Consider the following 53104-nt stretch of genomic DNA (forward strand, 5'->3'; position numbering starts at 1 on the left):
GTGGGGAAGCGCAGGGCCACCGTCAGCATGTCGGCGCGCTGCCCGGCGCGGTTGCCGGAGCCGCCTCGCGCCAGGGCCCGCTGATAGAGCAGCTCCACGGTGGGCGACGCCTTGGCCGCGTCCTCCAGCACCCGGGCCGCGTCCTTCGGCTTGCCTGCCTTGAGCAGCGATTCGCCCAGCCGCGCGCGGGCGCGGGCCGCGAGCTCCGCGGGCGCCTTGGCTTCCAGCACGCGCGCGAAGTCCTCCGCCGCCCCCGCGGCGTCCCCGGCGTAGAAGCGGGCCTGGCCCAGGTAGAAGGCGTGGTACGGCGCCAGCAGTGGAGGGGCGGGCCAGGCGGCCAGCAGCTCCCTTGCCTCGGCGGCCTGGCCATCAGAGAGGGCGAGCGTCCCCGCGAGCAGCGCCAGCCGCCCCGCGTCGTCGCACTTCTTCGCGGCGCAGGCCGCCAGCTCCGCGCGCGCCAGGGCCGCCGCATCCGGCTTGTGGAGGCGGACGGCCTCCAGCGTCGCGGGGGATTGCCCCAGCGACATCCCCGCAACCACCCCCACGACCCACCCACTCAAACTCATGTGGTCTTCCTTTCACGACGCGGCTTTGCGGCCTGCCAACGAGACGCACACACCGATCATTCCCCTTGCCCTGGAGGGAGGGTGGTTTGACAGCGGGCGCGACAAGTCCTAGATCCGCGCGGTGTCGGGCCAGTCCTGACTGTTCAGCACCCGATGTCATTCGCTGAAAGCGTCCAGGCGATTACGTGCACTTGGGTAGGAACAGCCGACCCATTGCGTCACCCGGAGTGAATCACTACCTTGCGCCGCCGCTCAGCGCCACTCCGGTCCGTCGTCGCATGGCGGGTCCAGTCGTTGTCGTCAGGTAGCACTGCTCGTTCACAGCGCTCGGGGGGGAAACAGTTCAGAGGGAGGGCTTCATGAAGCCGTGTCCAGCCGATCTGCCACAAACCATCAACCCCGAAGCCGGGCCGAAGCGTGCCGGCGTCGAGACCCACCGCAACCTCAACTGTCATCAGTATGACAACTGCCTGGATGAAGCCGTCCGGCGAGGCTGGCAGTCGTTCACCTGCATGAAGTGCCCCATGTATCAGCAGGTGGCGCCGCCGCAGATGGGGCTCGAGGCCTACGCCACGCAGCGCCGGCCTGTCTGAGCGGGGTTCCTGGCGTTGACGCCCCTGGTCACACCCACCGGGGGCACCCCGCACGGCGTCTGCGTGCGGGACCTCAGGGGACGGCCGCGTAGATGACGGCCACCCAGTATTGATTCGTGCCGAAGCGGCGGGAGTCTCCCCGCACCACGCCCACGCCCACGCGGTTGTTCGTGGCGTCGGCCAGGCTGCGGGACTCCGGAAGCGCCGTGGGGTCCGACACCACGAAGAAGTCCACGGACGCTGTTCCCGCGTCGGGCAACAGCTCGAAGACGCGGTCGTGCACCGGGGCTTCACCGGGCTGGGCAGAGGGCTGGTCCAGCTCCAGCGCGCGCCTGGCGTGGGCGCGGGCCAGTGTCTCGAGGGCGGCGTTGCGCGTCAGGGGCGGCAGCTTGAGGGTGGCTCGCAGCCGGCTCAGCGCGTCGTAGGCCTCCTGCCGCGGGTCCGCCAGCGCCGGCGAAGCGGGCGGGGCGACGGTGAAGACCTCGGTGAGGACGGCCTCCTGACGCCCGTTCACCGTGTGGAACGCCACGCCCACGCCCATGAAGCGGAAGCCCGGGTCCAGCACGTTGCGCCGGTGGCCCGGGCTGTGCTCGATGCCGAAGTGGGCCGCCAGCGGCCCCGCGGCCAGGCCCAGGTTCTCTCCCGCGCGCACATAGCGTGCGCCCGCCGGCAGACGCTTCGTCAGCGTGGAGCCGTCCGGCGCGATGTGGGCGAAGAAGCCCTCCTTCGACATGCGCGCGCTGTAGTCCAGGGCCACCTGCTCCAGCGCGGCGTCGGGGGACAGCTCGGGTAACGCGTGGGCGCGGCGGAGGGCGTTGATGCGCTCGTAGACGGCCCGGCGGGCGTCCTCCAGCGTGGTGGGCTCGGCGGCGTCCTCGCGGGCGGCGTGCTTGCGGGGTTCGCCCTGGTCCACCAGGAAGAGCGCCGCCACCTCCGGTCCTCCGTCCGCGCGTCCCACCACCTCCACGGTGTACGTGCCCGGCGTGGCGAAGGCGAGCCGGCTGCAGAAGCCGCCCCGCGCGCCCCGGTTCTGGACGGGCATGAGCTTCACCTCGCCGTTCGGCAGGGTGACGTACACCTCTGCCCGCCGCAGCGGTGAGACCAGGGCGCCGCAGAGCGTCATGGCCGAGCGCTGGTCGCGGGCGATGAGGCGCGGGAAGTCCTGGAGCTCCGCCTTGCGGTCCACCAGCAGCAGGACGAGCGCCGCGCGCTCGCCGAGGACGGACACGCCCACGCCGAAGTGCGAGGCGCGCTCGCTGTTGAAGTCATCGCGGTCGAGGAACGTCTCGATGGCGTGCCGTGGCACCCACGCCCGGATGACCAGCGCCCGAGGGGAGGGATCCGCCGCGCCCGCGTCGCTGACGGCGGAGGTGAGGGTGAAGAGGCCCGGCGCGCCGGTGGTGTATTCGGTGAGGGCCTCGTGCGCCAGGCGCCGCGCGGCGGTGGTCAGCTTCGGGTCCTCCACCGGGACGCGCCGTCCCACGCGCTCGAATTCGCGGCTGACGTGCTGGGCGGCGCTGCGTTCCATGCCGGACGACGTCGGCGGCGCGGCGGCCAGGAAGGCGCTGAGCGCCAACAGGGCCATCATCATCGGCGCGCCACCTGGAACGTGAAGGAGAGGGCCGTCACCGTGCCGGGGCCGAGCCGCGCGTTGAGCTGCTCGCACAGCGAGGCCGCTTCGGACTCCAGCGACTGGGCCCACTGGGCGCCCGTCACCGCCACCACCAGGGTGGTTCCATGCAGGGCCTGGGGGGTGGTGTTGCGCGCGAGGTGCGGACCGACCACCGCCGCCCACACCGGCGCCAGCGCGTGGCCCTTGCCGGACTCTCCCGCCAGGCGTGCCAGGACGCGGGGAAGGAGACTTTCCAGGGACTTGGGTTCACCACGGGCCATCAGGGGGGCGATCATCGATCCGTTGCCCCCGAAAGCCAACTCTCGCTTGCGGAGGAGGGGCGCGCGGCGGGCGGACCGGCTATGATGGGGCTCGAAGGGCGGCGGCCGGCGCCGCGTACCGTCGCGCAGCGCGCGTCCTGCCTGTAAGGTCGCGGACGGTCCCCCCGGAGCCGCATCCGTATGAGTCCCACACCCCGTCCCCTCGTGCTGGCTTGCCTGGCCTGTGTCCTGCTGTGCCTGAGTGGCTGTGGCGACATGGACACGGGGACAGACCTCCCCGTGGGGCCGTTCCCACAGGGGGCGTACTGCTCCGTCGATCAGGACTGCCTGGACCCCGCGCTCTTCTTCTGTGATTCGGCCACCTCGCGCTGCGAGCCCGCCTGCCTGACGCGCGAGGACTGCGGCCAGGCGCGGCGGGGCCCTCATGCGCTGGCCGCGTGTGACGAGGCAGGCGGCGCCGGTTGCCAATGCGACATGAACCGGTGCGTGCCCGTCGTCTGTGCCGCCGACACGGACTGTGACTCGGGCGAGGTGTGCCGTGACGGAGCGTGTGGCTCGCCGCCGTCCGAATCCCGGGCCGTCGGGTGCGAGGTGACGCCGGACGTCGTCGTGGGCACCTCGGGGATGACGGTGGACTTCCGGGTGTGGGTGCGCGAAGCGACGGGCGCGCCGCTGGTGCTGCGTGACGGCGTGGCGTGGGAGGCGCTGTCTGCCTCCGTCGTCGGGGGCGGAGAGGGCCACCAGGCCTCCGTCGTGCTGGGCGAGCCCGCCTCGGAGCACCTGGCGCTGGCGGCCCGGGTGGGCAGCGCCTCCTGCCATGCGCGCGTCACCGTGCTGCCCGCCGAGGTGGCCCCGGGTGGGGTGCGCGTGCTGGTGGTGGATGCGCTCACCGGGCGCCCGGTGCCGCTGGCCGTCGTCGCGGTGTCCGGTGAGGACGGCGACCTGGAAGCGGCCATGGTGACGAACGCAGACGGCGCCGCCTGGGTGCCCGCGGAGGGCAAGGTGGCGCTCTCCGCCTTCCACCCCGACTACGGCTACCTGACGCTGGCGCGCCACGACGCGAGCCAGTTCCGCGACGTGCGGATGGCCCTGCGCCGCAACCCCTTGGACCGCTTCGGCGGCGTGGCGGGCCCCTTCCCCACGCTGACGGAGCCCTCCTCGACGGCGGTCTCGCTGCGCGTGGGGCTGGTGGGGTTGTCCGTGCCGGGGCTCCCCTCCGAGCTGGCCCCCGAGTCCTTCCTGGGCTCGGAGCGCGAGGTGGCGCTCCCCTTGGGCACTGGCCCGGACCGCCTGTCGCTGCCGTCGGGGAGCGCGCTGTGGCTGGCGGGCAGCGCGATGCCGCACGTCGCGGCCCCGGGCGTGGCGGGGGTGTGTGACGACTCGCTGCCCGGCGTGCTGGACGCGGAGCTGGCCATTCGCACGGGCGCCTGTGGGACGCGGACGGCCTGGGCGCTGACGGGCGCGCTCCCCCTGAACGAGCTCCCCCTCAACCTGCTGGCGCCGGGGATGGATCCGCTGCTGCAACTGGGGCAGTTGGTGCCCGGCTCCACGCGCTTCTTGTCGGCGCTGTCGCGTGACGCCCGCTTCACCCTGGCGCCCACGCCCGGCATCCTGACCGGCGAGCCGGATACCGGTGCGGCGGAGTACGCGCAGGCGCTGCCCTTCGAACGGGAGACGCCGGGCGTGCGGCTGTCGTTCCCCTTCGCCGTGCGTGTGCCGCCGCTTCCCCAGTACCGGGGCGCGCACCTGGACCGCGCCTACGTGTTGGCCACCGTGGCGGTCCCGGGCCGGGGCATGGTGCCGTTGGGGCTGGGCGCCGCGGCCAACGTGGCGCCGGCCGACCCGAACACGGACGCCGATGCGCGGCTGCTCCGGCCCGGGCTGGTGCCTGTTCGCATGGCGCCCACGCACCGGGGCCTGGAGGGACTGCCGTACCGGTTGGTGGTGTCCGCCACGTCGGGGGCCCACGCCCAGGACGGCACGGTGGCCACCAGCGCGCTCGTGGCGAACCTGCCCAGGCCGGAGTTCGACCCGGACGGCCTGCGGCCCGTGGACGCGGGGCTGAGCTTCCTCTCCCTTCCGGAGTCCGCTCGCTACAACTTCGACGGGGACGCCCACGGCGAGCTCGACGGCCGCGAGTTCCAGGCCCAGGTGGACGGACGGGCCAGCGTGGTGCGCGCCGAGTTCACCGACCGCGCCGGCCGCCGCTGGACGGTGTTGATGGACCCGGACGACACGGACGGCGGCGTCGTCGTTCCCCGGCCGCCGCTGGGGTTCGAGGACCGCACCTTCGACGGCTTGCTGCAGCCAGCGCGGGCGAAGCTCCAGGTGGAGGCGCTGCGCGTGCGGGGCCTGGACCGGCGCATGGGGCAGGGCCCGTCCCGCCTGGTGGCCGCGGAGGGCCTGGGCGTGGAGCGGCTCGCGGACCTGACGGAGGCCGTCGCCACGCTGAGCCTGGGCCGGCCGGAGGTGACGTGGCGCCATCCGGAGGCGGATGGGCAGCGGCTGGCCCGAGGCAGCGCGGTGCGGGTGAGCGTCTCCGGCTTCCGCCTGGGCACGGGTTCAGGGAGCGAAGGCCAGGTGCGCGTCAGCCTGCGGGGCGGCACGGATTGCGACGACCAGGTGCTGTTCGCCGCCGCCCCCGTGGCGCCGGGACGCGGCGAGGCGGAGCTGCAGCTCCCGGCGAAATGCTCGGGGCTGGGCGTGTCGCTGGTGGCCACCCTGGTGGACCCGGAGGGTGACCCCCTGCGCCCGCTCGTCACCGCGACCCGGCAGGTCGACATCCCCTGAGGCCCGAGTGCGGGAACACCCACCTGGATTCCCATGCACTGACTCGCTTTCTTGATTTGCCGGGTGGTAGCGTTGTTGTCCCGGGAGGCAAGGTGCAGAAGGAGACGGTCGTCACGGTCATCTCGAAGATCTCCGACCGGCCGGTCAACCTCGACGCGGCGCTGGTGGTGATCTACGGCTTGGACCTGGGGCGCAAGTTCGACCTCACGTCGGAGGAGACGCTCATCGGGCGCTCGTCCAAGGCGGACATCCAGATCGACCAGGAGTCGGTCAGCCGCAACCACGCGAGCATCACCAATTCGCGCGAGGGCGTGCGCATCCGCGACCTGGGCTCCACCAACGGGACGTTCATCAACGACGAGCTGGCGGAGGGTGGACGCGAGCTGCGCAACGGCGACCTGGTGAAGATTGGCCGCACCATCTTCAAGTACATCGCCGGCGGCAACATCGAGGCCGCGTACCACGACGAAATCTACCGGCTGACCACGATGGACGGCCTCACGCAGATCTACAACCGGCGCTACTTCGACGAGCAGCTGGACCGGGAGATTTCGCGGAGCCGCCGCTACGAGCGGATGCTGTCGCTGGTGCTGCTGGACATCGACCACTTCAAGGCGGTGAATGACAAGTACGGGCACCTGGCGGGTGACTCGGTGCTCAAGCAGCTGGCGTCCACGGTGCGCACGAAGATCCGCCGTGAGGACGTGTTCGCGCGCTACGGCGGCGAGGAGTTCGCCATCCTGCTGCCGGAGGTGTCGCTGGCCGGCACGCGCCAGCTCGCGGAGAAGGTGCACCGGCTGGTGGAGAAGCAGCGCTTCGAGTTCGACCGGCAGGCGATCCCCGTCACGGTGTCCGTGGGCCTCGCGGTGCTGGAGCCACACCACCGCGAGTCGGGTGAGCTGGTACGCGACGCCGACGAGAAGCTCTTCGAGGCGAAGACGTCCGGTCGCAACCGCGTGGTGGGCTGAGGCTCCAGCCCACCTCGAGCCTGTCCAGGCGCCTCGCGCTTCAGCCCGCGAAGACGGAGCGGCGCTCGCGCAGCAGCGACTGGAGCATGCTCTGGATGGCCTCGCGGGTGCGCTCGGTGAGGCGCTGGACTTCGCCCAGGTCGTCCGCGGCCTCGGGCGCGAGGCCCTCGACGCCAATGGGTTCGCCGAAGCGGATGCTCCACTTGGCCGGCAGGGGCAGGGGGCCCAGCGGCGTGAGGGGCACGTAGGGCAGGCCCAGGAAGGACGCGGGGATGCGGCCCAGCAGGGGCGACGTCTCCTCCGCGCCGACGATGGCCACGGGGACGATGGGCGCGCCAGTGCGCAGCGCCAGCTTCACGAAGCCGCCGCGGCCGAAGCGCTTCAGGCGGTACCGCTCACCGAAGGGCTTGCTGAGGGCCTGGTAGCCTTCGGGGAAGACGACCAGCGGGCGGTGCTCGTCCAGGAGCCGCAGCGCGTTCTCCGGGCAGGCCCGCACGGCGCCCAGGCGGTTGAAGAGCGTGCCCACCATCGGCGCGTGGAAGACCTGGTCCTCCACCAGCCAGCGCGGCTCGCGCAGGTCCGGGCGCTCACGCGTGAGCGCCATGGACATGACGAGCCCGTCGTAGGGCAGGGCGCCTGAATGGTTGGCCACCAGGATGGCCGCGCCCGGCGGCACGTGGTCCACGCCCTGCACGGACACGCGCCAGTACTGCGAATAGAGGAACTCGAGCACGGGCTCCAGCCGCTCGACGAGCGACGGGTCCTTGCCGTACGCGTCCAGGTTCGCGCCACCGCCGGTGCCCAGGCCCGCGCGGACCATGTCCTTCAGCCCGCCCATCGCGAGCATCGCCCGGGCCAGGCTCTCGCTCGCCAGCGCCTGCCCGGCGATGTCACGGGCCAGGGAGAGGGCCGCCACGGCGCGCTCCGCCAGGGGACGGACGCCCTCGGGCTCACCGCGTCCGAACTCCGGAGAGAAGGCCTCCCGATAGGACTCACCCGCGCTCGCGGCGGGCGGCGGTACCAGCGACAGCGGGCCCCTGCGGCCGGGCGGGAACTCGTCGCGCGTGGCATCCGGCAGCTCCACCTCCGGCTCCACCGCGGAGGTGTCCGCCTCCTCCGTCACCACGACGCGCACGGACGTCTCCTGCTCCCACCGGGTGACGGCCGGAGCCTCCGGTGTGGCGTGGTGGGCACGCCCCTCGTCCATGGCGGCCCGCGCCGCGCTGTCCGCCACCTGCGCGGCCACGGCCGCGGCGAGCTCCTGCTCCTGTTTCAGCGGCTGGGCAGGTGGGCCCTGCTCCAGTGCTTCCTCCACCGCGGCTTCGGCCAGCTCGGTCGCGAGCTCCGTGGCCATGAGCCGCTCAAGCTCGGCGTCGGGGCCGGGCTGTGCGCCCAGCGCCGCGTCCACCGCGGCGGTGGCGGTGGCTTCGGCCACCTCGGCGGCAAGGGCCTCCGCCAGGGCATGGTCCACGTCGCGCTGCTTCGACGTGGGGGCTCCGGCATCGTTCACCGGGCCGGGGGCTGGTGCGTCCAGCGTGAGCGGCGTGGCCGCCGCGGGCTCGCGGAGGGGGAGGGCGGCGTCGCCGGCGCCGTGGGCAGAATCCCGGGGGGGCCGCGTCCCCGAGGCCTGCGCCGGAGGCCGGGCAGCCGCGGCGCCCTTCCTGCCTCCGGCCGCCTTGCCGCCCTTGGCCTTCGCGGGCGCCTTCTTGCCCTCGTGCTTGCGCGACTTCGCGGAGGCCGCCTTGCCACCGGCCTTCGCGGCCGCCGTCCCGCCATTCCCCGGCTGCTTCTTCGTCACCGTCTCCGCGGCGGCGGCCTTCTCCTCGCCACCCGGCGTGGAAGCCTCGGTGGGGCGCGACGCGGCGCCGCGCTTGAAGGGATCGTTCCCAAGGACGCCCTTGGCCATGACTAGCTCCTCTTCAGCGCCGCAGCGGCGTCTCTGACATGGTGGAGGGGGATGAAACCGAGCACGGATTCGGCGCGCTCGCCATCAGCGACCCATGAGTAATGGATGTAGTCGAGCAGGGCCACGGGCAACGTGCCCGCGCCCACGGCGTCCAACGTATGCAGGCCGGCGCGGAACAAGGGCCCTGGCAGGGGAAGCGGCCGCGCGCCCGCCCGCTGAATGAGCCCGGAGATTGGCATCACCCCCTGGCCCACGATGTTGAACTCGCCGGAGGCGTCCGCGCGCAGGGCCAAGTGCAGGGCCCGCGCGGCGTCGTCTTCGTGCAGCCCCTGCCAGAGCGGATCGAAGCCCATCAGCGTGGGCACCACCGGGTTCTTCAAGAAGCGCGTGGCCGGGTTGTCCACCGAGGGACCGAGCACCGGCGCGAAGCGCAGCACCAGCACGCGCATGTCCGGATGCCGCTCCCGGAAGGCGCGCACCTGGCCTTCCACCTCCACCTTGTCGGTGACGAAGCGGCTGTGCGGGCAACCCTGGAGCGCTGAGTCCTCGCGAAGCAGGGCGGGGTTGTTGCCGCGCGCCCCGTAGACGGCCGTCATGGAGGGCACCACCAGCCGGGGCAGCCGCGAGCGGCCCGCCGCCGTCAGCACGTTCATGGTGCCAATGACCTCCAGTTCGTGCGCCAGGGAGCCGTTGCGGATGGGGCCGAACAGGAACGCCAGGTGGTAGAGCGCGTCCACGGGGCGCTCGGTGAGCGCGTCGGTGAGCTCGCTCTCGGCGTCGTACCGGGTGAGGTCCACGCGGTGGAACTCCACCTTGTCGCCCTCCGGCCGGGTGACGTCGAGCACGAGGATGCTCTCCACGTCGGGGTCCTGGTCCAGCCGCGACAGCAGGAGCCGTCCATAGTCGCCGCTCGCGCCGGTCACCGCGATGCGCAGCCGCCCCTTGCCTGGTCGTGACACGTCCATACGCGGCGTCGTGTGTTAGCCCAGCCGCCTGGGATTGTCAGCCGCGACGCCTGTTGTGTTGCTGGACAACGTCGCCTGGGTGGCGGAGGGTGTCCGGCCGTCATGTCCCGGATTGCCCGCCTCAGCGACGTCCTCATCAACAAGATCGCCGCCGGCGAGGTGGTGGAGCGCCCCGCCTCCGTCGTGAAGGAGCTGGTGGAGAACGCCATTGACGCCGGGGCCAGCACGGTCCGCGTCGAGCTGGACGGCGGGGGCGTGGACCGCATCATCGTGTCGGATGACGGGCACGGCATGGGGCGCACGGACGCCGTGGCCTGCCTGGAGCGCCACGCCACCAGCAAGCTGCGCGAGCTGGACGACCTGTTCCACATCGACTCCATGGGGTTCCGGGGCGAGGCCATCCCCGCCATCGCATCCGTTTCCCGGTTCACACTTCACACCGCGGACGCGAGCTCCGAGGTGGGCACGCGGGTGTCGGTGGAGGGCGGTGGGCCACCGCTGGTGGAGGACGCGCCGCCGAGGACGGGCACGGTCATCACGATAGAGGACCTGTTCTTCAACGTGCCCGCGCGCCGCAAGTTCCTGCGCCGGGGCGACACGGAGCTGAAGCACGCGGAGGAGGCCGTGGTGCGCCTGGCCCTGGCGTACCCGGAGGTGGGCTTCTTCGCCTCGCACGAGGGCGGCACGCTCTTCTCCAGCGCGGCCTGCCCGGATGACCCGCGCGAGCGCATCGCCGCGGCGCTGGGCTCCACGGCCCATCCGCACCTGTTCCCCGTGGAGGAGCGCCGGCTGGGCGTGGCCGTCACGGGGTATGCCGCCTCGCCCGAGTTCACGTTCAACAACGCGCGCGGCCTCTACACCTTCGTCAACCGCCGCTACATCCGGGACCGCGGCCTCATTGGCACCATCCAGCGCGCGTACCAGGACTTCCTCGCCGCCGGGCGCCAGCCCGTGGTGGTGCTGCACATCGACGTGGACCCGCGCGCGGTGGACGTCAACGTGCACCCCCAGAAGCAGGAGGTCCGCTTCGCCGACGCCCGGGGTGTCCAGGAGGCGGTGACGGCCGCGCTCAGCCGCATGCTGCGCGCCGCGCCGTGGCTGGGCTCGGGCGTGGAGGGCGCCGGGCCCCAGGCCGGCCAGCCCATGGACGCCGCGCACTACGCGCACGCCGTGGAGCGCTTCCTCACCCGCGCCCAGGAGGCCGCGTGGGGTGGCCCGCTGCCCACCGCCATGGACGCGCCGGGGGGGCCCGGTCCGGGGGCGCCGCCCCTGGGGCAGGGGGCTCGGCCGGGCGCGCTGCCCTTCGCCGCCGCGGTGGGGCAGGCCCCCGCCTTCGGACAGGCGCAGCCGCAGCTCAACGAGGCCCCCCCGCCGGGCTACTTCGGCGCGCTGCGGCCCCTGGGCATGCTGGGCGGCCGCTTCCACCTCTGCGAGGGGCCGGGGGGCACGCTGGTGGTGATGGACCCGCACGCGGCGCTGGAGCGCGCGCGCCTGACGGGCTACCTGCGCGCGTTGGAGTCCGGCAAGCCGCCTCCGGCGCCCACGCTCTTCGGCACCACGCTGGAGCTGCCCGTCGCGGCGGCCAAGGCCCTGGTGGAGGGCAGGGAGGCCCTGTCCCGCCTGGGCTTCGACGTGGAGCCGTTCGGCGGCACCACGGTGGCGTTGAAGACGGTGCCGCCGGGACTGGAAGGCGCGGACGCGCGCGCGCTGCTGGAAGCCCTGGCGCGGGCGCTTCCACCGAAGAGCGCGACGCTGGACACGGTGTCGCTTGCGGAGGCGGTGCGGGTGATGGCGTGCCACGCCGCGAGGCAGGCCGGCGCGGCGCCGCTCTCCGACGCGCAGTTCCGCGCGCTGCTCGGGGAGCTGGACCGGGCCGACTTCCATCCCCCGTGCAGCCACGGCACGGTGGTGGTGCTGGAGATTCCCCTGCTGGAGCTGGAGCGGCGCGCCCGCTGAGCGCCCTGAAAATTGACGGGGGGGGACCCCCTGTTAGCGTGCGCCACACGCCTGTAGCACCCAGGCCAACCTCCGCAGCGCACAGGAGCGGGCACATGCACGGTGTGATCACCCTGCGGGACGTGGTGGCGAATCTCGGCGTGGTGCTGCGCGAGTTCGGCGCCGGATGCGTGGTGCGCTGCTTCGTCGCATCGCTGCGCCGCCGGCGGACCACCTTCCTGGAAATCGCGCTGAGCCCCAAGCGCCCCTGACGCCAAAGCCGCCATTGATGCTCCGCCGCCTTCTTCCGCTCGCACTGCTGCTCTCCGCCCCCGCCGCCGCTCAATATGACGGTTACGGCGATGAGGACGTGTCCACCTCGCTGGATGGGGTGGGCCGCATCACCATCCAGGGCGGCTGGCGCATCACCCCCAACAAGACGCTCTACGACGGCTGGTACTCGCGCTCCGCCAACCAGGGGCTGCCGCGTGCCCGGGAAGTGGCGGGCGGGCCCACGGTGGTGGGGTCCTTCGCCTACGCCATCTCCGACCTGCTGGAGGTGGGCATCGACCTGTTCGGCACGCAGAGCCGCCTGTACCTCAACGAGCCGGGCGTCGACGGCGGGCCGCCGCAGGCCCGGCAGGTGGACGTGCTGGGCTACGGGGCGCTCATCGGCCTGCGCTTCCAGACGGTGCTTCCGCAGCTGGGCCCGCATGGGCTCGTGCCCTTCGCGGGCCTGCTGACGGGGCCCACGCTCGCCTCGTCGGAGCGCAAGGGGGAGGCGCTCCAGGAGATCACCACCCAGACGTGGATGGGCAACGTCGGCGCCACGTTGCGCCTGACGCCGCGTTGGGGCATCACCGCTGATTACCGGCTCGCGTTCCTCCGAGGTCCGGTGGGGCCGTCCACTGCGCGCGTCGGCTCGTTCAGCCTGGGAGGGAGCTGGCTCTCGCTGGGCGTGACGTACAGCTTTCCAGCGGAGCCATCACGGCCGCTGCCCGGGAGCCTGTAGCTCCGGAGGGGTGGCAGGCGAGCGGGCGCTGTCGCCCTTCTTCTGGGAAATGCATGGGCTCAGCAGCGCTGTTCCGCTGCGGAAATTATCGCCGCATGACCGGGAGAACTCCTTACGATGCGCGAATCGGCCGAGATCATTTCCGGGCCTAGGAAGATGTCCATGCCAGACCAGCCGAAAACGGATGTGGAAAAGGAGCTCACGGATCTGCGCCGTGAGATCGTCGAGGCACGCAACCTCGTCATCAAGAGCGACAACCTGCTCAAGAACCTCCATGCGGAGGTGAAGGCGGTTGGCAAACGCCACGAAGATTTCCAGAAGCGCCAGTGGCTGTCGTCCGCGGTGGCCTACGTGCTGTTCGCGGTCATCTCCGTGGGCGCCGCGCTGATGATCACCAGCGCGCGCAGCTCCAGCGCCACCAATGAGAAGGAGCGCCTGGAGAAGACGGTCGCCGACCTCTCCGGCCAACTGGAGAAGCAGCGCGCGGACACCGCGGCGCACCAGGCGGTCCAGCAGGAGGCGAACAAGGTCTACAAGATGATGACCAGCCTGCCCGGCGATGAGCGCCTCAAGGGCATTGACGCGCTGGTGAAGCTGGACACGTCGCGGCTGAGCACCCTGGAGCGCCAGGCCCTGAATGACCGCGCCGGCGTGCTGCGCCGGGAGACGGGCGACGCCGCGTTCGAGCAGGGGAAGATCGCCTTCCGCAAGAACGAGATGGACGGCGTCATCTCCAACATGGAGCGGTTCCTGGCCATGAACCCGCCGCAGGACCAGGCGCTGGACGCGTCCTTCTTCCTGGGCACGGCCTACAACAACACCCGCAACCACGAGAAGGCCGTGCCGCTGCTCGCCCGCTTCGTGGACGGTGATCGCAAGTCGAAGACGCGCGACTACGCCATGCTGCTGCTGGCGCACTCCTACCAGGAGGTCGGCCAGTACGATAAGGCGCTGGAGATCGCCCGTGACGCGGCGGGCTCCTACCTGAACAGCCAGTACCAGTCGCAGTTCCGGGGGCGCATCGCCACGGTGAAGCGCCTGATGAACCCGGCGCCCGCGGCTCCGCCCCAGGCGACCAGCCAGCCCGGCCAGTAGCGCCCTGGGGCCCGGCGCCCCATCCACCGGACGGTGGACACACGGAAGCGTTGCCACGCGGGGTCCACGGTCATAAGACGTGGGCCCCGTGTCCGCTCCCGACCCCCGGAAAGATCCCCGCTACCGCCGCTTTCGTGGTGCCGCGTATGGGATTTACATCCTCCTCACCACGCTGTTCTCGCTGTGGCTCATCTGGAGTGTCGGCCGCTCCGTCTTGGCCATGACGCCGGAGAAGCTGCCTCCCGCCCCCGTGGCGCTCACGTTCCGCGAGTGCCTGGACGGCGCGCGCGCCTTGTGGACGGAACTGGAGAGCGGGCGCGAGAAGCTGGTGAACGTGTCTCCCGCCAAGAGCGTTGACCAGGAATGGATGCGCTTCCGCACCGCGTGGCTGCAGAAGCTCCGCGTGCGGGAGTCCGAATGCGCGCTCGACTCGCGTGAGCGCGCCCCCCTGCGCGAGGTGTTCCGCCGCCTGGTGCGCGTGCAGGACCTCTACGCCATCCACGCGGTGCAGTACGCGGGAGAGGTGGGCGGCGCGGTGGATTCGTTGCACGAGGCCTTGAGCGCCGCGGGCCGCAACCCTGGCGCCGGCCGGCTGCCCTGAATCAGCGCACCGGCAGCAGGGCGGTGTAGCGGCCCAGGTGGTCCGACACCGTCTGTGACAGCAGCACCGGGGACGGGCGCCCTCCCAGGTCCGCCACCCGGTAGAAGCGCACGGAGGCGTAGGGCGACGGCGCTCCGGCCTCCGTCACCAGGCCCCGCACCGTGCGGCCGCGCTGGAGCGGGAAGGTGGCCAGCACCTGCTCGGACGCGTCGTCGCCGGGGAGCACGGTGATGACGCGGCTGACGCGGGGCAGGTTCTCCGTGGGGATGAAGTCCACGCGGTAGATGCCCGGATCCAACCCCAGGCGGAAGGCGCCCGTATCGTCCGTGGTACCCAGGGACTCGCCGCCCGCCGGGGGACGCGGCCAGCCCGGCACCGGTCCCACCGGATCCGCCAGCACCCTCACGCCCAGCGCCGGGGTGGTGTTGTCCGTCTGGAGAATCGTCCCCCGGATGATGCGCCGGTCCGGGCACACGACGTCCGGCAGCACCGCGCCGGTGCGAGGCACCTCCACCGACTGCACCGTGAGCCCCGCGGTGGAGCCTGACGGCGGCACCACCACCAGCGACAGGGTGCCGCCCGGCCCCGAGGGGAGCGTCTCCACCGTGAAGCGGCCCTCCCCGTCGGTGACGACCAGGGGCCCCTGGTACGTGCCGCCGCCTCCCACGGGCCCACGCAGGGACACCGAGGCCCGCACCACCGGCCGGCCGTCCCGTCCCAGGATGCGGCCGGACACCTGGACCGGCTCGCCATGGTCCCCCAGCTCCAGCGGCGCGGTGAGCGGCTCGCGGGGGTCCACGGTGAACGTCTTCTGCGGCACCCACGCGTCGCCCGCCGCCGTCACGCGCACCAGGAGGCTGGTGCGCTGCGAGGCCTCCAGCGGCAGGGCCAGGGAGAAGTCGCCCGAGCCGCGCGCCACCGGCACGCGCTGGGACAGGGGCGTCAGGTCCGCGTCCAGCGCCTGGACCTGCAGCGCGGCGTCCACCGGCTGCGCGCCCTGGCGCACCACCCGGCCTTCCAGCCGGGCCACCTGGTTGGGGGCGGGCAACACCAACTGCAGGGGCACGGCGCCGCCGGGCGACACGGTGGCGGCGCCGCGCACCGGTGGCAGCCCCAGGTCCTCCGGCTCCAACGTCACCGTGTACGTCCCGGTCCCCACGGGCAGCTCCCAGGCGCCGTTGACGGGGACCAGGTCGGCCGTGAAGAGGCGCGCCACGCCCGGCAGCAGCGCGCTCTCCCCGCGGGCGGTGAGGTGCAGCGGCTCGTTGTAGGGATGCGGGGCGCCGCCCCCGGGCGTGGTGGCGCGCACGGTGCTGCCCTGGACGGTGGCGGGCCCGAACAGCGCCAGGTTCAGCTCCGGCCGGATGGCGTCCACGGGGAAGTCCTGCGCGTGCAGGCCGTCATGGGGGTTGGGCGTCACCTCCACCACGATGTCCCGGCCCGGGTCGCCGCACCCGTCGGGGAAGCACACCTCGTTGGAGGCACAGTCGCTGTCCGCGCGGCACACCAGCTGGCTGGGGTCCGGCGCATCCTCCAGCAGCACGCAGCCGGTGCCGGACAGGCCGGACATCAGGAGGGTCCACGCGAGTCGCCGCGGCGGCCACTGGCGCCTCACCGGCAGTCTCCCTGGACGGTGTTGACCACCCACGAATAGGTGACGACGAAGCCCGGGTTGTCGAGCGTGGTGCCGTCCGGCAGCTGCACCGGCCGGGGCCGCACCACGCGGTCCACCAGCTCCGCGTCGCTCACCAGCGCCTCCACCAGGTGGGGGCCGGGTGTGCCCAGCGGGTTGTTGGCGGACGCGAGGCTGATGAGCAGCGTGCCCCGGTCCGAGCGCCGGGGCTCGCGGGTGCTGGCCAGCTCATACTGACGGTAGGGGCCGCGCGGGTCCTGCGGGTTGTAGTCCACGTACCAGTGCACGACGATGCGGTCGTCCACGTCCGGGTCCTCGACGGCCACTTCGAAGGTGAGGTCGCAGCCGTCCGCGCCGAAGTCCGGGATGAAGCGCTGCTGGGGCGCGACGAGGCTGTCGATGATGCGCGGCGGCCGGTTCATGAACTCCGGCACGGAGTCCAGCAGCGTGTCGTCCTGGGGGATGAGGCAGCCGGACGCGGCGCAGCCCGTGGCCAGCAGCAGCCCCAGCTTTCGTCTCCAGGCCTGTCGCCGCGTCGTGGCTTCCATCTTCACGGACGGGCCGCTCCCCTAGAGCAGCTCGTCTCCCTCCTCGGGCGGCAGCGGCCGGCCCGACTTCTCCGCTTCCAGCTTCTCCAGATGCCGGAAGATGGTGCGCGGGTCCACTCCCAGGTCCTTGGCCGTCTTGGTGCGGTTCCCATTGTTCCGGGCCAGCACCTCGTTGATGTAACGCTTCTGGAACTCTTCCTTGGCCTGGAGCAGCGGCATGATGGGCTCCAGGTTCTCCGGCTTCAGGTCCAAATCATCCGGCCCCAGCAGCGGCTTGTCCGCGAGCACCACCGCCTTCTTGAGCCGGTTCTCCAATTCGCGGATGTTGCCCGGCCAGCCGTACTTGCGCATGGACACGGTGGCGGAGGGGGTGAAGCCGCGGGCCTTGGAGCTGAACTCGCGGGCGTACTTCTGGAGGAAGAAGCGGCCCAGCACCACCACGTCCTCGCCGCGCTCGCGCAGCGGCGGCAGCTTCAGCGTGACGACGTTGAGGCGGTAGTAGAGGTCCTCGCGGAAGGTGTTCTTCTTCACCTCGTCCTCAAGCACCTTGTTGGTGGCCGCCACCACGCGGATGTCCACCGGCTCGCCGCGGTTGTCGCCTACTTTGTAGACAATCTTCTCCTGGAGCGCGCGCAGCAGCTTCACCTGGAGCTGCAGGGGCATCTCACCGATTTCGTCCAGGAAGAGCGTGCCGCCGATGGCCGCCTGGAACTTGCCGGCCTTGGTGGCCACCGCGCCGGTGAAGGCGCCCTTCACGTGGCCGAACAGCTCGCTCTCCAGCAGGTTCTCCGGAATCGCGCCGCAGTTGATGGTGATGAAGGGGCCCTTCGCGCGTGGCGAGCGGCGGTGGATCTCCCGGGCGATGAGCTCCTTGCCGGTGCCCGTCTCGCCGGTGATGAGCACGGAGATGTCCGTGGGGGCGATCTTGTCGATGCGCTTGTACACGTCCCGCATGCCCTGGCACGCGCCGACGATGTCGCCGTAGCGCTGGTCCTCCAGCTTGCGGCGCAGCTCGGTGTTGTCGAGCTTGAGGTCGCTCACCAGCATCGCGTTCTGGAGGATGAGCGACGCCTGCGCCGCGAAGATGGTGAGCATGTCCGCGCTCTTGGGCTCGAACCGGTTCACCAGCCGGTCGTTGCCCACGTAGAGGACGCCGAAGAGGTCGCCCTTCTGCATCAGCGGCACGCACATGACGGAGTGGACGCGCAGGTTCACCACCGAGTCGCTCTTGTTGAACTCCGGCGAGTCCAGCGCGTCCGCGACGATGAGCGCCTTCTGCTCCTTCACCACCTTGGCGATGATGGAGTCGGAGATCTTGTCCTTCTCCACCGCGTCCTCGATGTTCTCCCGGGACACGTTGCGCGCCACCTTCACGCGCGGCTCCCCGTTCTCCATCAGGATGAGGAAGCCCTTGTCGGCGCGCGTCACCTCGATGGCCTCGTCCATCAGGCCCTCCAGGAGGCGCTCCAAATCGTAGAGCCCCAGCAGCCGCTCGCTGAACGCGGTGAGCCGGCGCAGCAGCAGCAGCTCGCGGCCGGGGACGCCAGGCAGCTCCGAGGTGTGCGAGTCCGGATTGGACGTGTGTACCAGCTCTCGCGGAGCGGGCATGGGCGGAGGTGGGGCACGGGGGGCGTCGTCCCGAGCGAAGATCAGCTCGGTGTGGCCCACGCGGACCACGTCGCCGGTGGAGAGCGCATGGGCGTCGCGCTTCTTGCCGTTGACGTGGAAGGTGGCGCCCAGGCTGCCCACCTCGTAGCGCGTGCCGTCGAAGGTGACGTGCAGGGCGCTGGCGGGCACGGAGGTGTCCTCCAGCGGGATGTCGTTGTCCGGGCCCCGGCCAATGCTGGTGAGGCGCTTGTGCAGGGAGACGGCGCGGACCTTGCCATCGGGGGTGCGGACGGTGAGGCTGGCCATGGCTTCACGTACCTGGAGGGTGTCTCCGTCAAAAGGAGAGGGTGAGACCGGCGCCGAGTCCGCCGGGGGTCGGGTAGAGGCCCACGCGCGTGTACGTCTTCGGTGCCGTCGCGCGGGCGGAAGTGGGGCGAGAGGACGGCGCCGTGGGGGGGGCGGCGCGAGGCTCCACCGTGCTGCGGACCACCTGGTCCTCGTGGTGGAACAGCGCGTCCACCACGCCCACGGCGTAGATGGCGTAGAAGCCCGCGGCCGACGACAGCTTGAGCAGCTGCCACGCGTCGCGCTGCTGGGCCCGGCTGGTGGGGATGTAGCGCACCGTGACGGAGGCCCGGCCGTCCGGGTCCAGCACGTTGTCCAGGTCGATGGTGCGCTCCTCGAACAGCCCCTCGTAGGCGAAGAAGGAGATGATGCTCGTCACCGCCAGCACGCCTTCGGTGGCGGCGAAGACGATGCCCAGGCTGTTGCGGCCCTGCTGGAACTGGCCGGCGCCGAAGGGGACGAAGTTGACCAGGAAGCTGCGCTTCTCCACCGTGCGCACCGTCACCTGGGACGCCAATTCCTCGGCGCGGCGGCGCTGGACCTCAGCCTCCAGGCGCTCGCGCTCGCGGCGCTCGGCCTCCGCCTTCTCGCGCTCCTGGCGCAGCCGTCGCTCCTGGCGCAGGAAGTCCAGCTCCGTGTCCATGTCCTCCTTGAGCGTGTCGAAGAAGGCCACCGCGGGCGGCGGGACGACGAAGGGGTCCAGGCTGAAGTCCGGATCCAACCGGAGCAGCGCGCGCAGGTGACGGCGGGCGTCGTCGGTGCGGCCCAGGTTGAAGGCCGCCAGGCCCGCGAGCTTGTGCAGCTCCGCCAGGTCGTCCTCGTCCAGGCCGCCCCGGTCGATGCGCGAGCCCGCGCGGTCCATCACCTCCGCGTACTTGCCGTACTCGAAGCTGGCGCGCAGCGCGGCGACCTCCGGATCCCCGGCGTCCTGGGCGCGCGTGGCGGCCGGAGCGAGCAGCATCAGCGCCGTGAGCAAGAGCGGGAGGCGGCGGCTCATTCTGGGCGGAGGCTCCCGCGCAGGGTGGTGGGTTCGCCCGGCCGCAGCCGCACCTCGCGGCGCTCCGACACGTAGCCGGGGTGGGAGACCTCCACCACGACGGTGTGCTGGAAGCCCGCCGGGCCTCGCGGAGAGCGGACCTCGAAGGGCGTCTTCACGCTGTCCTCCGCGGAGCGGAGCTGGTCGCCCACGCGCACCAGCGCGCCCGCGGGCTCGAAGTCCACCGACAGGCGGGACGTCTTGGGCTGGGCGCGCAGGTGGAAGACGTTCTCACCGTCCGGCTGCACGTCGATGGTGTCCACCACGTCCTCGCAGTAGTCGCAGGAGATGGTGACGGTGTGCCGGCCCGGCGTCACCTCCACGTCATGTTTCTGCAGCGGCTGGGCGCTGGCCGCGCCGTCATCCACGCGGATGCTGCCATAGGGGCGCACCAGGATGGACACCGGCAGCTTGCGCACCAGCGGCTTGCGCGGCGCCTCCTCGTCCTCGGGGCGTGTGCCCAGGCCGCGCACGGCGCCGCCCACGGCCAGCGCGCCGTCCGTTCGCGGCGCCAGGCCTCCCGGTGCCGTCGTGTCCTTGACCGGGCGCGGCGCCGTTCCCCCCGGGCGGGGCGGCTGCGCCGTGCCTGGCGCCGGACGCCCGGCGCTCTCCTTCGGGGCCGGAGCCGTGTCAGGAGGCGCGACGGGGGCGAGCGGCTCGGCAGGCGTGGCCGAAGGCGGCGTGGCCGCGACCTGTCCGGGCGTGGTGGCGTCGGGCGGCGGGGTGGCTTCGGCGACGTTCGCGTGGCGGGCCTGCCAGCCGCCCAGGCCCAGCAGTCCGACGGCGGCCATGCCCACGCCCAGGCGCAGGCCCCGGCGGCGCCACGTCTTGAGGCGCTGGGCGCGCTGGAGACCCTTGAGGAGCGCCAGCGCCCGCGCGTTGGTGGCGTCCAGCGCCAGCACCTGGTTGAGGCTGGCCAGGGCGCGCGGGGTGCGCTTCTCCGCGAGCTGCCGCTCGCTGCGCTCCAGCAGGGTGGCGACGAGGCGCTGGCGGGCCAGCTTCCGGTACGACGGCGGGTCCGCGAAGTACGACACCAGCTCCTCGCCCACGCGGGCGAAGCCCAGGCCGGCCAGGTAGTCCGCCAGGGCGTCCCGCAGCCGGGCCGCGTCGGGGTAGCGCCGCTCCGGGTCGCGCTGGAGGCAGGTGGCGCAGATGTCCGCCAGCTCGTCGGACAGCGCGGGCACGCGCCGGCGCGCGTCCTCGTAGTCCCCGTCCAGGATGCGCTTGAGCGTGGCGGTGGTGTTGGACGCGCTGAAGGGCAGCCGTCCCGTCATCGCCGCGTAGAACATGATGCCCACGCTGAAGACGTCCGCCGCGGGGCCCGCCTCCAGGCCTTCGATGATCTCCGGAGCCATGTGGGCCGGCGAGCCCACCAGCGTGCCGGTGACGGTCATCCGCTCCTCGATGTCCATCAGCCGCGCGATGCCGAAGTCCATGAGCTTGAGGACGCCGTCCTCGCGCACCATGACGTTCTCCGGCTTGAGGTCGCGGTGGATGACGCCGGACTCGTGCGCGTGCGCCAGCGCCGCGGCCAGCTCGTGGATGACCATGGCCGCCAGCTCCGGCGGGTCCATGGGCCCCTCGTCCATGAACGTCTTCAGCGTCTGCCCGCGGATGTACTCGGTGACGATGAACGCGTCCTGGGCATCCGCCGCGGAGAAGTCGAAGACCTCCAGGATGTTGGGGTGGTGCAGCTTGGCCACCGCGCGGGCCTCGCGGGCCAGCCGCCGGCGGGACTCGTCCTTGCCGGCCAGGTGCGGGTGCAGCACCTTCACCGCGACTTCACGGTCCAGGGCGGTGTCGAGCCCCTTGTACACGACGCTCATGCCCCCCGAGCCCAGTTGCTCGAGGATGCGGTAGCGACCGATATGGCGGCCGACGAGCGTCGTCATGGCGTGTTGGCGGTCCCCTCAGTCCCCGAAGCTGATGCCCATGCTCTTGGTGAAGCGCACCAGCTCACCCGCCGGATCCACCCGGCGCTCCTTGCGCGACTCGCTCAACGGCACCGCGATGATCTCTCCCGCGCGCAGGGCCACCATGTGGTCCCACTGGCCCGCGCTCACCAGGTCCAGCACCTTGCAGCCGTAGCGGGTGGCCAGCACCCGGTCCGCCGCGCTGGGACTGCCTCCGCGCTGGAGGTGGCCCAGCACCGTCACGCGAATCTCCGCTTCGATGTGCCGGGCCAGCAGGTCCGCCAGCGCCTTCCCCGAGCCGCCGAGCCGCACCACGCCCCGGCCGGGAATGGCCTCCGCCGCGTCCAGCACGGCCAGCTCGCCGCCCTGGGGGAACGCGCCTTCCGAGATGGCGATGATGGAGAAGCTGCGACGGCGGGTGGAGCGGCGGCGGAGCTTCTCCACCACGGCCTCCACGCTGTACGGAATCTCCGGAATCAGGATGACGTCCGCGCCCCCGGCGATGCCGCTCTCCAAGGTGAGGAAGCCGGCGTGGCGGCCCATGATCTCCACCACCATCACCCGGTCATGGGCCTCGGCGGTGGAGTGCAGGCGGTCGAGCGCCTCGGTGACGATGAGCCGCGCGGTGTCGAAGCCGAACGTCTGATCCGTCCCGGACAGGTCGTTGTCGATGGTCTTCGGACAACCCACGACCTTGAGCCCCTTCTCCACGAGCCGGTGGGCGATGGACAGCGTCCCATCCCCCCCCACGGCGACGAGCCCGTCCAGGCCCAGCTCCTCGCAGCGGCGCAGGACCTGGTCGGACACGTCCCGCTCCACCCACCGCCCGTCCTCACGGGTCGCGTAGCTGAAGGGGTTGGCCTTGTTGGACGTGCCCAGGATGGTGCCGCCCTTGGGGAGGATGCCGCGGGTGTCCTCCTCGGTGAGCGGGTGGGCGAGCCCTGGCTCCACCAGCCCCATGTAGCCGTTTTCGATGCCCACGAACGCGTGGCCGAATTCGTGCGTGCCCCGCTTCACGAGGCCGCGAATGAGCGCGTTGAGGCCGGGGCAGTCGCCACCGCCGGTCAGGACTCCGAGTCTCATGGGACGGGGCATACAGGTCGGACGCGGGTGTCAGAGGGAGGGTGCTTCACCATGACAGAAACGTCGGACCTGATTGTAGGGGGGCCCCCTGGGGGGTGCAACGCGTGAATCACCGGCCAGGGCGGATTCACGAGTGGAAACGGGCCTTTTCCTCAGTCCCGCTTCAAGCGGCGGCGCGAGGCCACCCGATCCAGCAGGGCCTGGAGCCGAGGCTCGGGCTTGTCGGGGAGCGCCCTATCTGTCGGTGACTGTAGGGGCATGGCCTTCGCGAGGCCGTAGATTTCGATCAGCCGCTCCTTGAGCAGCTCGCTGTCCGGGCGCTCCTGGAGCGCGCGCCGGTAGCAAGCAGCCGCGCCCGCATAGTCGCCCAGCGCGAAGAGGCGCTCGCCTTCCTGGACGGGGGAGGAGGGGCCCACGGGGAGGGGGATGCTGGCCTCGGCGCGGGCGGCCTCGAGCACCGCCAACTCCGCGGGTTGGAGCAGCTCGCGCGCGTTGGCGAGCTTGAGGGCGAGCGCCGCGTCGTGCGGAAAGGCCCGCGCGAGCGACTCGTACATGCCGAGCGCTTCGGTGAGCTCGCCGCGGCGCAGGGCGCGATCGGCACGTGACTCCATGTCGGCCCTGGCGGCGGGGTTCATCTCTCCGGCAGGTTACCCGCGCCGCGCGGGGATGTCACAACGAACACGCAGGGCGCCGCCGCGACAAGGCGCGGACTCCGGGAGTCCGCACGCTGTGTCGGGGTGGCCGACACCCAGGCGCGGACTCCGGGACGCCGGGGGGCGCCCGCGCTCCGTCGCCGAGCCGGAATGTGAGGGATTGCGCCCGGTGCGACACAGTTCGATTTCGAGACATGACAGCGAAACCTGTATCCTGAGATTACCTTCCATTTCGGACAGGTCTCAAAAGGAGGAGTCATGCAGGTGAAGTCCATTGTCATGGCCGTGGTGTTGGCGACGGGGATGCTTGCGGGCTGTGGTGGTGTCGAAGGCGGCCTGGAGGACTCCTCGCCCACCGAAGTCGAGGCGGCCGTGGTTCACCCCAATATCTGTGTCGCCAAGTGTGACATGCGGCTCGAGCAGTGCATCGGCGCGGGGGGGCACCTGTCGGTTTGCTTCCAGCGCTTCGATGAGTGCGTCATGAACTGCCCCATCACGGAGGCGGACGCCCCCGCGACGCGGCAGTGAGCGAAGGCTGAGCGCCTGACGGTTCGACTCGAATCGCCGGGAATGAAGACGCCGGGCCACAGCCTGCCCGGCGTCTGTCCGCAGCGGGGGCAGTGTCGTGGCGGTCCAGGTTTTTCCTAATATCCGAGTTTGCGTCTAGTCTTGGGCGCGCCTCGATGTTGTCGCGACTCTTTCCTGGAAGCCACTCATGTCAGACACGTCGTATCCCTTCCTCCGCCTCCGTCACGCGGTGGCGATGCTCGTCGTGGGCCTCGTCGCCATCGCTTCCCCCGCCGCCGCGCGAGGGCGCTACTACAACGATTCGGGCAGCATCCAGACGCATCATCCCAGTTGGATGAGCTGGGTCCCCGACTCGACGAGCCTCGCCGCCCTGTCCTTGCCGGGGACGCATGACACGATGGCGTATCAGTCCTACGGCGGCTCCCTGACGCAGACCCAGTCCCTGGACCTGCGCCGTCAGCTCGACGCGGGCATCCGCGCGCTGGACATCCGCTGCCGGCACATCGCGGACAGCTTCACCATCCACCACGGCGTCGTCTACCTGCACGTCAACTTCGATGACGTGCTGCGGACCGCCATCCAGTTCCTGAACGCGAACCCCAGCGAGACGCTGGTGATGCGGGTGAAGAAGGAGCACACCGAGGAGAACGTCACGCGCAGCTTCGCCGCGACGTTCGAGGCGTACCGGAACAACCCGGCCTACAGGCCCTACCTCTGGACTGGCGGCCACGTGCCCGCCCTGGGCGAGGTCCGCGGAAAGATTGTCATCCTGGATGACTTTGGCGGTGGGGCCTACGGCATCCCCTGGGGAGGGCTGGACCTCCAGGACGCGTGGACGGTGTCCACGATCTTCGACATCGACGACAAGTGGAGCAAGGTCCGCGCGCACCTGGGGCGCACCAACACGGGCTCGCCGTCCACGCTGTTCGTCAACTTCCTGAGTGGCGCCTCCGCGCTCGCGCATCCCTTCACGGTGGCGGGCGGAGACGGCATGGGCATTCGCGGCGTGAATGACTTCGCCATCGACCACCTGGTGGCGGGGCACGTCCAGCGCGCGGGCCTCCTGATGATGGACTTCCCGGGCGCCGGCTTGATTGACGCCATCCTGGCCCTCAACTTCCGCCTCTTGTCCTCGACGACGTGGCTGCCGGAGGACTTCAGCGTCATCTTCAGGAACACCGCGCACACCATCGGCGGCAACGCGGAGGAGCGGTGGCACGGCATCCGGAGCTTCGTCCACAACGCCGTGCCCGGGCGCAGCTGGCACATCGCCGCGCTGAAGAAGTCCTGGGGCGGGTGGATCAACCACCAGGGGAACTTCTACCAGTCCGACGCCATGGATGATTACACCCACATCGCCTACCTGACGCGCTCGGTGACGAGCGTGGTGGGCAGGGACTTCCTGTCCGACTACGTGAGGGGGCAGCTCGGAGGTCTGTCAGGGAACGCGGCGAACCGGGCGCTCACGCTGCATGGCCGCCTGAGCGCCCGGTTCCCATTCCAGAGCTGGTCCGTGCTGGTGAAGCAGTCGCCGGGTGGGCTGAGCAACTGGGCGTACTCGGACTACGGCAGGGGCGCGCACCTGTCGTCAGGTGACTACACGTACGCGGTCCAGGGGCACTCCGCCTCGGAAGGTGTCTACCTCCACGAGCACTCGGGCTTCGAGGGCAACCTCGTCTGGCTCGGCGGCAGCGTGGGCGATCTGCGCGGCGTGGGGTTCAATGACGTGCTGAGCTCCGTCACCGTGCTGGGGCCGTACCAGGCGACGCTGTGCGAGCACGCGAACCTGTCGGGCCGCTGCTTCACCACGTCCCAGACGGTGAGTGACGTCAACGCGATGCCGGGGGGGGCGTGGCACGACAAGGTGTCCTCCGTGTCGATGACCCGGACGGGCCCGCGGTAGTCGCGGGCTACTGCGCCTCGGTGCGGCGGAAGAACACGTCGGTGTTTTCGTTGGCCAGGTCTTCCAGCCAGGCCAGGTAGCCATGTGATCCGCCGCTGGAGGCGAAGACCCGTGGCGCGGAGGAGCGCGTCGGCGTGTTGCTCAGGTTCGTCACGGGCGTGAACGAAGCGCCCAGGTCACCGCTGGCCCGGTAGAAGATGTCGACCGAGCCGGCGGTGGTGTCCTCCCACGCGACGCGCAGATGCGACTGGGCCGCGGAGAGGCTCACGGCGCCGGAGTATCCCGAGGAGAGGCTCAGGTTGCGTGGCGCGGAGAACGTGGCGCCGTGGTCGTTGCTGGTGCGCAGGAGGATGTCGAAGTTGCCGGGGCTGTCGTCCTGCCACGCCACGAAGACGTGCTGACCCGAGATTTCGAGGTCCGGCGCGAACGCGTAGCCCTGGCTCCCACTCATGGCGTGGGTGGGGCCAAAGCTCGCCCCCCGGTCCGTGCTGCGGCGGTAGAGGATGGCGCAGGTGTCCGGGAAGAGGTCGTTGCATTCCTCCCAGACGACGTGGACCTTCTGCTCCTTGACGGCGATGCGGGCGAGCAGTGACGGCTGCCCCGGGCCCTCGTCGACGCTGAGGTTGAGCCGCGGTGCGAAGGCCTTCCCCTCGTCGGGGCTGGTCCTCACGTACACGTCGGGCCGGTCATCCGCGCCGATGTCGTCGCCCACCATGTAGACGCGATTGTTGGACGCGGTCATCTCCGTCACCCCGATGCCAGGGCGGTCATCCAGCGTCAGCGTGGGGCCGAAGCTCAGCCCCTTGTCGTGACTCGCCCGGAAGTGCTGAACCGCTGACCGCAGGCCCGTTGGGACGGTCCAGGTCACGTACACATCGCTGTTCTCTGCCGCGAGCCGGGGCGAATAGCCGTGCTCGGCCAGGGCCACCGCGGGGTCGAAGTTCCTCCCGTTGTCGTGGCTCACGCGGAACTGGATGCCCTGTTCGCGCCAGGCGACGTAGACCTTCTTTCCCTCCGCGACCACGGTGGGGAGGTAGGCGTGTCCGGTGTTGCGGCTCAGCCTCTGGGGCGGCTCGAAGCTCTTTCCCTGGTCCGAGCTCCTGCGCAGGTAGACGTGGGTGACGTCCAGGGACGATGTATCACTCCATACGATGTAGACGTTGCTGTCGGAGACGGCTGTCTGGAATTCAAAGTTGAAGGTGGGCGTCCCGCTCAGGTTCAGCACCGGACCGAAGGACTCCTGGAGTCGCGCCGGCGCTTCCCGCGCCGCGGTGCTCCAGGAGAGCAGCACGGCTCCGAACAGCACGCCCCTGAAACATCGGCTCATCGTGCTCGCCATGTTCCCTGTCTCCCCGCCGAAGATATCGCGGAGAAATAATCGCCAGCCGCGGGCGGTGTCACTGCTCGGAGGCGCTGTTCGCTTGGGAATGGCGAACAAACGTGGCCATGGCGCACGGCGGAGGAGGCATTATTCTCCCCGCGATGCGCATGAACCGTTCCCTGGTATTCAGTCTCCTGCTGACAGGCTGCGCGACCACGCCGCGAGAGCCCGCCTCCGTCGCGGAGGCGTATGCCCGCGCCCTGGAGGAAGGCCGTGTCGAGGACGCGTACGCGCTGACGGCGGGCGGGCCCGAGGAGGAGGTGGCGTTCCTGGAGCGCTATTCTGACGCGGGGGCTCGCAGCGCCAGGGCCGCGGACGTCCGGGCCGGCGCGTCGAACCTCGAGGCGCGAGCGCCCTCCCTGACGGTCGCGCAGTCCCCGCAGGGGTGGCGTGTCGTCGAGGCCCGGCCCGCGGATGTGCCTCGGGCCGCCCTGCGCCAATTCATCGACAGGGTGGAGGCTCGTGATTGGAAGTCCGCCTGGAGCCAGCTCGCCGGGCCCCTGCGCGCGCGTTACACACCGGAGCGTCTTCGCGAGGATTTCGAGCGAGAACCCCTCGCGAGGGAGCGTCTCCGGCGTGCCCGGCTCGCACTCAATACGCACGTCCGCGTCGGCGCGGGGGAGGCCGTGTTCCCGCTGGGTGACGAGCGCGCCGTCCGGCTGGTGCTGGAAGATGGCGAGTACCGGATCGCCGCGATTGAATGAGCTCAACGCGCCTGCTCAGCGCGTGAGCTCCAGCGCCAGCTTCTCCTTCTGGGCAGGCGCGGGCGTGGGTGGGCGACTATGATGCCAGGGTGCACGCCACCTTCCTGGCTGTCGGACTGCTGACGCTGCCGGGCGCGCTCGGAACGGAGCTGCGCCGGGATGGCTATTCGTTTCGCCCACCGGAAGGCTTCCACATGGTGCGGTGGGAGCAGTACGCCGGCTCGCGCGTGGGCGCCGTGGCGCTGGACCCGGACGCGCCGCGCGCCCTGTCGGCGGCGCTCACCGACGGTGAGGGTCCGGACGCGGCCACGCTGCTCGTGTCCGTGGTGGGGCGCGGCTTCAGCGCGAGCCCCTCCGACCGGGAAGAGTTCGCGTCCGCGGTGATGCAGCACTACCAGCGCGAGCTGGGACTCCCGCTGTCCGCCGAGCGCGTGGAGCGCCTGGGCGGGGTGACACCGCGTGTGGAGGTGCTGGGCACGCTGCGCGAGGCGGGGCAGGTCCGCACGGTGCTCGTCGCGGGCCTGGCCTCGGAGGGCGAGCACGCCGTGGTGATGGTCAGCGCTCCCGCGGTGCGGTGGCAGGCGCTGGAGCCGCGAGTGCGGGCCTCGCTGGAGACCTTCCGCCACGAGCCGCCGAGCGCCGGGGGGCCCGTCCCACGCCGGGTGCTGGGCGCGCTGGCGGGGACCCTGGCTGGAGCGCTGGTCGTCTCGTACACCGCGTGGCGCCGACGGCGGCTGCGCCACGCGGCGGGCAGCCCCACGCCGTAGCCGTGCGCGACCGGAGCGGGCCTCCGTGGGCGCGGGCCGGCGTGGACGCTCAGTGCACGGAGAGGAACACCCGGGCCTGCGGGATGCCGCGTGAGACGGTATCGAAGTCGCGGAAGAAGCTGTTTCGCTCGAAGAAGGTGAAGCTGGCGCCCAGGCCCAGGTTGGCGAACAACGGCACGTCCAGCAGCAAGGTGCCCTCATGGACCAGGTGGTTGCCGTCCGCGCCGTTGAGCGTGTGCAGCCACGTGCTGCCCGCGTGCAGCTTGAGGTACTCCCAGGGCCAGCGCCCGTAGGACAGCTCGAGGTGGAGGCCCAGGCCCGGGCCGTAGTCGTAGTCGCGGCCCACCTCGTCGGCGTACTCGGAGGTGATGCCCGCGAGCACCACGCCCCGCAGGTGCAGCGCCAGGCGCAGCTCACGGCCCTCCCGCGTCAGGTAGCGGTACAGGAGCCCCGCGCCTATCGACTGGCCGCCCAGCTCATAGGCCTGCGTGTCGTTGTAGTCGAAGTGCTGGAAGGCGCCGAGCAGCACGCGCTCGTTCCCGCCGTTCTCCAGCGGGAGCATCGCCAGCGCGCCCTTGACCTCGGCGCGGCTGATGAGCCGGTTCTCGCCGGTGGTGAACTGCACGCCCAGGTTGAAGGCGTCGAACGGCGCGTCCACCGGGAAGCGCAGGGCATCGCCGTAGCGCAGGTCCAGCTCCGCGAAGAACTGGTTCAGCGTCGTGCCCGCGTCGATGTTGAGGTAGCCGGTGCGCGTCAGCGCGGCGAACACGGGCGGCTGCCAGTCCTCCGGAGTGGGGGCGCTGCGCCAGGCCTCCCCGCGCACCACGCGGTTGAAGCCCCGGACGGGATTGAGCACCCCCGCGCTGACCTCGCGGGCGACGCGCCGGGTCCCCGTGGCGCGTTGATCCAGCAGCATGGAGGACAGCCGGTAGATGACCTCCCCATGGGCCCACCCGCCCACCGTGGTGTTGATGAGGTCGTTGAAGGAGGGGTAGTGATTCTCGCCGAACAGCTCCCACTGGAGGCTGCCCACCAGGGTGAAGCCCATGGCGCCCCAGTAGTTGAAGCCGTGGTCCCGGGCGGCGTTGAAGTACGCGCTGCCGTGGTAGGGGTGCGCGAACTGGTTGGTCGTGAAATCGTCCTTGTCCCAGACGAACCCCGTTTCGAGGTTCGTTCGCCAGGCGTCCAGGCCGACCCGGGCAAAGTCCTTGTTCATGATGTATCGGTTGAAGCCCCACACCGTGAGGTTGATGGCCGTCACTTCCCCCAGGGCCCACCAGAACTGGCGAGTCCGGGGAGGTGGGGTGGCGTCCTCCGCGTCTGCGGCGCGTGGCGCGTCCGCGGGCAGCTGCGCCGCCTGGGCGAGCGAGGGCAGCAGGGCCAGCAGCAGCGCCACCTTCCGCCACCGCGCCGCGGGTCCGCGCCGGCCGCACCGCTGGCTGTGACGCATGCCGGCTCCCCCACCCGAAGGGCGAAGATGGGGACCCCGTGCGCGGTGCGACCATGGACCGGCGGCGCAGGCCCGCGTCGGTGGGTGGACGGACCGCCCGGCCGCCTGCCCGGCGCGGGACATGCCGCTGGACGTCCGTCGGAGCGCGCGGTGGGGTAGGGTGCGCCGCATCCATGTTCGCCTTCATCCTCGCAGCGGTGCTCACGCAGTCGCCAGTGGCTCCGGCGGAGCCGAGCCCGCCTCCCGCACCTGGCACACCCGAAGCCGCGCCCACCCTGCCCTTGAGCGCGTTGCCACCCGCCACGCACGAGCTGTTCCAGCGCATCGAGGGACAGGTCGCGCAGGTGCGCATCATCGAGCGGCGCTCCGGCACGCGCTCGTCCATCGGCTCGGCCTTCTTCGTGTCGGCCGCCGGGCACGCGGTGACGAACTACCACGTGGTCTCCGACGTGGTCATCCACCCGGAGGACTACACGGCGGAGCTGGTCCTGAAGGGCGGCGGGGAGCCCGTCCCGGTGCGCCTGGTGGACGTGGACGTGGTGCACGACCTGGCCATCATCCAGACGGCCACCCCGGTGCAGAGCTTCTTCGACCTGGACGACCGCGAGCCGCCGCAGGGCGCGCGCCTGTTCGCCATGGGCAATCCGCGTGACCTGGGCACCACCATCGTGGAGGGGACGTACAACGGCTTCATCCACGACGCGCTCTATGAGCGGCTGCACTTCAGCGGGGCCATCAACCCGGGCATGAGCGGCGGTCCGACGCTCACGGGCGAGGGCCGCGTGGTGGGCGTCAACGTGGCGACCATGGGCAACCAGGTGGGCTTCCTGGTGCCGGTGAAACACGCGCGCGAGCTGCTGGCCCGCGCGCTGGAAGCCAGGGACTCCGGCGCGCAGGCGCTGCTGGACACCGTGCGCGCGCAGCTCCTGGACAACCAGCAGCGCGTCACCGAACGGCTGCTGGCCGCGCCCCTGCCGCGGCAGACGCTGGGCAGCTACCGCGTGCCGGGGCGCTGGGGCACGTTCCTCAAGTGCTGGGGGGACACGCCGCACGACCCCGAGGTGCCGTACACGGTGACCAACTACCAGTGCTCGTCGGAGGAGGACATCTTCGTGTCCTCGCGCCACCGGACGGGCGTGGTGGCCTTCCTGCATCAACACGCCACCAGCCAGAAGCTGGGGGCGCTGCGCTTCTCCGCGCTCTACAGCGCGCTCTTCTCGCAGGACCCTGACGTGGTGGCGGCCACGCGGCAGGACGTCACCAACTACCGCTGCCAGTCGGAGTTCGTGGACGTGGCGGGCCTGCCCGTCCGGGCCGCGCTGTGCATGCGCGCCTACCGGAAGTTCCCCGGCCTCTATGACCTGGTGCTGCGCGCGGCCACGCTCAACGCCAGCACCAGCGGGGTGGACACGTCGCTCACGCTGGCCGGCTTCACCGCGGACAATGGCCGCAAGCTGGCGCGCCGCTACCTGGAGGGGCTGTCGTGGACGAAGTAATCTTCCTGGAGGTGCTGGAAGGGGACTCCGTCCAGGCCCGTCACCGCCTGGAGCGCTTCCCCGTGAATGTCGGCCGGGGGTACGGCAACGACGTCATCCTGGACGACCCGAAGGTCTCCGCCGAACACCTGCGCATCGAGCGCCGCGAGGACGGCACGCTGGTGCTGCGCGACGTGGGCAGCCAGAACGGCACCTACCGCGTGGAGCCCTGGGCACAGCTGGCCGAGCTGGAGCTGGCCACGGAGACCCGCGTGTCGGTGGGGGACACGGTGCTGCGCTTCCGCGCGCGCGGCCACACGGTGGAGAAGACCGTCGTGGCGGCGGCGCCCACCGCGCCCAGGCCGCGCGTGTTCGAGCAGCCCCGCTACTTCTCACTGGCCCTGCAGGCCCTGCTGGGCGCCAGCCTGCTGGAGGGCTACCTGGCCAACTACGGGCGCACGGACTGGGGCGAGCTGACGGTGGCGCTGGTGGTGCCGCTGGGCGTCACCTTCCTGTGGGCGGGGGGCTGGTCGGTGGCGAGCCGCATCGCCCGGCGCCAGTTCCACTACCGCACGCACGCCACCGTGGCCGCGCTGGTGTTGCTGGGCTCCGTCGTCATCCAGCCGCTGCTCACGTTGGTGGGCTTCAGCCTGGGCGTGGGCGGCAACCTGTCCTGGGCCCACCACGTCGCCTTCCTGGCGCTGATGGCCTGGGGGCTCTACTGGCACCTGCGCTACGTGACGCGCTGGGAGCCGGGGCGGCTCATGCGGGTCATCGCCGTCGTCACGCTGTCGTTTGGCGCGCTGTCGCGGGCGGATGAATGGCTGGGCAACGAGTCCTTCAGCACGGAGCTGGGCTTCCGCCGGTCGCTCCTGCCACCGGCCTTCCGGCTGGTGGGCACCGAGCCCATGGATGACTTCTTCACCGACGCGGTGAAGGTCCAGGAGCAGGTGGACGCGCTGGCGCGCGACCCGTGAGCCTCCGGGGGCCGACAGGACGTCGTGGGCGGGGAGGCAGATGTCAGACCGGGCAGGTAGGAGTGCCCGGATGGACGTCCATCAGGAGTTGAGGCCTGTCGGTGGTGCCCGGGGGTCGCAGGTCCGGGGCGCGCGGGGGGAACGGCTCGCGGCCGGACACCGGGACGGTGGGATGACGCGCGTCCTCGTGGCGCCGGACCTGGCGTCCTTCCGGGTGGTGGCGCGGGGGCTGCTGGCGCGGGGCGAACCTCCAGAGCGGGTGCGCTTCGAGGAGACGCGGGGACGCCAGGGAACGTGGCTGGAGGCCGCGCGCTGGGAGGCCTGGGGGCGCGCCGCGTCCGGGGTGCCTCGGGACTTCGTGGGACTGGCGCAGAAGGTGGTGTGCCACCGTGAGCCTGCGCGCTGGGGGCTGCTGTACCGCGTGCTGTGGCGGCTGACCCATGGGGAACCGTCGCTGCTGGAGTGCCACGACGACGCGGACGTGCGGCGGCTGCGGTGGCTGGAGCACGCGGTGCGGCGGGACTCGCAGGCCCTGGTGGCGGCCGTGCGCTTCCGCCGGGTGTGGCGGGACGGGCGCGAACACCATGTCGCGTGGTACCGGCCCGAACACCTCATCGTCCGGGACGTGGCGCCGTTCCTCGTGCGCCGCTTCCCGGCCTTCTCCTGGAGCCTGATCACGCCAGGGACCTGGGCGCATTGGGACGGGGAGCGGCTGACCTTCGAGGAAGGCGGGGCGCTGCCGGAGTGGGCACGCGCCCCGGTGGCGCTGGCGGCGTCCCATTCGCGCCCACGGGCGGACGCGGAGCGCACGTCCTTGCTGCTGGTGGGGGCTTCACCCGTGGACGGCGCGGAGCCGCCTTTCGCGGGGGCCGCGGGCGCGCTCCTGGAGGTCGTGTTGGGACGCGCGGGGCTCACGCGCTCCAGTCGTCAGGTGGTGCGGCCGTGCGGGGACGGGTGCCGCTCGCGGCGTGGGGGGCTCCCTCCGACGGCGCGGGGGGAAGGGCGCACCTGCCGTCATGGGCTGGAGGCCGTGGTGGCGGAGGTCCGCCCGCGGCTCATCATCGCGCTGGGGCCCGCGGCGGCGCAGGCCTTCCTGGGGGTGGCGTTCCGAATGCACCTGAGCCGGGGGCAGCTGTTGGACACGCGGTGGGCGGAGGGCTGGATGGCCACGTATGACCCCGAAGCGGTGCTCCGGCTTCCAGAGGGCCGTGCGCGGGCGGAGGCGCGCATCCACTTCGAAGCGGACCTCCGGTCGGCGGCGGCGTGGCTGCGGCGCGCTCAGAGTCCGCGCACGGCGTGAGGCTGGTAGGGGGCCTCCAGGGCCTTCACCTCGTCGGACGTCAGCTTGAGGTCCACCGCGCGCACGGCATCCTCCAGGTGCTCCAGCTTCGTGGCGCCGATGATGGGCGCCGTCACCGCGGGGCGCGAGAGGAGCCAGGCCAGGGCCGTCTGCGCGGGAGGCACGTTGCGCTTCTCCGCGACGCTCCGGTTCGCCTCCGCCACGTCCCAGTCACCGGCCTGGTCATAGAGCATGGGGGACAGCGTGTCCGACTTCGCCCGCGTCGTGGCGTCCCTGTCCTTCAGCGACTTGCGCGAGCCCGCGAGCAGGCCACGCGCCAGCGGCGACCAGGGGATGACGCCAATGCCCTCGGCTTCGCACAGGGGCAGCATCTCCCGCTCCTCCTCGCGGTAGACGAGGTTGTAGTGGCCCTGCATGGACACGAAGCGTGTCCAGCCGCGCAGGTCCGCGACCCCCAGCGCCCGCGCGAACTGCCACGCATACGCGGAGGACGCGCCCAGGTAGCGCACCTTGCCCTGGCGCACGAGCTGATCCAAGGCGGCCAGCGTCTCCTCCAGCGGCGTGTTCGGGTCCATCCGGTGAATCTGGTAGAGGTCGATGGCCTCCACGCCCAGCCGCTTCAGGCTGGCCTCGCAGCCCTGGACGATGTGCTTGCGCGACAGGCCCCGCATGTTCTGCCCGTCCCCCATGGGGAAGTAGACCTTGGTGGCCAGCACCACCTCGTCCATGCGCGCGTAGCGGCGCAGGGCCCGGCCGGTGATTTCCTCACTGGCGCCCAGTGAATACATGTCCGCGGTGTCGAAGAAGTTGATGCCCAGCTCCACCGCCCGCCGGAAGAACGGCTGCGCGGCCTCTTCGTCCAGCACCCAGGGGCGCCACTTGGGCGTGCCGTAGCTCATGCAGCCCAGTCCGAGTCGAGACACGCGCAGGCCCGTGCGGCCAAGGTTTGTATATTTCATTTCGTGGCGTCCTCGCTGCTCCAACACAGGAGGCGTCCGTCATAGCGCGCTAGGGCTTTCCCGGCTTCTCGGAATCCGGTACATAAACGACGAATCCGAGGGGGCGCTGAACGGATCGCCGTGGGGTGCCCCTCGTATTTCAGGGGAGGGGTGTGCGCCTTGGTGTTCCGGCTGGCGTCTTCCAGTCAGGCAACGGGACTCCGACGACATGCACCTTCCGATTCGCTCCCAGTACGCCTCCGAGGCTGCTCGCCCGGGAGATGCCACCCTGGTGGACGTGTGCCGGACCCGGGCGGCGGCGCAGCCCGAGGACTGGATTTACACGTTTTTGGAGGATGAAGGCGAAAGCGTCCTCACGTACGCGGAGCTGGATGCGGGGGCACGGGCCGTGGCCGCGCTGCTGCAACGGCACCTGGCGCCCGGCGATCGTGCGTTGCTGCTGTATCCACCGGGCCGCGAGTACGCGTTCGGCTTCCTGGGGTGCCTCTACGCGGGCGTGGTGGCCGTACCGGCCTATCCACCGGACCCGATGCGGCTCGGCCGCACCTTGCCGAGGCTCCAGTCCCTGGTGGCGGACTGTGGCGCGCGGGTGGCGCTGACGACGTCCGGCATCGCGGACATGGTGGAGCCGCTGACGGAAGGCGCGCCGGATTTGCGCGCGCTCCGCTGGTTGGCCACGGACACGGTGGCCCCGGCGGAGGCCGCGGCCTGGCGCGCACCGGCCCTGAGCGGCGAGTCGGTGGCGTTCCTCCAGTACACGTCGGGTTCGACGGGGACGCCGCGAGGCGTGGTGCTGCGGCACCGCCACCTGCTGCACAACTCGTGGCTGATCGCCCGCGGCTTCGACGCGAGCCCGAACGCGGTGGGCGTCCTCTGGTTGCCGCCGTACCACGACATGGGGCTGATTGGCGGGCTCCTCCAGCCGCTGTACCGCGACTTCCCCATGGTGCTGTTGCCACCGCTGTCGTTCCTCCAGCGGCCCATGGGCTGGCTGGAGGCCGTGTCGCGCTACGGGGGCTCGGTGTGCGGCGCGCCCAACTTCGCGTTCGACCTGTGCGTCCGGAAGAGCACGCCCGCGCAGCGGGCCGCGTTGGACTTGAGCCGCTGGGAGTCGGCCTTCTGCGGCGCGGAGCCGGTGCGCGCGGACACGCTGGAGCGCTTCGCGGAGGCGTTCGCGCCCGCGGGCTTCCGGCGTGAGGCGTTCTACCCCTGCTATGGCCTGGCGGAGGGGACGCTCATCGTGTCGGGCGGCGTGCGCGCGGCGGCCCCGGTGGTGCGGCGCTTCTCACGGGAGGGCTTGCTGCGGGGTGAAGCGCGAGCCCCCGAGGCCGAGTCCGCGGAGGCCGTGCTGGTGGGCTGTGGCCAGGTGCTGGGCGACCAGGACGTGCGGGTGGTGGACCCGGTGACGCGCCGCCCGTGTCCGCCGGGCCGCGTGGGCGAGCTGTGGGTGCGGGGCCCCAGCGTCGCGGATGGATACTGGCAGCGGCCGGAGGAGACGGAGCGCACGTTTCACGGGCGGCTCGCGGACTCGGGAGAAGGTCCATACCTGCGCACGGGGGACCTGGGCGTCATCGAGGACGGCGAGGTCTTCGTCACGGGCCGCGCGAAGGACGTGCTGGTGCTTCGGGGGCGCAACCACTATCCGCAGGACCTGGAGCAGTCCGCGGAGCGCTGTCACCCCGGCGTGCGTCCTGGCTGTGGCGCCGCGTTCCTCGTGGAAGAGGCGGGTGAGGAGCGGTTGGTGCTCGTCCAGGAGGTGGCCGCGAAGGTGGCGGCCGACGGCGCGGTGGCTGAGGTCGTCACGCGCATCCGCGCGGCCTTGTCCGAGGAGCATGGCCTGGCCGCGTCCGCGGTGGTGCTCATCTCCGCGGGCTCCCTCCCCAAGACCTCCAGCGGCAAGGTGCAACGGCGTGCCACGCGCGAGGCCTTCCTGGCGGGGACGCTGGACGTCGTCCTCGCCTGGCGGGAGGCGTTGCCCACCGGGCGTGTCGAGCCCTCGCGAATGGGCGCCTCGCCCAGTGAGGCCGCGCCTGACTCCGTCGCGCCGTGGCGCTCAGCCGCCGAGGTGCTCCCCGCGCTGAGCCGCGAGGTGGCGGCGCTGCTGGGCGCGGACGCGCGCGCCGTGGACGTCGACGCGCCGCTCTCTGGTCATGGGCTCGATTCGCTCCGAGCGCTCGAGGTGGTGCATGCGGTGGAGGCCGGCTGGGGGGTCAGTCCGCCGGTGGCCTTCCTGCTCCAAGGCCCGAGCTTGCGTGAAGTGGCGGAGTGGGTATCTCGGGCCGCGGCCGACGCGTCGCCGGTCCTCACGGCCTCGCCCGCGTCCGCGGCGTCGTTCGTGCCGCTGGGGCAGCGCGCGCTCTGGTTCCTCCAGCGCATGGCGCCTGGGAGCACCGCCTACCACGTGGCTCGGGCGGTGCGGTTCCTCACGCCCGTCGACTCCGCCGCGCTGGACCGCGCCTTCTCGGCGCTGGTGTCCCGTCACCCCACGTTGCGCGCCGCGTTCCCGGAGGAGCAGGGGGCGCCGGCGCGTCGGGAGAGCGAGTCCGTCCCCGCGCTGGTGCGCGAAGCCGCGGCCGCGTGGGCGGAGTCCGCGTTGCGTGAGCGGCTCGACGCGGAGTCGCACCGCGCGTTCGACCTCGAACGCGGCCCCCTGCTGCGTGTGCACCTGTTCACCGGAGCGCCGCGTGGGGACGTGCTGCTGCTCGTCATGCACCACCTCGTCACCGACTTCTGGTCGCTGGAGGTGCTCGCCGGAGAGCTGGGGGCGCTGTACGCGGCGGAGGTCCAGGGGACGGCCGCGTCGTTGCCGCCACCTCCTCCGTCCGCGTCGCCCGTCCTTCAGGCGCTGGAAGCCAGCCTGGAGGGCGCGAGAGGAGATGCGATGGTGGCCTGGTGGCGCGAGCGGCTGGGCGGTGAGCTGCCGGTGTTGGAGCTGCCCACGTCGCGCCCGCGTCCGCGGCTCCAGTCCTTCCGTGGCGCCACCGTCACCTTCACCGTGCCGCCGGAGACGGCCACGCGGCTCAAGGCGCTGGCGCGCGACCAGGGCGCGACGCCCTTCATGGCGCTGCTGGCGGGCTATCTCGCGTTCCTGAGCCGCTACACCGGCCAGGAGGACCTCGTCGTGGGAACGCCCACCGCGGGCCGGCCTCGCGCGGACCTGTCACGGCAGATGGGGTACTTCGTCAACCCGGTGGCGCTGCGCGCGCGCGTGCCGCGGACACAGTCCTTCACCGCGCTGCTGGCCCACGTCCGCGCCACGGTCCTGGACGCACTGGACCATCAGGCGCTGCCCTTCGCGCGGCTCGTCGAGCAGCTGCAGCCGCGGCGAGACGCCTCGCGCGCGCCTGTCTTCCAGGCGATGTTCGCCTTGCAGTCCGGCCGTCCGGGACGCGAGGCGCTGGGCGGTCTGGCGCTGGGCGTGGAGGGCGCTCGAGCGCGGGTGGGCGAGCTGGACGTCGAGGCCGTTCCCCTGCGGCACCTCGCCTCCGCCTTCGACCTCTCGCTGATGATGGCCGAGGTGGAGGGGGGCTTCGCGGCCAGCCTGGAGTACTGCTCGGACCTCTTCGATGCGGACGCCGCGGCGCGGATGGCGCGCCACCTGGGGGCGCTGTTCGCCGCCGCCTCGTTGGCGCCGCACGCGCACGTGGGGGACCTGCCCCTGCTGGACGTCGCCGAGCGCGACCGCGTGCTGTCCCAGGGGCGTGGGGCGGCCCGCGTTCCTGGGGAAGCCCAGGCCGCGTCCGGGCGCGTGGAGCCGCCTGGGCTGCTCGCGCGGTTCGGCGCGTGGGCCGCGGAGACGCCGGACGCGGTCGCGCTGGTCGCGGGTCCGGCCCGTTGGTCCTACGCGGCGCTGGACGCGTGGGCGGGGCGGTTGGCGGCGCGGCTGCGGCGACACGGCGTGGCGCGGGAGGCGCGGGTCGGCGTGCTGCTGTCACGAGGCGGGCCCGAGTCCGTCGTGGCCTTCCTCGCCGTGCTCGCGGCGGGGGGCGTGGTGGTGCCGCTCGACCCCACGTCTCCCGCGGAGCGCCTGGAGTGGATGCTGCGGGACAGTGGCGCCCGGGTGCTGCTGTCCCACGCGAGTCTGGCCCGGCGTCTGGCGGTCCCCGAAGGCGTCGAGGTCCTGTCCTGGGAGTCGCACGGCACGCAGGAGGTGCTGGACGCGACGCCCAGGGCCTCCGCCGCGGAGACGGGCGCCGCGTGGCCGCGCGAGGCCGCCGCGTATGTCATCTACACCTCCGGGAGCACCGGGCGTCCCAAGGGCGTGGTCGTCACCCACCAGTCAATGGCGCACCTGGCCCGGTCCTCCCTGGCGCTGCGGCCCGGCCCCGGCACCCGGGTGCTCCAGCACGCGTCGCCCGCCTTCGACATGTCCGTGTGGGACTACTTGATGGCGCTCACCACGGGGGCCGCGCTGCACGTGGCGCCAGCGGGAGAGGTGCTCGCGGGAGACGCGCTGTACCGGGTGCTGCGCGATGAGCGCATCACCTCCGCGCTGCTGCCTCCATCCGTGGTCGCGTTGCTGCCCGATGCGCCCCTGCCGGACCTGGCGGTGCTCATCGTTGGCGGCGACGTGTGCCCGCGCGAGCTGGTGACTCGCTTCGGGCCGGGCCGCACCTTCATCAACGGGTACGGGCCCACGGAGGTGACGGTCTGCGCGACCTGGGAGTGGAGCCCTCCTGGCGACCTGGCGCCGGGCATCGGCGTGCCCATGGCGCACGTCGACACGTACGTGCTGGACGCGGCCCTGCGCCCCGTGCCGGTGGGCGTGGCGGGCGAATTGTTCGTGGGCGGGGAGGGCGTGGCGCGCGGCTACCTGGGCCAGCCGGGCCTCACGGCCGAGCGCTTCGTTCCGGACCCGTATGGCGGCGCGCCCGGTGCGCGGCTCTACCGCACGGGGGACCGGGTGCGGTGGTCGCCGGACGGGCGGCTCGAATTCCTGGGGCGCGTGGATGCCCAGCTCAAGCTGCGCGGCTTCCGCATCGAGCCGGGCGAGGTGGAGGTGGCCCTCCGGGAGCTGGCGGGGATGCGGCAGGCGCACGTGCGCGTGTGGTCGCCGCCCGCTGGCGGGGAGGCGCGGCTGGTGGCCTACGTGGTGCCGGGCCCCGGAGCGCCGCTGCCACCGGGCGAGGTCCGCGCGCGCCTGCGTGCCCGGCTTCCGGAGCAGCTCGTCCCGGTGGACCTCATCTCCCTGGAGGCGTTGCCGATGACGACCGGCGGCAAGGTGGACGCACGCGCGCTGCCCGCCCCGGTGCGAACCGTGACGGCGGAGAGTGCGCCGCGCACGCCGCTGGAGGAGTCCCTCGCGAAGGCCTGGGCGGAGGCCCTGGGGCTGCCCTCGGTGGGGGTGCACTCGCACTTCTTCGACGACCTCGGCGGCAGCTCGCTGGCGGCGGTGCGGACGTGCGCGCGGCTGCGCGAGACGTTGGGCCAGGACGTGCCCATCACCCACCTCTTCGAACACCCCACCGTCCACTCCCTGGCCCGGCGCCTGGCGTCCGAGTCGTCTCCAGGGCCGGCGTCCGACGAGAAACACCAGACGCGCGCGGAGGCCCGGCGACAGGTCCTCCAGCGTCGCGGAGGAAGGAACCCTCGAGGCAATGGCTGACCACGACATGACGGGCGGAGACAGCACGGGGATGGGCAACGACATCGCGATCATCGGCATGGCGGTCCGCTTTCCAGGGGCCCGCGACGTGGAGGCGTTCTGGGGGAACCTGCGTGACGGCGTGGAGTCCATCACCCGCCTGCCTCCGGAGGCGCTGGAGCCGTCGCCCCTGGTCCCCGCGCTGGTGCGTGGCCACCCGGACTTCGTGCCGGTGGCCTCTGAGCTGGAAGGCGGAGACCACTTCGACGCGGCCTTCTTCGGCGTGGCGCCGCGCGAGGCGCAGTGGATGGATCCGCAGCAGCGCGTGTTTCTGGAGTGCGCGTGGGCCGCGCTGGAGGACGCCGCGCTCGACCCCGAACGTTTCGATGGGAAGGTGTCGCTCTACGCGGGGGCGGGCGCCTCGCTGCACACGTTGGGGTTGTTGGGGCAGGGCGCCCTGGACCCCGCGTCGCTCTACGAGCTGCTGGGCACGACGGGGGAGAACCTCGCGACGAAGGCGTCCTTCAAGCTGGGCCTGCGCGGCGAGAGCCTGTCCGTCTACACCGCGTGCTCCACGGGCCTGGTGGCCGTGCACATGGCGTGTCAGAGCCTGCTGATGCGCCAGTCGGACGTGGCGCTGGCGGGCGCGGTGCGGCTGTCACTGCCACAGCGGTCGGGCTACCTGTTCCAGGAGGGGATGATTCTCTCCCCGGACGGCCACTGCCGGGCGTTCGACGCACGCGCGGCCGGAACGGTGCCGGGCAATGGCGCGGCGGTGGTGGTGCTCAAGCCCTTGGCGGACGCGCTGCGGGATGGCGACACCATCCATGCCGTCATCAAGGGGTCGGCCATCAACAACGATGGCGCCGCGAAGGTCGGCTACACGGCGCCGAGCGTGGAGGGGCAGGCGGACGTCATCAGTGAGGCCCTGGCCTACGCGGGACTGGAGGCGCGGGACATCGGCTACGTGGAGGCGCACGGGACGGGTACGGCGCTGGGGGACCCCATCGAGGTGGCGGCGCTGACGCGGGCGTTCCGCCGTCATACGGACGCGACGGGGTACTGCGGCCTGGGCTCGGTGAAGACGAACGTGGGCCACCTGGACACGGCGGCGGGGCTCGCGGGGCTCATCAAGGCGGTGCTGGCCCTGAAGCACGAGGCGCTGCCGGCCAGCCTCCACTTCGAGCGCCCCAATCCGGCCATCGACTTCGCGGGCAGTCCGTTCTTCGTCGTGGACGCGCTCCGGCCCTGGCCTCGGGGCGACGTGCCCCGGCGCGCGGGCGTCAGCTCGTTCGGCATTGGGGGGACGAACGCCCACGTGGTGCTGGAAGAGGCGCCGCTGACCGCTCGGACCCAGGAGCGCTCGCGCCCCACGCAGGTGGTGACGCTGTCGGCTCGAACGGCCGAGGCGTTGGCGTCCACGGCGCGGGAGCTGGCGGACTGGCTGGAGCGCGCGCCCGGCGAGGTGTCGTTGCCGGACGTGGCCTTCACCCGCAACACGGGCCGCCGCGCCTTCGAGCACCGGAGGGCCGTGGTGGCGGGCGACCGCGAGGCGCTGGTGGCCGCGCTGCGGGCGCCGGGGCAGGGGCGCGTGGTGGAGGACGTCGCGGCGGCGCGCGAGGCGCGCGTGGCGTTCCTGCTGCCGGGACAGGGCGCGCAGTCCGTGGGCATGGGGCGAGCGCTTCACGCCGCGGAGCCCGCGTACCGCGAAGCGCTGGAGACCTGCCTGCGGGAGTTGGGGCCGCGGCTGGAGGCGTCGGTGCGCGCGGTGTTGTTCCCCGCGCCAGGAGGCGAAGACGCCGCGAAGGCGCTGCTGGCGGACCCGGGCTGCGCGCTGCCCGCGCTGTTCTCGGTGGAGTACGCGCTCGCGCGCCAGTGGGAGTCGTGGGGCGTGAAGCCCCATGCGCTGCTGGGGCACAGCTTCGGTGAGTACGTGGCGGCGTGCCTCGCGGGCGTGCTGCCCCTGGAGGACGCGCTGGCCCTGGCGGCGGCGCGTGGTCGGCTGATGGCGCGCATGCCGGCGGGCAGCATGACGGCGGTGGGGTGCTCCGAGGCCGTCATCCGCCCCTTGCTGACGGGGGCGTTGTCGCTGGCCGCGGTGAATGGGGCGGAGCGCTGCGTGGTCTCCGGCCCCACGCCGGAGGTCGAGGCCCTGGAGCGCGAGCTCACGACACGGGGGGTGGGCGTGCTGCGCCTGCCCGCGGCCCATGCGTTCCATTCCGCGGCGGTGGAGCCGCTGATGGAGGACCTGCGCCAGGTCGTCTCCGGGCTGCGCTTGTCCGCGCCCCAGCGCCCCTACGTGTCCAGCGTCACCGGGACGTGGATCCGCGCGGACGAGGCGACGGACCCGGCCTACTGGGTCCGGCAGATGCGGGCGCCGGTGCGCTTCGCGGATGGACTGGAGACGCTCCAAGCGGACGGCTGCACGGTGTTCCTCGAAGTGGGGCCGGACCAGGCGCTCACGGCCCTGGCGAAGCTGGGCTTGCGCGGACACGCGGGCCGGGCCGTGGCGTCGCTGCCGCGGGCGGGGTCGACGTCGAGCCCGCATGCGGCGCTGATGGCGGCGCTGGGCGCGTTGTGGGAGCAGGGATGGGCGCTCGATTGGAGCCAGGTCTACGCGCACGAGCAGCGCCGGAAGTTGCCGCTGCCTGTCTATCCCTTCCAGCGCCAATCCATGGGCACCGCGCCCGCGCCCGTGCTCGTCAGCCCACCGGTGCCTCGTGAGGTGCCGCCCCCTCCCGCCGACGTGGCGGCGGTCCATGAGGAAGGACCGCCTGACGCCGCGGGGCCCCGGACGGACGTGGAGCGGCAGGTGCTGGCCATCTGGCGCGAGCGGTTGGGCCGCGCGGACTTTGGCATCCACGACGACTTCCTGGAGCTGGGGGGCAACTCGTTGATGGCCGCGCAGATGCTGACGCGGCTGCGCGAGGCGTTCCCGGTGCAGCTCCCCCTGAGCGACGTGTTCGAGGCGCCCACGGTGGCCGGGGTGTCCGCGCGCATCCAGGCGCGGATGGGCTCGGCGGGCGCGGTGACGGGGGAGGCCGCGCTGCCGCCGCTGGCGCGTATCGCGCGTGACGGCGTGTTGCCCCTGTCCGTGGTGCAGGAGCGCGTCTGCGCGTTGGAGCAGGCGCTGCCGGGCAACCCGGCGCTCAACATGTACGTGGTGCTGCGGCTGCGCGGGGCGCTGGACGTGGCGCTCATGGAGCGGAGCCTGGAGGCGGTGGTGCGCCGTCACGAGGCGCTGCGCACCTCCTATCCGCGCGTCCAGGGCGCGACGGTCCTCCGCATCGCGCCGGAGGTGAAGCTGCCGCTGGCAGTGGAACCGCTGGCGGCAGAGGGCTGGGAGCAGCGCGTCCATGACGAGGTGGCGCGTCCCTTCGACCTGGAGCGCGGGCCCGTGGTCCGCGCGCGCCTCTGGCGGCTGTCCCCGGAAGAGCACCTGCTCGCCGTCACGGTGCATCACGTGGTGTGTGACACGTGGTCGCTGGTGGTGCTCGGCAAGGAGCTGGGGGCGCACTACAGCGCCTTCAAGCGGGGGCAGCCCGTCGCGTTGCCCGCCCTGGCCGTGCAGTACGCGGATTATGCGGCCTGGCAGCGACGAGCGCTGAGAGAGGGGGCCTTCGCCGCTCAGGCCGCGGCGTGGCGCGAGCGGCTGGTGTCGCTCCCGGGGCCCTTGGCGCTGCCGGTGGACCGTGCCCCGGGCGAGGGGCCCGCGCTGCGGGGCCAGCGGTTGAACGTGGGGTTCTCCCGCGCGCTGTCGGAGTCGGTCCAGGCCCTGGCGCAGCGTGAGGGCATCACCCCGTTCATGGTGCTGCTGGCGTCGTGGAAGGCGCTGCTGTCGCGCTGGTCGGGCCAGGACGACATCGTCGTGGGGACCCCCATTGGCAACCGCAGCCGGCCGGAGCTGGAGCCGCTGATGGGCTACGTGGCGCACGCCGTCCCGCTTCGGACGGACCTGTCCGGAGCCCCGCCGTTCCGCGAGCTGCTGACGCGAGTCCGGGACGTGATGCTGGAGGCCTACGCGCATCCGGATGTCCCGTACGAAGAGCTGGTGCGGGAAATCGAGCCGCGGAAGGACACGGGCCGCGAGCGCGTCTTCGACACGTTGCTCGTCCTGCACACCCGCTTCGAGCCCAACGTGGAGCTGCCCGGCCTGCTGATGAGTCTGGTGGAGCTGGAGAACGGGCCACCGCAGTTCGGCGCGGTCCTGTCGAACCTGTCCATCTCCCTGGGCGAGCACGCGCACGGCTTCGCTGGCACCGTGGACTACGCGGACGAACGCTTCGAGCGGGCGACCGTGGAGCGGTTGATGGCGCACTGGACCACCCTGCTCGAAGCCGCGGTGGCGGACCCCGACCTGCCCGTGTCCGAGCTGCCACTGGAGGCGCCGCCATCACCGCGCGCCCCGTCGCTGGCGGACAGCCGCCTCTCCGCGCCCGTGCCCTTGGCGTCGCTGCTGCGGGAGCGCGCGGCGAAGGCCGCGTCCGCCGTCGCGCTGACGGCGGCGGATGGGCGGGCCGTCACGTGGGGAGCGTTGCGCGCGGGAGCAGGGCGGCTCGCGTCCGAGCTGAAGGCGCGAGGCGTGGGCCCCGACGCCCTGGTGGCGGTGTGCCTGGACGCGTCGGTGGAGCAGGTGGTCGCGCTGTGGGCGGTCCTGGAGGTGGGCGCGGCCTATGTGCTGTTGCCGGTGCCTCGGCTCCGTGAGCTGTCCGCGCTCGCACCGCCGGGCGCGCCCGCGCCGTTGCTGCTGACGCGCGCGAACGTCCGCACGAGCGCACCGCTCGACAGGTCGCGCGTCCTCCACATCGATGAGGTGCTCGCGGCTCCAGAGGCCTCGGAGCCCGCGTCCCAGGCGGGGGCCGAGCCCGTCTCCGAGCCTCCTTCCGAGCGGGTCTGCCTGGAGCCCCTGCGCGGGCCTGGGGGCGAGCGGCTTCACGCCATCCACACGCACGGCACGGTCGCGGCGTTGTTCGCGCGGTTGGACGCGGGGAGCGCGCCGGAAGGGGGCGTCTGGCTCGCGGCGGAGGCGCCCACCGAGCCGGGGGCGGGACTGGAGTTGCTGTGGGCCCTGACGCGCGGGCTGCGCGTGGTGCTGCCAACGGAGCGTGCGCGCTTCGCGTGGGGAGGCTCGGGCGCTGGCGGCTCGCGGCGGCCCATGGACTTCAGCCTGTCCTTCTTCGCCAACGACGAGGACTCGCTGGGCGGGCGCAAGTACCGGCTGCTGCTGGAGGCCGCGAAGTTCGCGGACGCGCATGGCTTCTCGGCGGTGTGGACGCCGGAGCGGCACTTCCATTCGTTCGGTGGGCTCTATCCCCGGCCGGCGGTGGTGGGAGCGGGCGTGGCGACGGTGACGGAGCGCCTGGGCATTCGCGCGGGCAGCGTGGTGCTCCCGCTGCACGACCCCGTCCTCGTCGCCGAGGAGTGGGCCGTGCTGGACAACCTGTCCGAGGGCCGCGTCGGCGTGTCCTTCGCCTCCGGCTGGCACGTGAATGACTTCGTGTTCGCGCCGGACCGCTATGCGCGCAGGAAGGAGGTCCTCCTTCGCGGCATCGAAGACGTGCGGACGCTGTGGCGCGGGGGCACGGTGCTCCGGCGCAACGGGAACGGGGAGGAGGTGGCGTTGTCGCTGCGGCCTCGGCCCGTGCAGAAGTCGCTGCCTGTCTGGCTCACCGCCGCCGGAAGTCCGGAGACGTTCCGTCTGGCCGGAGAGCTGGGGGCCTACGTGCTCACCAACTTGATGGGCCAGCAGTTGGATGACCTGGCCTCCAAGGTGGCGTTGTACCGGGACGCGTGGCGCCAGCACGGTCATCCGGGCCGGGGGCACGTGAGCCTGATGATGCACGCGTACCTGGGCGACGACCCGTCCGTGGTGCGCGAGCGGGTGCGACAGCCGCTGCTCGACTACTTCCGCGGCTCGGTGGACATCCTCGCGGGCTTCGTGGCCAGCCAGGGCCTTCAGGTGGACCCGCGCTCACTGACGCCCGGGGACATGGACGCGCTGCTGAGCCACGGCGTCGAACGCTACATGGACGACGGCGGCCTCTTTGGCACCCCCGAGAGCTGCGGCCCCGTGGTGGAGCGCGTGCGGCGGCTCGACGTGGACGAGATCGCCTGCCTCGTGGACTTCGGCGTGGAGGTGGACGCGACCCTGGAGGGGCTGCGTCACCTGGAGGGGCTGCGAGCCCGTCATTCGCCGGAGCCAGGCCTCGCGGTGCCGGTGCCTCAGTTGAGGGAAGGGCCCGACGCGGCGACGGCCTTGTTGTCGCTCGTGCGGGAGGCGGAGGTCACGCACCTGCACTGCACGGCGGCGCTCGCGCGGTCGCTGCTGGCGCTCCCCGGCGCGGAGGCGGCGCTGCGTCCCGTTCGTCAGGTGCTGCTGGAGGACGCCGCGCCCGACGTGGCGGCGTCGCTGGAGCGGCTGCTCCCGGGGCGCGTCGCGCACCGCCACGAGGCCCTGGGGCCCGGAGCCTGGGCGATGGGCACGGAGGCTCCAGCCGGCACGGCCTGGAGCGTGGTGGACGGGCGCGGTCAGCCCGTCCCCCTGGGCGTGGTGGGGGAGTTGATGGTGGAGGGCGCCGGTGTGCCCGGGGGCTTCTGGAACGCGCCGGAGCGCTCCGCGTTGCGAGTCCTCCCCACCGCGCGGGAAGGCGTGCGCCGTCTGGTCACCGGGCGCAGGGCCCGGCGCCGGGCGGATGGGACGCTGGAGCTGCTGCCCGCCGTGCCCACCCCCACGCGCCGTCCCGCTCCGCCGAAGGCCGCCGTCATGCCGGGCGCCGCCGCGAAGGCACGGCAGGGGCCGCCGCCCATCCCCGTGGTGTCGCGAGACCGGCCGCTGCCGCTGTCGTTCTCACAGCAGCGGCTCTGGTACATGGACCGGTTGGAGCCGGGCAACGTCGCCTACAACAACGCCGTCGCGTTCGTGCTGAGCGGCGCGCTCGACGTGGCGGCGCTGACACAGGCGTTCAACGCGGTGGTGGCCCGGCACGAGGCGCTCCGGACCACCTTCGCCCAGGTGGGCGCGGACGCGGTGCAGGTCATCGCGCCAACGTTGGAGGTTCCCATGCCCTTGCTCGTGGCGGAGGGGGCGAGCGAGGACGTCGTCGCGAGCTGGGCGCGTGAAGAGGCGCGCCGTCCCTTCGACCTGGAGCAGGGGCCGCTGCTCCGGGCGGTGTTGCTCCGGCGGGGCGACACCGAGCACGTCCTGCTGCTCACGCTCCATCACATCATCTCGGACGGCTGGTCCGCGGGTGTGATGGTGCACGAGGTGGCCCGCTTGTACGAGGCCGCGAAGACGGGTCAGCCCGCGGCGCTGCCGGCGTTGCCCGTGCAGTACGCGGACTATTCCGTCTGGCAGCTCGAGTGGATGAAGGGCCCCGCGCTGAAGTCCGAACAGGACTGGTGGCGCGACGTGTTGACGGACGTGCCCGTGCTCCAGCTTCCAACGGACAGGCCTCGTCCCGCGGTGCAGACCTACGAGGGCGAGCGGCGCGCCGTCACCCTCCCGCGCCCGTTGACGGAGGCCCTGGCCTCCGTGGGCCGGCGGGTGGGGGCTACGCCCTTCATGGTGCTGATGGCCGCGTGGCAGGCCTTGCTCCACGCGTACTCGGGGCAGGAGGACTTCGCGGTGGGCACGCCGGTGGCCGGCCGGAACCGCCCGGAGGTCGAGCCGTTGATGGGGTGCTTCATCAACTCCATCGCCCTGCGTGCGGACCTGGCTGGCGACCCGGCCTTCGCGGAGCTGGTGGGCCGCGTGCGCCGGACCGCGCTGGAGAGCTTCGCCCACCAGGAGGTGCCCTTCGAGAAGCTGGTGGAGGCGCTGCACGTCCCGCGCGACCTCAGCCATACGCCCATCTTCCAGACGATGCTGGTGCTCCACAACACGCCCACGCCGGAGCTGTCGCTGGCGGGGCTCCAGCTTCGCGGCCGTCCCGTCCACACGGGGGCCACCAAGCTGGACCTGACCCTGGAGCTCGCGGAGACGCCAGCGGGCCTGAGCGGCGGCATCGAATACAACACGGACCTCTTCGACGCGGACACCATCGCGCGGCTCGCGGGGCACCTGCTCCGCGTGTTGGAGGCGGTGGCGGCGGCGCCGGAGCTGCGGCTGTCACAGCTCGAGCTGCTGACCGGGGCCGAGCGCCAACGGTTGCTGGTGGAGTGGAACGCCTCGCCGCTGCCTGGCGTCGCGGCGGCGGACAGCGTCCCGGCGCGCTTCCTGGCGCAGGTGGCGCGCACGCCGGACCGGGTGGCGGTGGAGGACGGCCACCAGGCGCTGACGTATCGCGAGCTGGCCGGACGGTCGGGGCGCATCGCCGGGTACCTGTCGGCGCGAGGCGTGGGACAGGGTGCCATCGTGGCGCTCGCGCTGGCACATCCCTCGGAAGTGGTCGTGGGGCTGCTCGGCGTGATGCGCGCGGGGGCGGCGGCCGTCGTGCTCGACCTGGACCACCCGATGGAGCGCCTCGCGGGGCTGCTCGCGGAGACGCGAGCCAGCGGAGTGCTCACCACGGAGGCTTCACGCGCCCGGGTGCCCACGCGCGAGGGGACGGAGGTCCTCCACCTGGACTCCGTGCCCGCCAGCCTGGAGGCGCCGCCCAGCGCCCCGTCCGCGGACGACGCGGCGTGTGTCGTCTACACGTCGGGGTCCACGGGGACGCCGCGGGGTGTGGTGATGGAGCACCGGCAGCTGGTGTCCGCGACGCTCGCGCGGCACGAGGTCTACGGCGCGCCGGGCGTGGTCATGTCCCTGGCGCCGTTCACCTTCGATGCCTCGCTGGCGGGCCTGCTGTGGTCCTTGTTCGGTGGCGGCACGCTGCGCTACCCGGAGGCGGAGGAGCGCGAGGACCCACGCAGGTTGGCGGAGCGGGTCGCGCGCTCGGAGGTCACTCACTTCATCTCCGTGCCCGCCTTGTATGGGCAGGTGCTCGCGGCGGCGCCTCCGGGCGGCCTGCCGAGCCTGCGCGCGGTGAGCGTGGGCGGCGAGGCGTGTCCGGTGGAGCTCACGCGAGCGCATCACGACGCGCTGCCCGCGGTCCCCTTGTTCAACGAGTACGGTCCCACGGAGGCCACCATCTGGAGCACGGTGCACCGGGTTCGCGCCGACGCACCGGGCCACGTGCCCATTGGCCGCGCGGTGCCGGGGGCGCGGGTGTACCTGCTGGATTCGCGGCGCAACCTGGTGCCGCAGGGGGCTCCCGGCGAGGTGTACGTGGGCGGCGCGGGGGTGGTGCGAGGGTATCTGGGCCAGCCCGCGCTGACGGCCGAGCGCTTCGTGGAGGACCCGTTCGATGGACGTCCGGGCGCCCGCATGTACCGCACGGGAGACGTGGCCCGCTGGCGCGCGGACGGAGCGTTGGAGTTCGTGGGCCGCGTGGACCGGCAGGTGAAGGTGCGGGGCTTCCGCATCGAGCCGGGTGAAGTGGAGGCCGCGCTGCTCGCGAGCCCCCAGGTCAAGGACGCGGCCGTCATGGCGCGTGTGGACGGGCGTGGCCCTGGCCGCCTCGTGGCCTACGTCGTGCCCGCGCGGGAGGGCGCGGACAGCGCGCCCGACGCCGCGGCCATGAAGGCGTGGCTGATGTCCCGGCTGCCGCCGTACATGGTCCCCTCGGCGTTCGTCACGCTCGGCGCGCTGCCTCGCACCCGGCACGGCAAGGTGGACTTCCGGGCGTTGCCCGCGCCGGAGCGGCCCTCGGCGGACGCGCAAGGGCCCGTGGCGGCGCCGCGCTCGGAGGTGGAGGAGACCCTCGCGGCGCTCTGGCGCGACGTCCTCTCGGTGGAGCGCGTGGGCATCCACGACGACTTCTTCGAGCTGGGCGGTGATTCCATCCTGGGCCTGCAAATCGTCACCCGGGCGCGCGCGGCGGGCATCGAGCTGTCGCCGAAGCAGTTGTTCCAGAATCCGACGGTGGCGCGGCTCGCGGCGGTCGCGGGGACGCGCCTCACGGTGCAGGCCGAGCAGGGCCCCGTCACCGGGCCCGTGGCGCTGACCCCCATCCAGCACTGGTTCTTCGAGCTGGCGCTGGAGGATGCGCACCACTGGAACATGTCCCTGCTGTTGGAGGCGAAGGCGCCGCTGGACGCCGCGTTGTTGCAGCGGGCGCTGGGGCATCTGCTGGAACACCATGACGCGCTCCGGCTGCGCTTCGCTCCCGGTGATGGGGGCTGGCACCAGTCCGCCTCCGCGCCAGGAGCGGCCGTCACGGTGGCTCGCGTGGACCTGTCCTCCGTGCCTGAGTCCGAACAGTCGGCGGCGCTGCTCCGGCACGCCGAGGCGGCGCAAGAGAGCCTGCGGTTGGAGGGGCCCCTGGTCCAGGTGGCGGTGCTGGAGGGGGGCGCCGGACGACCTTCCCGGCTGATGCTGACGGTCCACCATCTGGTGGTGGACGCGGTGTCGTGGCGCATCCTCCTGGAGGACCTGGCGGCGGTGTACGCGAAGCTCGCCGCGGGCGAGGCCGTGGCGCTCCCGCCGAAGACGACGTCGTTCCAGGCGTGGGCTCGGGGGTTGGAGGCGTTGTCGCGCTCGGAGGCGCTGGCGGCGCAGCGGGCATGGTGGCTCGAACGTCCGTGGCGCGAGGCGCCGCGGCTCCCCGTGGACCTGGCGGGTGGGGCCAACACGGAGGCCACCGCGAGCATGGTGCGCGTGACGCTGGACGCCGAGCACACGCGGGCCTTGCTGCACGACGTGCCGAAGGCGTGGCACACGCAGCCTCAAGAGCCGTTGCTGACGGCGCTGGCCCAGGCGCTGATGGCGTGGTCGGGTGGCGCGGTCGCGCTGGTGGACGTGGAGGGGCATGGACGGGAAGACGTGCTGCCGGGCGTGGACGTGTCCCGCACGGTGGGCTGGTTCACCCGGGTGTTCCCCGCGCTGCTGGACCTGCGCGCAACGAAGACGCCCGGTGAGGCGCTTCGCGCGGTGAAGGAGGGCCTGCGCGCCGTGCCCTCGCACGGCATGGGGTGGGGCCTGCTCCGCTACGTCGCGAAGGACGCGGCGCTGGCGGCGCTGCCGCTGGCGGAGGTGGGCTTCAATCACCTGGGACAGGTCGATGGCGCGGTGGGCGCGGGGGCCCCCTTCGTGCTCGCTCCGGAGGGCGAGGCGTTGCGTCAGCGGGCTCCGAGCGCGCGCCGGCCGTACCTGCTCGACGTGACGAGCGCGGTACGTGACGGACGGCTGGAGGCCATCTGGACCTTCAGCGAGGCCGTACATCGTCGCGAGACGGTGAGCCGCGTGGCGGAGGGCTTCCTGGCCCGGCTCCGGGAGCTGGTGGAGGCGTCGCGCGCGCCGGAGGCGGGGGGCCATTCGCCCTCGGATTTCCCGCTCGCGAAGGTGAAGCAGGCGCAGCTCGACAAGCTGGCCGCACGGTTCGGAAAGAAGACGCGATGAGCGACAACATCGACGACCTGTACCCCCTGTCGCCGCTGCAGGGCGGCATGTTGTTCCACGCCATCGCCGAGCCCGGGAGGGGCCTGTACTTCAACCAGCTCGTCTGCGAGCTGCGGGGCCGGCTGGATTTGGACGCCTTCACCCGGGCCTGGAATGGCGTCGTGTCCGCGCACCCCGTGCTGCGCACGGCGCTCGTCTGGGATGACGTCGACGAGCCGGTGCAGGTCGTACTCCATGAGGTGGACCTGCCCGTGCGCGTCGAGGACTGGCGCGGCGTGCCGGCCGAAGCCCGGGAGTCGCGGTTGGAGGCCTTCCTGGCGGAGGACCGGCGCGAGGGCTTCGACCTCTCCTCCGCGCCGTTGGTGCGGCTGGCGCTGTTCCGGTGTGGCGACGACTCACACCGCTTCGTGTTCAGCCATTCGCACCTGATCCTGGATGGCTGGTCCGTGCCGCTGGTGCTCCGCGACGTCTTCACCTTGTACGAGGGCGCGCTCTCGGGGCGGCCGGCCCGGCTCTCCCCACCCAGACCCTTCCGGGACTATGTCGAGTGGCTGAGCGAGCAGGACCTGGCGGTCTCCGAGTCCTTCTGGCGTCAGGGGCTCGAAGGGGTCGATGCGCCCACGAATCCGCCGCAGGTGCTCGGGAGCGGTGAGGGGACGGGGAAGGCCTCGCAATCCTTGTTCCTGTCGGAGCCGCTCACCACGGCGTTGACCGGCTTCGCCCGGCGGCAGGGCCTCACGTTGCATACCCTGGTGCAGGGGGCCTGGGCCCTGGTGCTCGGCCATCTGTGTGGCACGGAGGACGTCGTCTTCGGCACCACCGTCTCCGGGCGTCCGCCAGGGTTGGCGGGCGTGGAGGACATGGTGGGGTTGTTCATCAACACCCAGCCCGTGCGTGTCCGGCTGCCACCCGAAGCGCCCCTGTCGGCGTGGCTGCGCGGCATCCAGGAGCTGCAGTTGGAGGCGCGTCAGCACGAGCACGCGCCGCTGGTAAAGGTCCAGCGCTGGAGCAGCGTGCCCGCGGGGACGCCGCTGTTCGAGACCCTGGTCGTCTTCGAGAACTACCCGCTGGACGCCGCGCTCACGTCGGCCTCCCGGGCCTTGGAGGTCCGGGACATCCGGGCCGTCGAGGCGGACCATTTCCCGCTGACGCTCATCTCGACGAATGGGACGCGGCTGCCGCTGTACCTGCGCTACGACCGGAAGCAGTTCTCCGCGGCCTTCGCGGATGCGCAGCTCGAACGGCTGCGCGTCGTGTTGGAGGCGATCGCGGCGAGTCCGGAGCGCGCCTTGGGCACGCTGGCCTTGAGCTCGGAGGCCGAACGTCACCAGGTCCTCGTGGCGTGGAACGACACGCGCACGGCGTTCGCGGACGAGGCCTCGGTGCTGGGGCGCTTCCAGGCGCAAGTGGACCGATGCCCGGCTGCCGCGGCGGTGAGGTGCGAGGAGGAGGTGCTGACGTACGGGGAGCTGGAGGCGCGGGCGAACCAGTGGGCGCACCACCTGCGGGGGCTGGGAGTGGGGGCGGAGGCGCCGGTGGGGCTGTGCCTGGAG

Annotated in this window: 32 protein-coding genes and 1 pseudogene; 18 read left to right on the top strand and 15 right to left on the bottom strand. The window is 72.1% G+C overall.

The window, feature by feature from the left end; genetic code table 11:
• Positions 1-566 (bottom strand): annotated as a pseudogene (locus HV824_RS13070) (lytic transglycosylase); the annotation flags it as partial.
• A 359-nt stretch (positions 567-925) separates the two neighbouring features.
• Here HV824_RS13070 and HV824_RS13075 point away from each other — a divergent pair.
• Positions 926-1159: a hypothetical protein gene (locus HV824_RS13075; RefSeq protein ID WP_002636478.1), complete on the top strand. Its 234-nt coding sequence runs from the start codon at positions 926-928 to the stop codon at positions 1157-1159.
• 73 nt (positions 1160-1232) lie between these two features.
• On the opposite strand, the gene HV824_RS13080 is transcribed toward HV824_RS13075, so the two are convergent.
• Together HV824_RS13080 and HV824_RS13085 are read right to left on the bottom strand one after the other, a co-directional pair.
• The gene (locus HV824_RS13080; RefSeq protein ID WP_176416253.1) at positions 1233-2747 is read right to left on the bottom strand and encodes a CAP domain-containing protein; all 1515 of its coding nucleotides are present in this window, start codon (positions 2745-2747) and stop codon (positions 1233-1235) included.
• Positions 2747-3052 carry a DUF721 domain-containing protein gene (locus HV824_RS13085; RefSeq protein WP_176416230.1) on the bottom strand — a complete coding sequence of 102 codons (306 nt, stop codon included), beginning with the start codon at positions 3050-3052 and terminating at the stop codon, positions 2747-2749. Before HV824_RS13085 ends, HV824_RS13080 begins: the two co-directional genes overlap by 1 nt.
• A gap of 255 nt (positions 3053-3307) precedes the next feature.
• Between HV824_RS13085 and HV824_RS13090 the strand changes: the two genes are divergently transcribed.
• Together HV824_RS13090 and HV824_RS13095 are read left to right on the top strand one after the other, a co-directional pair.
• Positions 3308-5842, top strand: coding sequence for a carboxypeptidase-like regulatory domain-containing protein (locus HV824_RS13090; protein ID WP_255208004.1), 2535 nt, complete (start codon positions 3308-3310; stop codon positions 5840-5842).
• Between the two features lie 92 nt (positions 5843-5934).
• Positions 5935-6810: a GGDEF domain-containing protein gene (locus HV824_RS13095; protein ID WP_176416232.1), complete on the top strand. Its 876-nt coding sequence runs from the start codon at positions 5935-5937 to the stop codon at positions 6808-6810.
• A 40-nt stretch (positions 6811-6850) separates the two neighbouring features.
• Here the strand turns inward: HV824_RS13095 and HV824_RS13100 are convergent, their stop codons facing one another.
• Both HV824_RS13100 and HV824_RS13105 read right to left on the bottom strand, forming a co-directional pair.
• A complete protein-coding gene (locus tag HV824_RS13100; RefSeq protein WP_176423411.1) occupies positions 6851-8716 on the bottom strand; it encodes a lysophospholipid acyltransferase family protein in 1866 nt (621 codons plus the stop codon).
• A gap of 2 nt (positions 8717-8718) precedes the next feature.
• The gene (locus tag HV824_RS13105) at positions 8719-9681 is read right to left on the bottom strand and encodes an SDR family oxidoreductase (RefSeq protein WP_176416234.1); all 963 of its coding nucleotides are present in this window, start codon (positions 9679-9681) and stop codon (positions 8719-8721) included.
• Positions 9682-9783: 102 nt separating this feature from the next.
• On the opposite strand from HV824_RS13105, the gene mutL reads away from it, so the two are divergent.
• From mutL to HV824_RS13130, 5 genes are all read left to right on the top strand, one after another.
• Positions 9784-11637 carry a DNA mismatch repair endonuclease MutL gene (gene mutL, locus HV824_RS13110; protein WP_176423412.1) on the top strand — a complete coding sequence of 618 codons (1854 nt, stop codon included), beginning with the start codon at positions 9784-9786 and terminating at the stop codon, positions 11635-11637.
• A gap of 95 nt (positions 11638-11732) precedes the next feature.
• Positions 11733-11888: a hypothetical protein gene (locus HV824_RS13115; RefSeq protein ID WP_163884409.1), complete on the top strand. Its 156-nt coding sequence runs from the start codon at positions 11733-11735 to the stop codon at positions 11886-11888.
• Between the two features lie 17 nt (positions 11889-11905).
• Positions 11906-12628 (top strand): hypothetical protein, encoded by a 723-nt coding sequence (locus tag HV824_RS13120; RefSeq protein ID WP_176416236.1) that lies wholly within the window; start codon positions 11906-11908, stop codon positions 12626-12628.
• Between the two features lie 117 nt (positions 12629-12745).
• Positions 12746-13723 (top strand): tol-pal system YbgF family protein, encoded by a 978-nt coding sequence (locus HV824_RS13125; protein WP_176416237.1) that lies wholly within the window; start codon positions 12746-12748, stop codon positions 13721-13723.
• A gap of 88 nt (positions 13724-13811) precedes the next feature.
• Complete coding sequence (locus tag HV824_RS13130) at positions 13812-14324, top strand: hypothetical protein (protein ID WP_176416238.1); 513 nt, start codon at positions 13812-13814, stop codon at positions 14322-14324.
• Position 14325: 1 nt separating this feature from the next.
• Here HV824_RS13130 and HV824_RS13135 read toward each other — a convergent pair whose 3' ends face one another.
• From HV824_RS13135 to HV824_RS13165, 7 genes are all read right to left on the bottom strand, one after another.
• On the bottom strand, positions 14326-15894 hold the full coding sequence (locus HV824_RS13135) for a carboxypeptidase regulatory-like domain-containing protein (RefSeq protein WP_255208005.1): 1569 nt from the start codon (positions 15892-15894) through the stop codon (positions 14326-14328).
• Positions 15895-15935: 41 nt separating this feature from the next.
• A complete protein-coding gene (locus tag HV824_RS13140; RefSeq protein ID WP_176416254.1) occupies positions 15936-16505 on the bottom strand; it encodes a hypothetical protein in 570 nt (189 codons plus the stop codon).
• Between the two features lie 21 nt (positions 16506-16526).
• Positions 16527-18419, bottom strand: coding sequence for a sigma 54-interacting transcriptional regulator (locus tag HV824_RS13145; protein ID WP_176416240.1), 1893 nt, complete (start codon positions 18417-18419; stop codon positions 16527-16529).
• A gap of 28 nt (positions 18420-18447) precedes the next feature.
• Positions 18448-19455, bottom strand: a complete 1008-nt coding sequence (locus tag HV824_RS13150; protein ID WP_176416241.1) for a hypothetical protein — start codon at positions 19453-19455, stop codon at positions 18448-18450.
• Positions 19452-21386 (bottom strand): serine/threonine protein kinase, encoded by a 1935-nt coding sequence (locus tag HV824_RS13155; protein WP_176416242.1) that lies wholly within the window; start codon positions 21384-21386, stop codon positions 19452-19454. Before HV824_RS13155 ends, HV824_RS13150 begins: the two co-directional genes overlap by 4 nt.
• 18 nt (positions 21387-21404) lie before the next feature.
• Positions 21405-22490: a 6-phosphofructokinase gene (locus HV824_RS13160; protein WP_176416243.1), complete on the bottom strand. Its 1086-nt coding sequence runs from the start codon at positions 22488-22490 to the stop codon at positions 21405-21407.
• A 152-nt stretch (positions 22491-22642) separates the two neighbouring features.
• Positions 22643-23125 carry a tetratricopeptide repeat protein gene (locus tag HV824_RS13165; RefSeq protein WP_176423413.1) on the bottom strand — a complete coding sequence of 161 codons (483 nt, stop codon included), beginning with the start codon at positions 23123-23125 and terminating at the stop codon, positions 22643-22645.
• Positions 23126-23401: 276 nt separating this feature from the next.
• On the opposite strand from HV824_RS13165, the gene HV824_RS13170 reads away from it, so the two are divergent.
• Positions 23402-23671 (top strand): hypothetical protein, encoded by a 270-nt coding sequence (locus HV824_RS13170; protein ID WP_176423414.1) that lies wholly within the window; start codon positions 23402-23404, stop codon positions 23669-23671.
• A gap of 187 nt (positions 23672-23858) precedes the next feature.
• Complete coding sequence (locus HV824_RS13175) at positions 23859-25574, top strand: phosphatidylinositol-specific phospholipase C (protein WP_255208006.1); 1716 nt, start codon at positions 23859-23861, stop codon at positions 25572-25574.
• Positions 25575-25581: 7 nt separating this feature from the next.
• Here HV824_RS13175 and HV824_RS13180 read toward each other — a convergent pair whose 3' ends face one another.
• Positions 25582-26901, bottom strand: coding sequence for a sialidase family protein (locus HV824_RS13180; protein WP_255208007.1), 1320 nt, complete (start codon positions 26899-26901; stop codon positions 25582-25584).
• A gap of 155 nt (positions 26902-27056) precedes the next feature.
• Between HV824_RS13180 and HV824_RS13185 the strand changes: the two genes are divergently transcribed.
• Positions 27057-27659 carry a hypothetical protein gene (locus tag HV824_RS13185; protein ID WP_255208008.1) on the top strand — a complete coding sequence of 201 codons (603 nt, stop codon included), beginning with the start codon at positions 27057-27059 and terminating at the stop codon, positions 27657-27659.
• Positions 27660-27748: 89 nt separating this feature from the next.
• A complete protein-coding gene (locus HV824_RS13190) occupies positions 27749-28426 on the top strand; it encodes a hypothetical protein (protein WP_176420694.1) in 678 nt (225 codons plus the stop codon).
• Positions 28427-28475: 49 nt separating this feature from the next.
• Here HV824_RS13190 and HV824_RS13195 read toward each other — a convergent pair whose 3' ends face one another.
• Positions 28476-29876, bottom strand: coding sequence for a DUF3943 domain-containing protein (locus tag HV824_RS13195; RefSeq protein ID WP_176423415.1), 1401 nt, complete (start codon positions 29874-29876; stop codon positions 28476-28478).
• A 173-nt stretch (positions 29877-30049) separates the two neighbouring features.
• Here HV824_RS13195 and HV824_RS13200 point away from each other — a divergent pair, with 173 nt between their 5' ends.
• The 3 genes from HV824_RS13200 to HV824_RS13210 all read left to right on the top strand — a co-directional run bounded on the left by HV824_RS13200 (position 30050) and on the right by HV824_RS13210 (position 33628).
• The gene (locus tag HV824_RS13200) at positions 30050-31372 is read left to right on the top strand and encodes a S1C family serine protease (RefSeq protein WP_176420690.1); all 1323 of its coding nucleotides are present in this window, start codon (positions 30050-30052) and stop codon (positions 31370-31372) included.
• The gene (locus HV824_RS13205) at positions 31360-32328 is read left to right on the top strand and encodes an FHA domain-containing protein (protein ID WP_176420689.1); all 969 of its coding nucleotides are present in this window, start codon (positions 31360-31362) and stop codon (positions 32326-32328) included. Before HV824_RS13200 ends, HV824_RS13205 begins: the two co-directional genes overlap by 13 nt.
• A 172-nt stretch (positions 32329-32500) precedes the next feature.
• On the top strand, positions 32501-33628 hold the full coding sequence (locus HV824_RS13210; RefSeq protein ID WP_255208009.1) for a DUF4130 domain-containing protein: 1128 nt from the start codon (positions 32501-32503) through the stop codon (positions 33626-33628).
• Here HV824_RS13210 and HV824_RS13215 read toward each other — a convergent pair.
• Positions 33607-34587: an aldo/keto reductase gene (locus HV824_RS13215; RefSeq protein ID WP_176423417.1), complete on the bottom strand. Its 981-nt coding sequence runs from the start codon at positions 34585-34587 to the stop codon at positions 33607-33609. The genes HV824_RS13210 and HV824_RS13215 overlap by 22 nt on opposite strands.
• Positions 34588-34795: 208 nt before the next feature.
• Here HV824_RS13215 and HV824_RS13220 point away from each other — a divergent pair, with 208 nt between their 5' ends.
• The 3 genes from HV824_RS13220 to HV824_RS13230 form a co-directional block, all read left to right on the top strand.
• Positions 34796-40192 (top strand): non-ribosomal peptide synthetase, encoded by a 5397-nt coding sequence (locus HV824_RS13220; protein WP_176423418.1) that lies wholly within the window; start codon positions 34796-34798, stop codon positions 40190-40192.
• Positions 40185-51551 carry a non-ribosomal peptide synthetase/type I polyketide synthase gene (locus HV824_RS13225; protein WP_176423419.1) on the top strand — a complete coding sequence of 3789 codons (11367 nt, stop codon included), beginning with the start codon at positions 40185-40187 and terminating at the stop codon, positions 51549-51551. Before HV824_RS13220 ends, HV824_RS13225 begins: the two co-directional genes overlap by 8 nt.
• A partial coding sequence (locus HV824_RS13230) for a condensation domain-containing protein (protein ID WP_255208010.1) occupies positions 51548-53104 on the top strand: 1557 nt, incomplete at its 3' end. The genes HV824_RS13225 and HV824_RS13230, both read left to right, overlap by 4 nt.

It is taken from the genome of Myxococcus sp. AM009, from assembly GCF_013372605.1.
GTDB classification, from domain to species: Bacteria; Myxococcota; Myxococcia; order Myxococcales; family Myxococcaceae; genus Myxococcus; species Myxococcus vastator.

Coding starts and splice junctions, on each gene's coding strand:
- HV824_RS13075 (WP_002636478.1), top strand. CDS start 926: ATGAAGCCGTGTCCAGCCGATCTGCCACAAACCATCAACCCCGAAGCC.
- HV824_RS13080 (WP_176416253.1), bottom strand. CDS start 2,747: ATGATGGCCCTGTTGGCGCTCAGCGCCTTCCTGGCCGCCGCGCCGCCG.
- HV824_RS13085 (WP_176416230.1), bottom strand. CDS start 3,052: ATGGCCCGTGGTGAACCCAAGTCCCTGGAAAGTCTCCTTCCCCGCGTC.
- HV824_RS13090 (WP_255208004.1), top strand. CDS start 3,308: ATGGACACGGGGACAGACCTCCCCGTGGGGCCGTTCCCACAGGGGGCG.
- HV824_RS13100 (WP_176423411.1), bottom strand. CDS start 8,716: ATGGCCAAGGGCGTCCTTGGGAACGATCCCTTCAAGCGCGGCGCCGCG.
- HV824_RS13105 (WP_176416234.1), bottom strand. CDS start 9,681: ATGGACGTGTCACGACCAGGCAAGGGGCGGCTGCGCATCGCGGTGACC.
- mutL (WP_176423412.1), top strand. CDS start 9,784: ATGTCCCGGATTGCCCGCCTCAGCGACGTCCTCATCAACAAGATCGCC.
- HV824_RS13115 (WP_163884409.1), top strand. CDS start 11,733: ATGCACGGTGTGATCACCCTGCGGGACGTGGTGGCGAATCTCGGCGTG.
- HV824_RS13120 (WP_176416236.1), top strand. CDS start 11,906: ATGCTCCGCCGCCTTCTTCCGCTCGCACTGCTGCTCTCCGCCCCCGCC.
- HV824_RS13125 (WP_176416237.1), top strand. CDS start 12,746: ATGCGCGAATCGGCCGAGATCATTTCCGGGCCTAGGAAGATGTCCATG.
- HV824_RS13135 (WP_255208005.1), bottom strand. CDS start 15,894: ATGTCCGGCCTGTCCGGCACCGGCTGCGTGCTGCTGGAGGATGCGCCG.
- HV824_RS13140 (WP_176416254.1), bottom strand. CDS start 16,505: ATGGAAGCCACGACGCGGCGACAGGCCTGGAGACGAAAGCTGGGGCTG.
- HV824_RS13145 (WP_176416240.1), bottom strand. CDS start 18,419: ATGGCCAGCCTCACCGTCCGCACCCCCGATGGCAAGGTCCGCGCCGTC.
- HV824_RS13150 (WP_176416241.1), bottom strand. CDS start 19,455: ATGAGCCGCCGCCTCCCGCTCTTGCTCACGGCGCTGATGCTGCTCGCT.
- HV824_RS13155 (WP_176416242.1), bottom strand. CDS start 21,386: ATGACGACGCTCGTCGGCCGCCATATCGGTCGCTACCGCATCCTCGAG.
- HV824_RS13160 (WP_176416243.1), bottom strand. CDS start 22,490: ATGAGACTCGGAGTCCTGACCGGCGGTGGCGACTGCCCCGGCCTCAAC.
- HV824_RS13165 (WP_176423413.1), bottom strand. CDS start 23,125: ATGAACCCCGCCGCCAGGGCCGACATGGAGTCACGTGCCGATCGCGCC.
- HV824_RS13170 (WP_176423414.1), top strand. CDS start 23,402: ATGCAGGTGAAGTCCATTGTCATGGCCGTGGTGTTGGCGACGGGGATG.
- HV824_RS13175 (WP_255208006.1), top strand. CDS start 23,859: ATGTCAGACACGTCGTATCCCTTCCTCCGCCTCCGTCACGCGGTGGCG.
- HV824_RS13180 (WP_255208007.1), bottom strand. CDS start 26,901: ATGAGCCGATGTTTCAGGGGCGTGCTGTTCGGAGCCGTGCTGCTCTCC.
- HV824_RS13185 (WP_255208008.1), top strand. CDS start 27,057: ATGCGCATGAACCGTTCCCTGGTATTCAGTCTCCTGCTGACAGGCTGC.
- HV824_RS13195 (WP_176423415.1), bottom strand. CDS start 29,876: ATGCGTCACAGCCAGCGGTGCGGCCGGCGCGGACCCGCGGCGCGGTGG.
- HV824_RS13200 (WP_176420690.1), top strand. CDS start 30,050: ATGTTCGCCTTCATCCTCGCAGCGGTGCTCACGCAGTCGCCAGTGGCT.
- HV824_RS13210 (WP_255208009.1), top strand. CDS start 32,501: ATGACGCGCGTCCTCGTGGCGCCGGACCTGGCGTCCTTCCGGGTGGTG.
- HV824_RS13215 (WP_176423417.1), bottom strand. CDS start 34,587: ATGAAATATACAAACCTTGGCCGCACGGGCCTGCGCGTGTCTCGACTC.
- HV824_RS13220 (WP_176423418.1), top strand. CDS start 34,796: ATGCACCTTCCGATTCGCTCCCAGTACGCCTCCGAGGCTGCTCGCCCG.
- HV824_RS13225 (WP_176423419.1), top strand. CDS start 40,185: ATGGCTGACCACGACATGACGGGCGGAGACAGCACGGGGATGGGCAAC.